Source organism: Seonamhaeicola sp. NFXS20 (genome assembly GCF_049132085.1).
In the GTDB taxonomy this organism is placed as follows: Bacteria; Bacteroidota; Bacteroidia; order Flavobacteriales; family Flavobacteriaceae; genus Seonamhaeicola.
Genome location: NZ_JAFMPU010000004.1, coordinates 115,344 through 173,014, shown reverse-complemented (window position 1 = coordinate 173,014; position 57,671 = coordinate 115,344). Strand labels below are relative to the sequence as shown.

The following is a 57,671-nucleotide window of genomic DNA, read 5'->3' as shown; positions in this document are numbered from 1 at the left end:
TGAAACTCCAATTTTTTGTTAATGTATCTCATGAATTTAGAACACCTTTAACGCTTATTTTAAATCCTGTTGATAAAATCTTATCAAGTTTTAACAATGATCCAGAAGTAGTGAAAACATCAGCGCTTTCAATTCAACGTAGTGCAAGGCGTTTGTTACATTTAGTAAATCAATTACTAGATTATAGAAAAATGGATGTAGGAAAAGCCCCAGTGCAATTAGAAAAGGGTGATATTGTTAAGTTTGGTCAAGATATATTTTCACTATTTAAAGGTTTGGCATTTAAAAAAGAAATAAATTATATTTTTAAATGTTCGCCACAAAAAATTGTAGCACTTTTTGATTTTGATAAAGTAGAAAAAATCATAACCAATTTAATTTCTAATGCCATTAAGTTTACTAATGGAGGGGGTGATATAACAGTTTCAATTAATAAAATAGAGCCTAATAAAAGAAAAGCAAAGTATATGCTTTCTAAAAAAGGGAAATTAGAAGATTATGTTGAAATAATAGTAGAAGATACCGGTGTGGGGCTAGATAAAGATCAACTAAAAAGTATTTTTTCAAGGTTTTATAATCTAGATCCAACCAAAACAGGTACCGGAATAGGGCTTAACTTTACTAAAGGTTTAGTAGAGTCTCTTGGAGGAGAAATATTTGTTGAAAGTAAACCTAAAAAAGGAACAAAATTTACTGTTAAATTGCCTCTAAATTTAAATGCTAAACCAGACAAGGTAGAAAATATTAAAAATGAATTCTTGATAAACTCTATGAAAGCAGTAGAGTATGATATGTTAATATCTAATGATGATATAATGCAAGACTCCAAAAGCAATGAAACTAATACATCAGAAAAAGATAATGTTAAAAAACCAACGTTGCTTATTGTAGAAGATAATAAAGAGTTAAGAGTACATTTAAGTAATGACCTTAAAAAATCATTTATAGTTAAGGAAGCTGTAAATGGAGTGGATGGTTTATTGCAAGTAAAAAAACACCTTCCAGATATTGTTATAAGTGATGTAATGATGCCTAAAATGGATGGTTTTGAATTGTGTCAAAAAATTAAATCAGAGTTTGAAACTTCTCACATCCCTGTTATTTTATTAACAGCCAAAACACAAGTTGAAGACAGAATTGAAGGTTATGAACACGGGGCAGATGGGTATTTGTCAAAACCTTTTGTAACTAGTGTTTTAAAAGCCAGAATTAATAATTTATTAGAATCTAAAAAAAGATTAAGAAAACGCTATTCTGAAATAGGAGGTGTTTTTCCATCTAGTGAGGTTACTACAAATAATTTAGATGAAGTGTTCTTAGATAAAGTAACTAAAGTAATCTTAGATAATGTTAGCGATGTAGATTTTAAACAAGAACAATTGCTAAAAGAAATGAATATTGGTCGCTCACAATTTTATAGAAAGATAAACTCTTTAACAGGTAGTAATCCAAGTAATTTTATAAGAACCATAAGGCTTAGATATGCTTCAGAGTTATTGCTTAAAAATGGGCATTCTATAAAAGAAGTTACACATATGGCTGGTTTTAACTCTACGGCATATTTTAGTAAAACTTTTAGAGAGCTTTTTAATGTAACACCTAGTCAATTTATAGAGCAAAATAAGGCAGCACACAAGTAAAATCTTCATAGTGTCTGTCTTTGATATAAATTACAATTACATCTTTGTTTTAAATAATTAGTAAAAATTCGCTAAATTATCAGTTAAATAATAGTTAAAAAAATAGTGATTTTAAAGAATATATTGTTTTGTTATTATTTAATGTAAATTATTGCTCTTTTGTTAAAAATATGCTCAAATAGTTATATTTTATAGTGAAAAGGACAATAATTTATCTTTAAAGAACTATAATTTATATCACCAATAGCTCTTCTTTTTTAAGTTTGTCTTAAATTATTGTTAAAAACTACCGTCAACTTTTTTCAGTTTTTAAGAATAAGTAATACTAACAATCAATCTAAATAATTCTAAAATTAATAATTAAGTATGGCAAAACAAATGAAGCACAAAAAGGTTGTGATTATGTTGTTCATAATTATAGCTGCTTTTGGATGTAAACCAGATCCACTTGAATATGCTCGTCCAGACAATTTAGTAGGGACAATTTACCCGCAGTTAGAAGCGTTAGGCACGTTTAACTACTACTTGCAAGCCTTAGATCAGACTTCTTATAAAGAGCCTTTAACAAAAGGAGGGTCTTGGACCATATTTGCTCCAACAGACGAAGCTTTTGAAGAATTTATGCAAGCTGAAGGATATGGCTCTTTTGATGCTATTCCTGCAGAAAGAATTGAGGATATCGTAAAATACTCAATAATAATTGATGCTTGGAACACCACTACACTAACCTATTATAGTAGTGGTTTTTATGAGGGTAATGCTTTTAAAAGAAGAACTCAGTACCAAGATCCTGTTAAGGTTATTGATGCTGCAGATTATCCTCATTTAATGGAAGAACCAGAACCAGGTACATATCCAATAGATACAAGTAATGGCAGAATAAAACCTGTATGTTACTTCCTAGACTCATATTTTGATGTAAAAGCATCAACAGAAACATCTGATTATGACTATATGTTTCCTGGAGAGCAATTTAATGAAGGTGATATGAAGGTGTTTGAAGCTAATGTAGAACAAGCCAATATTATTGCAGAGAACGGAATGATATATGCCTTAGATAAGGTAATAGAGCCAAGAAAAAACCTTTATCAAAACCTTTCTTCTGAAGAATATGAAGGAAAGTATTCTATGTTTAAAAAAATATTAGAGCGTTTTGCAAAAATAAATGAAGTTGGTGAGGAAGAAAATCCTGAGACAGGTGAAATAGAAACCATTTATAGGTTAAGTTTTGCTACAGGTGTTGCAGAAAACTTGTTGCCTTATAATCCAGATGACGAAAATTTCCCAAAGTTACTTAGTAATGTTGATAGAACTTTAGCTAATGCAACTGGGTTGTTAGTGCCAACCAATGATGCGCTTCAAAGTTATTTAGATGGTAATAGCATACTAGGGCAATTTTATAATTCATATGACGATATGCCTCTAGATGTATTAGGGAAATTTATAAAACCATTTTTCTTTACTAATTTCTGGGATATTTGTCCAAGTAACTTCGGGCAATCATATGACGTCTCTTTAAATTTAGTTGATTACAAAGAAGAAGATGTTGTAGATAAGAAATTTTGTAGTAATGGTTTCTTTGTAGGAATTAATACTGTATACACTAATAATAGTTTTGGGTCTACTATGGGGCCACTATTGTTAGATCCAGATTATACAATTATGCTTAAAGCAGTACAAGAGTTAGGTATTGACCAGGCATTGCAAAGTCAAGGAATTAACTTCTCTATTTTTGGAATTAAAAACCATGAATTTCAAAATATTGCAGATCCAAATAGTGCAACCAGAAAAATATCTATTGTAGATTTTGAACCAGATTTATCGGTAATATACATGCAGGTTGAAGGAGATCCTGTTGAGGCTAACAATCGTATATACCCAGATCCAAATACTTCTAGCCCAAGTTCTTCAGATATTACTTACGTAATGACAACATTAAAAGATATAGTGTTGAACCAAATTGTTGAAGAAAAAGTAGATTTTAACTCTAATAACTATTATGAAACTAAAAGTGGTGAGTTTATTTATGCTTCTGGAGGAAAAATAGCTGGTGGAGGAGATATACTTAATGGTAATCAGGTAGATGTTGTCTCTGTGAGAGAAACAGATAATGGTCAGTTTTATGAAATGAGTGGCCCTATTGAGCGTCCGCTACGTTTTACCTATGGAGCTATGACAGACTACCCTAGTAGTTTTGCAAACTTTATTGCCGTATTAGAAGGGGCAGATGCTCTTTTAGATATAGCAGGTTCAGATGATAAATTAATAAACTTCTTAAACTTACAAAAATCGTTCACGTTGTTAGTTCCTAACAATGAAGCAATAGACCAAGCTGTGGCAGATGGTGTTATACCAAATCCAGACCCAAGTTATTTATCATCTTTAGATGATTTAGGTCTTGCAATTGCTAAGAAAGAACTTTTAGATTTTGCTAAAAAGCATTTTATACAACAAGCAATTCCTGCTGATGGAAGAGTAACAGGAACCTTTCCTTCAATGTATTACAGTAGAGTAGTAGATTTTGTACCTGTTTATGATGAGTTTGTTGTTGAAAATGATAAAGCAACTTCATCACTTACGCTTACCAACACAGAAACAAATGAAAGCGTGTCTACTAGTGGAATCTCAAATCTCTTATCTAAAAAGGTAGTAATTCACGAAATAGATAATTATATAAAATAACTAACTAACAAACTAAAGTTTATTAAATATGAAGGATAAATATAGGTCATATTCATATGTCTTAGTAGTAGTGTGTGTGTTACTATCAGTATACAACATGTCTGCGCAATCAAAAACTATTATATCGGGTACCGTTTTATCAGAGGGAGATGGTTTACCTCTTGCAGGAGCAACTATAGCCGAAAAAGATAGCGATAACCGTATTATTAATGGTGTGGTGTCTGATTTTAATGGTAATTATTCTATTGCTGTTAAAAACGTTAATAACACCTTAACCTTTTCATTTGTAGGTTTTGTAACCAAGTCTGAAGTACCTGGAAATAGAACAACTATTAATGTTAATTTAAAAGAAGATATCTCTGAGCTAGATGCCATTGTATTAAGAGGTACCAAAAAAGTTAACACAGGAGAGTTTGAAATAGATAAACGTAGAATAGCAACAGCTATTCAAACCATTAACACTAAAGAAATTAGTGAAACAGTATCATCTGGTATTGTAGATCAATTACAAGGGCGTTTAAGTGGTGTTGATATTGTTGCTAATTCTGGTGAACCGGGTGCGGGAATGTCTATTCGTATTCGTGGTACATCTTCATTGAATGCTTCTTCAGAACCATTAATTGTAATAAATGGTGTGCCTTTTGAAACTGAAATTGATGAACTTTTTGATTTTGGATCGGCCGATGAAGAACAATATGCAGCAATGATTGGAGTTTCTCCAGATGATATTGAAGAAATATCGGTGCTAAAAGATGCTGCTGCTACCGCACAGTTTGGGTCTCGTGCAGCAAATGGAGTGCTGATGATTAAAACCAAACGTGGATCAAAAGGACCAGCTAGATTTTCATATAGTTATAAAGGTACTGTAGGTTGGCAACCAGATGGAATTCCAATGTTAAATGGAGATCAATATTCTACATTAATAAAAGATGAGCTTATTGCTGTTAACCAAGCATCTTATCCTCAAATAGAGTATGATCCAGAGTATGAATTATATAATTTATACAATAAAAACATTGATTGGATAGATGAAATTACCCAAACAGGATCTACCCAAGAGCATTTTCTTGGTGTATCTGGTGGTGGTGAGAAATCTTCGTACCGTGTATCTGCAAGTTACAAGGATCAATTAGGTACCACAGTAGGGAGTGCACATAAATTATTTACTACCAGAGCTATATTAGATTATAATATTTCTGATAAAATAAAAATAACTTCAGAGTTATCTTATACTCATGGTTCATTAGATCGTTCTTATAATAATATTAGGTCTTTAGCACTAATAAAAATGCCAAATCAATCTATCTATCAAGTTGATGAAGATGGTAATTTAACAGACCAGTATTTTACACCAGTAGATGCTTTTCAAGGGTCTGGGACAACATACTACAACCCCGTAGCAATGGCTAAATTGTCTGAATGGAATATAGAGAATAATAGAATTACACCAATTTTTAGGTTTACATATAAGCCTATTAAACCTTTAGAGTTTAGGTCTATTATTTCGTTCGATATTAATGTTGATAAAACGTCTAGGTTTATACCAGAAGAAGCTATTGGAGCATCTTGGACAAACTCAACAGCCAACAATGCCATTTTTGCAGATGCAGAGTTTTTTGTAATGCGTACAGATAATAGACTTACCTGGAATCCAAGTTTAGGAGATAATCATTCGCTTTTTGCTAGTGGAGCTATTCAAACTTATGAAAAAACTAGTCAGGGTTATTCTTCGCAAACAAGTAACTCACCAAGTAGTTTTATACAAACACCTATAGCACTTACAAGAATAGAAGGAAGTGGAAATAATTTAAGTTCTAGTTTTACTCAAAATAGAAACGTGGCTTTCAACTTTATGTTTAACTATCAGTATTTAGATCGTTATATTTTAAGTGGTGGTATCCGTTCTGAAGGAAACTCCAAATTTGGTAGTAGCTACAGGTATGGTACATTTCCTAGTATTGCGGCTAAGTGGATTTTATCTAGTGAACCATTTATGGAAGAATATGATTTTATTGATGAGCTAGGTATTAGAGCTAGTTATGGTGTAAATGGTAACTCACCAAGTTTTAATTATGGGCAATACAACACTTATTCTACCTATAGTTACAATTATTTAGATGAAAGACCTGTTTACCCTAACAATATGGAGTTAACAGATTTAAGATGGGAAACAGTTGTTCAAAAAAATATAGGGCTTACCTATTCATTCTTTAACAGAAGAGTAAGTGGTGACCTTGAATTTTATCAAAAGGACACTAATGATATGTTAACCAAAAATACATCAATACCAACAACTTCTGGTTTTTCATCAGTTCCATTCCTTAATCTAGGAGATATTAGTAACAAAGGTTTTGAGTTGAGTGTTAGAACTAAAGTAATAGATAATAAAGATTTTGGTTTAGATTTTAATTTTAACGTTGCTAGAAACAGAAACTTAATAACAAAAATTACCGATGCTCAAGATGTTGAAGACGGTAATCCATTAGCAACAGGTCCAGATGGTTATTTAAAAAGAATACAAGAAGGTAACCCAATAGGGTCTTTTTACGGATACCGTTACTTAGGAGTATATAGTACAAGTGATGATTTAGTAGCGCGAGATGAAAATGGAGATATTATTTATGATATTAACGGAGAGCCTAAAAACATGGTGTTTAACAGAACCCGCGAATTTAAAGCAGGAGAAGCCATGTATGAAGATGTTAACAAAGATGGTAATATAAACAGGCTAGATGTAGTGTATTTAGGTAACGCCAACCCATTATTATATGGTGGTTTCGGCCCTACTATCCGTTATAAAAACTTCAGGTTAAATGCCTTTTTTAATTACAGATACAATCAAAAAGTCATAAATATAGCCAGAATGAATGCTGAAAGTATGGATAGTTTTGATAACCAGAGTACTTCAACATTACGCCGATGGAGATTTGAAGGAGACCAAACAGATATTCCCAGAGCGGTATTTAACAGTCCAGTAAACACTTTAGGGTCAGATCGTTTTCTTGAAGACGCTTCGTTTTTAAGATTAAAATACGTTACCTTAAGATACAATTTGCCAAAAACATTTATTAAGAAAATAAATTTCACAAATGCTTCAGTATATGTTACAGGTACAAACTTGTTAACATTCACAGAGTATTCGGGAGCAGATCCTGAAACAGGAAATAGTAGTGATTGGAAAAAATTGGGGTATGATACAAATCAAACACCAAGGTCTCAACAAATAACAGTAGGATTAAACCTTACATTTTAAAACTGTAACAACTTTTAAGTATTATGAAAAGAAACATAATAAAAATATTAGTAATTGTTCCACTTATTCTAGCAACAGTATTTTCCTGCAGTGATTATTTGGAACTAGAGCCACAAGATAACTTAATCCAACAGGAGTTTTGGCAAAATAAAGAGCAGGTAGCAGCAGCTGTTGCAGGTTGTTATGCTTCTATGAACCAATCGGGTTTTACAGATAGAATCCTTAAATGGGGAGAACTTAGAGCTGAAATGTTAGTATCATTAAGAGCAGGAAGCAATGAGTTAAACATGATGAAAAATTATATCATCCCCACTAATAGTTTAGTTAATTGGAGTAATTTTTATCAAACTATTAATTATTGCAATTTAGTTTTAGAGTTTGCAGATAGTGCTAAAGAAAATGACTTATCATTTACAGAACAAGAATTAGCTAACTATAAAGCAGAAGTATTAACAATACGCGCTTTAGTTTATTTAACTTTAGTTAAAAACTTTAGAGATGTGCCATTGGTATTAACAGCAACTTCAACCAGTCAAGTAGATTTTTATCCAGCAAAAAGTACAGAAGCCGAAGTAATTGCTCAAATTATTTCTGATTTAAAAATAGCTGTAGAAGACCTTAATTTAGGGTACGCTCAATCTGCTGCTTATGATAAAGGAAGAATGACTAAAGGAGCAGCATTAGCAATTTTGGCAGATGCATATTTATGGAGTGAGCAATATAATGAATGTATAGCTGCTACTCAACAAATAATAGATTCTGGCAGATATAGCTTGGTTGAAGGTTCAGAATGGTTTAACCAAATATTCTTTGAAGGAAATTCAACAGAAGGAATTTTTGAACTTCAATTTAGTGATATTAACAGTACATACCAAAATGCTTTCTATGTAGGTAATCCAACCTATGCTCCCTTTGGAGAAATTGGCCAGTTGTATTTAGGGTATCCAGATGACGTAAGAACAGACAAAGCGACTTATGATAGAGATTTAAACAGAGTATTTAAATTTGCAGGTGTTGATGCAACTGGAGAATACCGTGGGCAACAAGAATTTTTCAACACTTTTATATTTTACAGATATGCCGAGGTTTTATTAATGCAAGCAGAGGCATATATCTTGTCTTCAGAAAATAAAGATTTAGATAAAGCAGCAGACCTTATAGAACAAGTGCATCAAAGAGCTACAGGAGCTCCATTAGATGTAGCTATAGAAGAAGGCGCTTTGTTAAATGCTGTTTTATTAGAACGTCAAAAAGAATTCGCTTTTGAAGCTAAAAGATGGTATGACCTATTACGTTTTGCGCGTCGAAATAATTTTCAAGATCAATATTTAATAACAGACTTAGCTGATATTAAAAGTACTGCAGACGATTATGAATTAATTTTGAGTTTTTACTCAGAACAAGAATCGTATTTTCTGCCTATTTACCAAAATGAGGTGGATTTGAATCCTAACTTGGAGCAAAACCCCTATTACGAAAACTAAAAAACTTTTTATTATGAAAACGAACAAATTAATTACATGGATTGGAGGTCTTTGTGTATTTATGTTACTATTAAATGCATGTAATGACAGTCTTGATGACACTACGTTCTTTACTACAGACGAGATGACCATAATTGGTACGCTAGAATCAAATCCTGAGAAATTTTCATTGTATGTAGAAATTCTTAAAAAAGCAGAATACTATAACGCATTAAAAAGTTATGGAAACTACACTTGTTTTGCACCAACTAACGAAGCTATATTAAACTATATTCAAGAAAATTTTAATGCCAGTTCTGTAGATGAACTTACTTCAGAAGAAGATATAAAATGGCTACAAACTTTAGTTAAATTTCATACCATGCCATCTGGTAAGCTAACCAGTAGCTTTATAGAAGGAAGACTACCAGATACTACATTTACTGGAGACTATTTAACAACATCCTTTTTAAAAGGCGGTGGTATTGCTAATGTAGAAATTAACAGAGAAGTTGGTTTAGATCAATATGATATACGTACCAATAACGGTGTTATACATGCTATTGATGGGGTGTTATCTCCATTTGTAGATGCAGTTCCAGCGGCTATGGAAAAAGCAGGCAAACATACCATTTTTGTTGAAGCTATGAAACAAACTGGGTATTACGAAGAGTTTTCTGTAGTATATAACGAATATGGTTCAAAAAATAACTTTACTATTTTGGCAGAGTCTGATGAGGTTTATGCTCAAGAAGGAATCTATTCTTTTGAAGACTTAGTAGCTAGAATCTCTCCTGATGATTCTAACTTTACAGATCCTGATAACGATTTAAATAGATATGTAGGATACCATGCTACTAAAAACTTTTTATATACTTCAGATTTTCCAGAAGATAACTTTATAAATACAGTCTTACCTAGAAATGCTATTAAATCCTTCAAAACAGATAAAGAATTAAGACTTAACGAAACCGAAACAGGTACAGATGATACATGGACTTCTATCATTACGGCAGAAAGTAACTATCCATCTAAAAACGGTGTGTACCATACTGTAGATAAATTATTTACCATTTTTGTGCCAAAACCAAAACATATTATCTACGATTTTATAAATGATCAACCAGAATATCAATCTAAGTTAATTCGTTCACACCAAAAGGTTTTAAGTACAGCTTGGGAACGCATTCGTTGGTTTCCAGAAAAAGAGGTAAGATACTTACAGCAAAGTAAAAACTCTAATATAGGCCATACAGTTTTAGATATAGCAGGTGTTGCATGGTTTGAATTTGACACACCAGTATTACCAAAAGGTAAATACGAAATGCTTGTAATGGGTAATGGCGGAAACAATGCGCGTGCTAAATTCCAAATATATTGGGATGGTGAGCCTATTGGTGCTGTATATGATATGACAACAAAAGCAAGCGGTATGGGATGGCCAGATGAAATCTTAATGGAGACCAGAGGTTGGAGACTAGGTTATGAAGAATATGTAGACAATAACGGGGTTTCTCAAGCTGAAAAAGCAGGAAACAGTAGGTTTATTGTTACTAAAGAGTTATTGGTGCCAGAGCAAAAAAGCCATGTTATAAGGTTTGAAACTATAAAATCTGGTAATAGCCCAATGGACTTTGTTGAATGGATACCTGTAGACTAACAAACTAACTAAATATATTAATTAAAGAACTAATAATGAAAAACAAAAATAAAGCCATTGTTAACTTTGGCCGTATTGTGGTAATGCTTAGCTTGCTTGTAACCTTAGGTTGTAAGGATGATGCATGGGATGACCACTATGAACAACTAGATTCTAGGCTAGAGTCTAATATCTTATCAATCCTATCAGAGGATCCTGATTATTCAACATTTGTTAATTATCTTAATCAAACAGGTTATAGTAGCCTATTGGCTACAGCCCAAGCGTACACAGTTTGGGCTCCTGATAATGCTGCTTTTCAACAAGTATCTAGTGATATTTTAAGTAATCCAGACTTGTTAAAAGAGCTTATTGGTAATCACATTAGCCTTTTTTCACACAATACAGCTCAAAATGAAGAAACACTTGTAAAAATGCTTAATAATAAATATGTTGAGTTTTTAAATACAAGTGAAAGTTCAACATTTGGAGGCGTTAATGTAGTAGAAAAAGATATATTAGCCTCTAATGGTATTTTACATACTATTGATGAAGTTTTACAAGTAAACCCAAATATTTGGGGATACTTAAACGACAATGCAGAGCAATTTCCTTTATTAATGGATTATTTAAGCCAGTTTAATGAAACTGCTTTTGATCCAGATAATAGTATACAAACAGGAACCAATACTTTAGGGCAACCCGTTTACGATTCTATTTTTAGTTCAACAAACACATATTTTAAAGTTATTGGAGATTTAAGTTCTGAAGAAGAGCGTTTTTCTTTTATTGGCTTAACAGATGATGCATATGCTAGTATATTTGATGTTTTAGATGATTATTACTATAGTCCAATTCCAGATTCTATTAAAAATAGAACAGACAAAACAATTTTTGAAAATTTAAATTTTCCATTAGTAGAACCTAGTGAGTTAAGCGGTAATACTATTACAACCACTACCGGAAGTGATATTATGTTAGACCCTAGTTTAATAGTTGAAAATGTACCTCTTAGCAATGGTAATTTGTTTGTTATGAATGAATTAGATTATGATCCTAGAGGGGTTATTTACAAGCCTATTAGATATGAAATTGAAAATACCGAAAATAGAACAATAGGATCATTATCAGATTTTTCTATTCAAAAAAAGTATGATGCTTTTGCTTCTGGTCAATTTACAAATGAAGTATCTCTGTTAGAAAATCCAGATGGAAGTGACGGTAATAATTATTTTGAGATAACATTTAGTAATGTACTTGCAGCTAGCTATAATCTTAATTTAAAGTTTTCTCCAGTAGGTGCATCGCAAGACACCAAATTAAAGATTCAGCTTCGTTATATTGGTTCTAATTTTGCTCCAATAACAGAAGAAATACCTCTTATTGTTAATAATTTAGAAGACGGGGTTGTTACTATTGGTGATGCTTTTGATTTTTCTTTTTATGCAACAGGTATAGAAGGAGATTACTTTTCTGTAACGCTTAAAATTATTATAGACGTTAGTGAACCAGAACTTTTATTGTATGACCGACGTTTTGGTATCGATTATGCAGAACTAGTTCCAACAGAATAATTATAACAACCATAAATTAAATATGAATTATCTGATTATGATGAAAATAAAAAATACGTATTCCCTGCTTTTCATTTTATTTTTCGGAATCACTTTTGCATTGCGAGGACAGGAAAACACCAATTTAACCGTAACAGGTACGGTTTTAAATGCTAGTAATAACAAACCACTTGCAGGAATTAATATTCGGGTTGGTCAATATTCTTCGGTCTTAACAGACAGTTCGGGGAAATTTTCAATGAACGTTCCTGATAATAGAGTAACACTTATAGTTACTAATCCTGATTATCAAACAAAAGAAGTAGCCCTTAAAGGACGTACAAATGTTGAAATTAAGTTATATGATAAGAGCTTTAACTCTTATTACACACAAGAGGTTAACATGTTGCTTAATAGCAAGTCTAACACTTCTATTGTAAATTCAGTTTCAACAAAAAAAGGAGACATAGCTACACCAAAAGAATCTTTGGCTAATGTACTTAACGGCGAGCTAAGTGGTGTAAGAACCATTATGAGATCTGGTGTACCAGGAATAGGGGCTAATATATTTATTAGAGGATATAATACTATAAACGGAAATACTCAACCGTTAATTATTGTAGATGGTATGATGTTAGAAACTAATACTTTTACTAACAATTCTTTAATAGGTGGTTATAGTTACGATCCTTTATCTGATATCAACCCTAAAGATATTGCTAACATTACTGTAATAAAAGATGCGGCTTCTATTTATGGGTCAAGAGGAGCAAATGGTGTTATTCTTATAGAAACTAATAAGGCAGAAAGTATTTCAACAAAAATAGATTTTTATGTTCAAGGAGGTTTAAATGTTACTCCAAACAATATACCTATGATGAACAGTAATCAGTATAGAACATACTTGTCAGATCAAATGAATAATTCTGGTTTATACACAAATGATGAAATTAGCAGAATGCCATTTTTTAATGAAAATACATCATTTGAGGATTACGAAAAATATCATAATGAAGTTAACTGGCAAGACCAAGTATTTAGTAATAACTACGTAAACGATTATTATTTAAGAGTAACTGGTGGAGATGAAATTTCTAAATATGGTCTTTCAGTAGGTTACACCTCAAACAAAGGGGTTGTTAAAAATTCAGAATTTGATAGGTTTACAACACGTTTTAATGCAGAAACTAGTGTTACAGAAAAATTATTTTTAAATACAAACTTAAGTGTTAGTTACACAGACCGTAATGTGTTTGATGATGGTTTATTAAGTACCTCTCCAATTTATTCTGCACTTAACAAATCGCCTTTTTTAGCACCATTTGTGCCAAATGCAGATGGTGTAGTAACTGATATTTACGAAGATATTGATGATATTGGTGGTTTTAGTAACCCTGTTGCTATAACAGATAACACTATTTTTACAGCTAAAGATTATAACTTATATGGGCATTTAAAACTAACCTATCAAATTTCAGATAAATTAAATTTTAGCACATTGATAGGAGCTAATTATATTAAAAATAGACAAAATGTGTTTTTACCAGACTTAGGGCTTTCAACAGAGTATAATGAATATGGAGATGCTCAAGTTAGAACTTCAAAGGTAAGTGCAGAAAGTTTGTTTGCCATATATAATGATACCAGGCTAAATTACGTGTTTAGTGTAGATAAAATTCATGATTTCTCATTAAACCTTGGATTACGTTACAATCAAAATAATTATGAAAATTCGTATTCTACTAGTGGAAATTCCGGAGATGATCAATTTACATCTTTAAATAGTGGAGACCGTTTAACCTTTGTTACATCAGGTAGTATAGGTAACTGGAAATATGCTTCTATTTATGCTAATGCAGATTATTCTTTTTTAAATAAGTTTTTTGTAAGTTATAACCTTTCAGTTGATGCCTCATCAAGATTTGGAGACGCCAAATCTGCCGGTTTTTTCCCTTCTTTGGGAGCAGCTTGGTTAATATCATCAGAAAACTTTATGGCTAACTCTTCAATAGATCAGTTAAAACTTCGTGCTAGTTACGGGTTAACAGGTAATGATGGTATAGGTAATTACAATGCCGAATCTTATTTTGTTTCAACAAGATTTTTAGAAGGAACAGGCTTAATTAACGGAAATATAGCTAATAGTTCTATTAGGTGGGAAGAAACAACTAAAGCTAACCTAGGTTTAGATATAGGCTTACTAAATGAAAGATTATCATTTAATATAGATTATTTTAATAATGTAACCGATGGGTTATTAAATTTAAATGAATCTAATCCCGTATTTGGAAGTGATGGATTTTTAAATAATGATGGTAAATTAAGGAACACTGGTTTTGAATTAGGTTTCAATGCTCGTGTATTTAACACTAATAACTTTACTTGGGATATTGGTGGTAATATTGCTCATTATAAAAATGAAATTGTTTCTCTACCAGGAGACCAACAAATAAATAATATAGATGGCTTAAACGCCACAATATTAAATAAAGAAGGTAGTCCTTTAGGTTTATTTTACGGTTACAAAACTGACGGAATTTATAATAATGATGCAGAAGCAACTGCAGCAGGATTAAACTATAAAGATTATCAAGGTTTTGAACAACCATTTGTTGCTGGAGATGTGAGATTTGTTAATTCTAATTCAGATAATATAATTGATGAAGATGACAGAGTAGTAATAGGTGATCCAAATCCAGATTTTACAGGAATGGTTTACAATACTTTTACCTATAAAAAGCTTAGCTTATCAGCTGTATTCTCATTTAGTCAAGGTAACGATGTTTACAATGCGCTAAGATGGAAAAATGAATCTATGAGCGATTTTTCAAACCAAAGTTTAGCTACAGTTAACCGTTGGTCTGTTAATAATCAAGATACTAATATTCCTCGTGCAGTTTACGGTGACGCACCAGGTAACTCAAGATTTTCAGACAGATGGATAGAAGATGGTTCTTACATTCGTCTTAAAACCATTTCTCTGTCTTATACCCCAGATATATTTAATGCTACTTTTTATATTACAGCTAATAATATACTTACAATTACAGATTACTTAGGTTATGACCCAGAGGTTAGTACATCTCAAGTAAGTTATTTACAAGGTATTGATGCTGGTTTTACACCACAATACAGTTCAGTATTAATTGGTGTTAGAGTAGGACTATAATTTATTCAAAATATAAAAACACATATAATGAAACAATATATAAATATAACATTAGGAGTACTCTTAAGCTTAACATTATTTACTTCTTGTGAAGATCTATTAGATGTTGATCCAGAAGAGGTACTACTGTCTGATGATTACTTAGGAGATAGTGAGTTAGATGCTAGATCAGCTTTATTTGGTATATTATCACAAATGCAAGATATTGCTGGTCAGTACATAGTGCTAGGTGAAATTCGTGCAGATTTGGTTAATGTAAATGCTAGTACTGCAGATGAAATCAGACAAATTAATAACCATGAGGTAACTGAAAGTAATAGTTTTGCTGATCCAACACAGTTATTTTCAATTATAAACAACTGTAACTTTGCACTAGAAGGTATAGATACCGAGGCCTATGAGAATTTGTTGTTAGATGATTATGCATCAATTCTTAGAATTAGAACTTGGGCTCAAATGCAAATTTTAATTAATTACGGTGAACTTCCATACATTACAGAGCCTATTAAAACTAATGATGATCTTGATAAAAATTATCCTGTATTGTCTAGAGACCAAGCGCTTGATCAATTAATAGCTAATCTAGAACCCATTACAGATGTAGAAAATGTTACAAAATATGAAAACTCACTTGGGTTTAACATATTTAAAATGATACCTGACCAAGATATCCTTTTAGGAGATTTATACTTATGGAAAGGTAGTTATGTAGAAGCAGCAATACACTACAAAAAGTTTTTAGATGATAACGTTTCAGGCGGTTTATATAACCTAACCTCATATAGTAATACTGTTGCAACTAGCGGAAGTACTTATAGCATTACCATTAGATGGAATGATATGTTTGCTGATAATATAGCTGGTAATGAAGTGGTAAATTATGTGGCATTTAATGATCAATATCGTCAATCAAATGATGACTATGAGATATTAACTACACAATTAAAACCTTCAGAATTAGCCATATTAAAATGGAGTGGACAATTTGTAGGGTATGAAGGAGCCCCTGTTTTACCTGGAGATACAAGAGTTCTAGATGACAGTTCTTATACAGGTGAAGGTGATTTGGCTATGATAACAAAGTACCAATATGAATACATTGTTTGGAACAGAATAGCAAAAATTTATTTGAGATATGCTGAAGCTATAAATTATGCAGGTTATCCAGACCAAGCCTTAGCAATTGTAAATGGTATTTTTAATAACCCAGATGTAGAGCCTGTAGATGCACCTATTTTTAATAATACTGAAGAGTTTTTAAATTTTGATGTAGATCAGTATTACAGTGTTAATTCAAGTGATGAACCAACTTCTGGTAACTTAGGGATTAGAGGAAGAGCAGGAATGGCTCCAGTAACAGTTGATGAAGAATTATCTGATGCTGAAAAAATTGAAGCTGTAGGGGCGCTTATTTTAGAGGAAGCAGCACTAGAATTAGCCTTTGAAGGTAATAGATGGGAAGATTTAATGCGTTTTGCATTAAGAAGTAGCAACCCTAGTATTTTGGCTGATGCCGTAGCTAGTAAATTTGAAACTTCTGGAGATTTAGCTGGAGCAGCTAGCATACAGCAAAAATTATTGAACCCAGATAACTGGTTTTTACCATTAGTTTTACCAGAGAATTTTATTGAAAATTAAGTTTTTTAGTTTTTAACCTGATTTTATTTCAGGTTAATTATTTCAAAAAGGCGCATAAATTGTTATCTAACAATTTGTGCGCCTTATATTTTTACATATTATAACAAAATGGGCTATTTTAAATTAGGCAGGGACAGGGTTTAAATTTATTTATAAAGCCTTTATAGTTATGTTAAAGAAAGTTTATAAGGCTAGAACTTTATTAGATAACATAGTTATAATCTAATTAAGTTTAAGAATTAAATTAAAAGTTAAAAATGAAGTCCTAATTCTTATCCGTTCTAAAAGGATATGCAGGTAAATTTGCACCATTAACTAAATTAACGGTTGGTTTTCCTGCAAAAGCATAACGAACGTATAAAGGATTCTTAATGTCTTTATTACTGAGTATAACAGTTTCATTTTCAATTTTTGCTTCGGCCTTTTTCCAATTTAGAGATGCATCTGCAATCCAAAATCCTGTAGGGGCTTTTTTATCGGTAGTTTTTAAACCTTGACTATTTTTAAAATAAACAATTAAAGTGTTGGTCTTTTGTTCAATGTTTTTAAGCATAGGGCCTTCTGCTACCACATCTTTATTTAAGGTGTTTTTAGCACCTAATAGAGCAAGTCTTTGCCCTATGGGATATTTATCGGTAGGGTGAATGTTCTTTACATCACCCAAATCTATGGTGTTAGCAACAGCGGTATAAGGTAAATCTAACGCTTTTAACTGTGATTCTCGTAACCATGCAAACGATTCTTCAGTAGGGCTTTCAGGATCAATTTCGGGTTTTTTAGCGGTGCCTTTCCCATAACCAGGGAGCATAACTATATTAAAAAACATCTTATCATTGTTCCACTCTTTTCTATAGCGTTTTATCCATTGTTTTAATACATCACCGTATTCTTTCATACCAATAACCCTATGAAACCACGTTTTATCATCAACTTCTGGTACACCCGATAAGTAGCGCGTGTTGCGTTCGCCTTGGTACCAAACTAAACCTCTGCAAGCAAAAGGCGCTAAAGGTTTCATCATGGCATTGTAAAGAATATTTGGTTGGCGTCTTAAAAAGATGTCTTCTTTTTGTGACCATCCGTTTGTTTTACTTGTTATTTTTTCAATTTTTTTTCGAGTTTCAATGTCAGCATCAAAATCATTCATTATTGTTTTAAAATAGGGGAGATTATTGCCCATATCTTTAGGCATCCACGCTTCAATAGAAGAGCTTCCCCAAGACGCATGAATAATGCCAACAGGTACATCACCAATACTTTCTAAAAAATAAGCAAAACCAAATGCTACGGCGCTACTGGGGTGTGTGGTTTTCCACTTACCAATGGCATTTTCTTCTTCATTGTAAGATACAGTACGTTTTACTTCAAAACTTCTAATATTATTTGCAAAAGGAATAAGTGCTTTAATTTCAGGAACTTGATTTACGTTGAATTGCATATTAGATTGCCCCGAGCAAATCCAGACTTCACCAACAACAATGTTTGATATTTTAACCTCAGTAGATCCAGAGATAACCATGTCTGTTGGAATTTTTGTGGCTTTTAATGGAGATAGTTTAAGCATCCATTTACCTTCGTTATTTGCAGTTGTAGTTTTAATTTGGTTAGCGAATGAAACTGTAATTTTTTCGTTTGGAGCAGCAGTTCCCCAAACAGGCACATCCATACCTTGTTGTAGTACCATATTATTGCTAAACAAAGTTGAAGGTTGAAGTGATTGCGAATAACCTGGTGTGATTATTAATACTAGAACAAAGGTTACCGAAACTTTTAAAAGATATTTCATCATTTTAAAATGAGTTTTTGTTGATTAGTATAATATTTTAATTAAGCTTTCACCACTTTGAAGTAAAAGAGTTTCATTTTTACGCTTTACTTTTTTCTTATTAACATAGGCTTTTTTAAATGTTTTAGGAAGGATAAATTCGGCTGTCATACCGTCGGGAATAGTAATTTTGAAAATAGTTTCGTTAGCACTTATTTTTTCAAAATCGGCATAAATAACACCTTGTTTGGTTGGTGTTTTTATTTTTGAATGTAATAAATCACCCATTTTAGGGTGTATTTCGGCTACCTTAAAACCAGGCGTTTTAGGTTTAATACCCCACATATAACGTGTAATAGCGTTTAAGGGTGCTGTTCCCCATGCATGATTCCAATCTGCATTGGGTTTGTATTTTACATCCCATGCTTCCATGGCCATGGTAGAGCCTACCTTTATCATATTCCACCAGTTCCTGTCCCCAATGGTATCAGAAATTAATTGTGAAGCATAGCGTTCTTCACCGTATTTATACAAACCTTCTAATAAGTATTGTGCGCCGTAAACACTACAGGCCATTCCTCTGGATTTAATAAATTTTGTAACCGAAGTGATGTGCTCTTCAGAAACTAAATCAAAAGCTAAAGGTAACATGTTGCCGTGTAATGAAGCGTGATTAGAACCTTCACCATCAATATAAACACCTCTTTCAGTATCGAAGAATTTGGTGTTAATAGCGTGTTTTACCTGTTTAGCTTTTTTTTGGTAAAATAGAACATCTTCTGACTTGTTTAAAGCTTTTGCAATTCTACCCATTAAAACTAAATTGTAATAATAAAAAGCATTTACCGCGGTATTAACAGGTACAATTTCGTAACCATCTCGTTCACCTTCGGCAGTGGCTAATTTCCAACCTGTATCTTTTTGTGCAGGTGGCCAATCAATAATATCTTTAATTTTAGTATTCGGCTTTTTAAATCCTAATTTTTTAATAAATTCTTTGGTAAGTTTGGGCGATTTCGAACTTATCAAACCATCATTACGCTCTAATTCCATTAGGGTTTTAAGTTTCAGGTTGTCGTAATGTTTAGCTAAAGGTTCTAAATCTCCTGTGTACATATAATCTGTATAAAACATTAAAACCGTATGCAGTAACCATTCTGTTGGCCATGTTGGGTTTTCAATAAAATAAGCATTGGTGCGTCTAGCAATGGTGTATACCGAATCGACGCTGTAATGACTAAGTTGATTAATATAAGCATCGGCTTCATACGGAATACGTTCGCGATCGCCATCAACGTAATAACCAGTAAAAGTGGTGGCTTTTATGGTGTGTTTACACATAGCCCATACAGAATCCATAATATGGTTTGAAGACGAAAAATAGCTAGCATCATCATGAAATTTATAATGAAGTGCCTTTTGTTTAAATTGAATGTTTTCAATTGGAATTTTTAAATTTTCAACTTCGCAATACCGAAATGGAATGATGGCTCCTACCGAATCGGGTAATTTAATGGCTGCTCCAGTAGTATTTCGTTTGTATGGTTTTAAGGCAACACTTATAGGTACATTGGCTTTTATATCTGAAAGTATTGATTTTCTGTATCGAATAGTAGCACCAGGATTTCGGTCTATTTTGTGAAAACTTTCTAGTTTTTCACCAAGATGCACAATAAGTGAATCGTTTTGTGGTACTTTTGAAGTGATTTGAACGGTTCCAAAATAAGCTTTACCGAAATCGATAAAATAATGACCTTCTTTCACTTTTATAATCTCTTTAGGAGCAAAGTAAGAGTATTGCAGATTTAATTTATCTATAGTTTGCCCTTGTGTAGTTACAGTAGCAAATAGGAGTGCTACTAAAAAAAGTGATTTATTCATCAAAATCTAAATTTTTTCGAAATTAAATAAAAGGCGAAGGCTTAACAATTTTCTTATACAGAAAGCACTTCCCAGACGATGGACGTTAAATTAAAAGATTTCAAAATGATTAATCTAACAGCAATTCTAAAAAAATTCTAGTAGAATGAAGGGGCTTTCACAATTTTATTGTTGTACATAGCGTCTAATGCCATTTGAATACAAATAGCAGTGTTGGCACCTGTTTTTAACCCAGATATAGGTTCTTTTTTATTGATAATATTATCTCTAAAATCAATTAAAGCCTGTAAACTAGGTTCTTTATGGTCTACAATTACAGGGTATCCTTTATCTTTGTTAAAACTTGTAGTAGCCCCAGAAACACCATCTACAACACCTAATTCTTTTTTACCTCCCTCTGGATAAAACCAGGCTTTTTTATAATCTAAAATTAACGTGCCTTTGTCTCCTAGAACTTTTATTTGGTAACCATCTTTAGCATTACTAGTTAAACAGGTAAATTTAGCTTTAACACCACTAGCATAGTTGTAGATTAAGTGAATATTGTCGTATGTTTCGCGTCCATCTTTCCAATAATCAATGCCACCAGACCCCATAACTTGTATTGGTTTTTCATCTAACACCCAGTTGGCAAAATCTATTTGATGCGAAGAAAGTTCGGCAGCCAAACCACTTGAGAATTCACGATACATTCGCCAATTAATAATTTTTTCAAGTTCAGGACTCGGTACTTTTCGTCTCCAATTTCCATGGCGATTCCATTGGCATTCAAAAGCAGCAATTTTTCCTAATTCACCTTGTTTAATGAGGTCTACCACATGGGTGTACAATCTAGAGCTGTGGTATTGATGTCCTGTTTGAAAGGTTAGGTTTTTAGAATTATTAGCTTTTTTAACTAATTTGTCAATATTTTCATAACCTTTTGCCATAGTTTTTTCGCAGTAAACATGTTTACCTGCGTCTAAGGCATCAATAGCTATTTGTGAATGTGTGCTCAATGGCGTTGTAACCAATATAGCATCAATATCTTTATTGTCTAATAATTTTCTATAATCCTTGTAGCCTTTAGCTTTTCCTGCCACAGTATTTAATCCTTTTTCTAATCTAAAAGGTAAAATATCACAGCATGCAATAACATTAAAATTATTTATTGAATTAATGTTATGTGTAAGACCAGTTCCTCTGTCTCCGGTTCCTATAACACCAATATTTATAGTTTCATTGGCATTTTTAAAATCAAACGCTTTATTCATAGCAAATGCAGAAGTTGATAAAGCAGCAGAGGCCATAGAACCTTTAATTATAAATTCTCTTCTTTTCATGGATTATTTTAAGATTTTAGGCAATAAAGATACGATGTATATTAATTATTTTTTTGTTAAACTGGTTTAATTTCCCAACCTGGTTCGTATGTTCTAGACCATAATTTCATGGCATCTCTATTATAGATTCTACCAGTGTTTTCATCAACATCAAAAGATTGGTTTATTCTAGAGGCTATATTAGCATAATGTGTTAGGGTTTGGCTAATAACACCTTGGTCAATGGGTGATGTTAATTCTGCTTTTCCTCTAATGGCATCAAAAAAGTTTAAAGTGTGTGCTACTGTAAGACCGCCACCGCCACCAAGGGTGTTACCGTTTTCTAGTCCAGGAATAACATTTTCTCTAATAAGCTTTCCTTTTAGATCATATAATTTATAGCCATCTCTATCAATAAATACAGAACCTTCAGAACCATAAATTATAGTACCTCTACCTGCACCGTATTTGTCATATCCGTTTCTACTACGGCCATCCCATTGAATGGTTCTATTGCCTCCAAAACGGAAGGTAGCTTCCATAGTATCGTACATTTCCCAACCGTCATCTTTATAATGGAATTTACCAGATTTTACTTCAACATGTTCTGGGTATTTTACATCTAAAGCCCAACGTGCAATGTCTAACTCGTGTGTTGCGTTGTTACCCATTTCGGCTGTACCGTAATCCCAACCATACCAGTGCCAGTTATAGTTCCAAGTATCATGGGTATATGGGCGTCTTGGTGCAGGCCCTTGAAATAATTCCCAATCTAAGCCTTCTGGTGGTGCTGTTTCAACTTGATGAGGAACAGGACCTCTTTTACTGGTGTAAAAAGCAATAGCGTTGTAAACATCTCCAATAATGCCGTTATGTATATCTTTTATAATTTCTTGCGATTGTGCCGAAGAACGCTGTTGGTTTCCCATTTGTATATGCTTTCCGTATTTCTTTTGGTAAGCAATAAGTAATTCGCCTTCTTGAAGATTATGGCTACAAGGTTTTTCTAAATACACATGTTTGCCTGCTGCAACTGCCATACATGCGCCAGGAGCATGCCAATGGTCTGGAGTTGCCATAAAAATAGCATCAACATGCTTATCGTTTATAATTTTTCTAATATCGTTTTCTAGCTTAGGTTTATGGTGACTATTTTCTTTAACCACATTAGCAGCTTTATCACGTTGGCTTTTCATTACATCACACAGGTAGCTTAACTCTATGTTATTCTTTTTATCATAAATAGGATTCATGTAAGAACCATAGCGTCTGCCTAAACCTTGTATAGCAACATTTATTCTGTCATTAGCGCCAATTATTTTACTATAGCTTTTTGCTGTCATGGCATTAACGCTATTAGAAACTAGGGTTGCTCCAACGGCACCTAATGCGGTTTTCTTTATAAAATCTCTTCTGTTTGAACTCATTATATTTAGTCTTATTTTTTAGTTTAATGGACGAATTTTAATGTTTTTGAAGGATACCAAATCTCCATGATCTTGTAAAAGAATTTGACCTTTATCAAGTTCTCCAAAATTAGGCCATTTTACATATTTGCTTTCAGATACTAATTTTCTGTATGCTTCACTTTTTCTTTCGTATTCTAATACCTTCATCCCGTTTAACCAGTGTTCTACATGATTGTTTTTAGATATAATATAGGCCGTATTCCACTCTCCAATTGGTTTAACAGGTTTGTTAGGGTCTGCTTTTATTAAATCATATAAAGAAGAAACTGTTCTACTTCCTTCATGGTTTCCTAATTTTGCATCTGGGTGTAATGCATCATCTAAAATTTGAAATTCTAAACCTATAGATGAACCTGGGCCTTTATTAATTTCTGTATCAACATAATATTTAATACCACTGTTTGCTCCTGGTGTTAGTTTAAAATCTACTTTCAATTCAAAATCACCAAATAATTCTTCTGTTACAATATCCCCGCCAGCTCTGGATTCTGCACCTCCAGACGATAAAACACTCAATACACCATCTTCAATAACCCAACCTTTTTCAGGGAAATGGTCTAGTTTAGCACCACGCCATCCGTTAGTGGTTTTACCATCCCACAGTAGTTTCCAACCATTTTTCTTTTCATCAATAGTCAATTGGTTTTTTGTAATAATTGGTTCAATTGGTGTCTTTTTAGAATACTTAGAAAGACTATCTGTTAATATTTTAATGTTTTTCCATGCAATTTCTGTGCCTTCTTTTTTATCTTCTTTTATGCTGTGTACTTGTAAACAAATAAAACCACTAGCTGTTTTATCGTCAATTAAGTGTGCAGCAGGAACATCATTTACCCATGTTTTAATAGTATCTCCAATAGCTTCAATACGGTAGTGATTCCATTCGTTTTGTTTAAATGCTTTTTGTGCCTCTGGGTTGTTTTCTAAAGTGTTTAACCAGCCACGTCTGGCTTCATCGTATATACCTGCGCTCCAAGCTCTGTCAGAAGGATCTATTTCAACTTGGTATCCATGTACGCGTCCGTTTCTGTAATACGGAAAACTGTTACTGCGAATTTGGATTCCAGAATTCATACTAGAATCTACTTTGAAGTCCAATTCAAGAATAAAATTAGAATAGATTTCATTAGTTGTTAAAAAAGAGTTTGGTGTGTTGTGTACTGTGCTTCCAACTATAGCTCCGTCTTTCACGGTGTATTTTGCTTCACCGCCCTTTTGATTCCATCCGTCTAAAGTTTCTCCATTAAACAAGGATTTCCAAGGTGTATCGTCTTTTGGTACTTGGTTACAGCTGTATAATAAACTAATAAGTGCTACAAGTAGTATTTTACTGTATAATACAGATTTTTTCATGTTTAGATAAGTTTTAAATATTAATTAAGCAAGTTATGTTTTTGTGTGATTTTTTAAATGGAGTCTTTCTTCAAAGATATGGATTTATCGTTCTTTTTAAAGGGTTTTAACATTTAACATTGTTTCAAAAATTGTAAGCTGTTAAAAACAATAAAGTTAAAATTAATTAAGTGTTTTTGATTGAATTTGCTTTAAGTTAGAAATATTTAATCTGTTTTATAAATTATAACTATGGTCATAAAAATACACTAGATAAAATTAAATAAGTGGTTTAAAAAACTTAATTCTTAAATTAAATACTATCTATTGGTTAGAGTATATTACTATTTAAAGGCAATTAAATTTATGATAAATGATTTGTGTTTTTATAAGACATCAAAAAAATCTAATACTTAAATATTATTTAGAAATAATAGATTTAAATAATCTTAATTAATACTATATGAGCAGGATGGTACAGGATGGTAACAAAAAAACTATGCCATACTTTTATTTAATAAAGCTTCATTTGTTTTATACTAAATTATTCAGAATTAATAACTAAACTAAATTTTATGAAAAAAAAAGTACTTAAGAAAATGAGTGTTTCTAATTGTTTTGCAAGAAACACTCGTTTTAAGTTATTAGGTCTAATTTTCGTGCTTGGTACGTTTTTTAGTCCTATATTAGCTTATAGTAACATAGTTACTATAGTAAACAAAGATCCTAATTCTGTTCAAAATTTAATTGTTACAGGAACAATTACAGACAGTAATAATGCACCATTACCAGGAGCTAGCATTATAGAAAAAGGTACTTCAAATGGTACTTATTCAGATTTTGATGGTAGCTTTACATTAGAGTTAACCACCGAAAATTCCACGCTAATTATATCTTATGTGGGGTTCTTAACAAAAGAAGTTGCTGTTAATGGTCAAACTAATATTAATATTACTTTAGAAACAGATGCTCAAAGTCTAGACGAAATAATTGTTGTAGGATATGGAACCGCAAAGCGAAAGGATATCACTGGCTCTGTTGAAAGGGTTACTTTAGAAGATTCTCCAGTGGCATTATCATCTAATACTAGTATTTTACAGTCTGTTAGAGGGTCAACGCCAGGTATTAATATTGGTACCCAAAATCAAGTAGGTCAAACACCAAGTATTATTATAAGAGGTCAAAACTCTATAAATGGAAATAATGATCCTTTAATAGTTCTAGATGGAATTGTGTTTCTTGGTAGTGTGAATGATATAAACCCAAATGATATTGCTTCAATAGACATCTTAAAAGATGCATCTGCGGCTGTGGTTTATGGATCTCGTGCAGGTAACGGGGTAATCTTAATTAATACCAAAAAAGGGAAAACATCTAAGCCAGTTATAAAATTTTCTTCGTCAACAGGGGTTAATGTTTGGCAAAACAAACCTAATCTATTATCAAGAGATAGATATTTGGAAAAGTACGCAACTCAAGTTGATGCGGCTTCTGTTGATGATATTGTTTGGGAGGAAGAATACAGAAACATTCTACAGGATGAGGGAGTTGACACTAATTGGATAGATCTCGTATCTCGTAATGGATCAATTCAAAAGCATAATGTTTCGGTTTCAGGAAGATCAGATAGTTTTAATTATTTTTTCTCTGGTGGCTATGAAGAGCAAGCTGGTGTGATTTTAGGGGATGATTTTAATAGAATTTCTTTAAGATCAAGGCTTCAAGCAGATATAACCAGTTGGTTAGAGGTAGGTATAGATGGTTCTTATACAAATAGTGACTTTTCTGGTGTTACTGCAAACTTAGGTCAAGCTATGGTTATGGCTCCAATTGGTTATCCATATAGATATGAGGGGCAACCCTTTAATACGGCAACAAATACATCTACAGATCTTGAAAGATATCCAACGGCTAATAATGTTCAAAGCCCTTTATGGGGTACAGATGGTACTAGAGATTTATTTGATAAAAGAAATTATTTTAGATTGGCAGCAAATGCTACAGTAAAAATACCTTGGATTGAAGGATTGAAATATACTGTTAACTATTCTATTAGCTCGCAATATAGAAGATTAGATAGCTTTTATTATGAAAATTATTACATAGGCCTTCCAACAGAAGGAGAACCCTATTATGAAAGATATTCACAAACAGCTATACAAGCTAATTTATCACAAGCTAATGGTTCTAACTCACGTTATAAAGATTACAATTACGTTATTGATAATATTATTAATTATAACAAAAGTTTTGATAAACATAATGTAGATTTAACTTTAGTTGCTACAAGAGATTATAGAAAAACAGATGTTTCTACATTATCAGGTAATGATTTTGCTGCTTTAGGAAACACTAGTTTAGGAGTGAATGGTATTACTTTTGCTACAACACAGAATAATTCTTATGATATTACAGAAAGATCTAATGTTGGTTACTTAGGAAGGTTGTCCTATGGTTTTGATAATAAATATAACCTAACGGCTTCAATTAGACGTGACGGTGCGTCTGTATTTGGTGCAGATAAAAGGTTTGGAACTTTTTGGTCTGTTGGAGGAGCTTGGACACTTACTCAAGAAAATTTTCTAAATAACAATAAAATTCTAAATTATTTAAAAATAAATGCTTCATATGGAACTAATGGTAATCAAGGGCTAGATCCATACGAAACACTTTCTGGAGTCATTACAGGTCAACCTGGTGACATAGAATATGCTTTTGGAGACAATCCATCAGTAAGCGAATTTGGTATTGAGCAAACAAGTTTAGGAAACTCAGAATTAGGATGGGAATCTACAACGTCGCTAAATTTTGGAATTCATTCCAGTTGGTTAGACAATAAAATAAATTTAAATGCAGATGTGTATTTTTCAAAAACAAAAGATCAAATTTTTAATAGAAATATTCCAAGCACAAGTGGCTTCACTTCAATTTTAGCAAGTTTGGGGCAAATAGATAATCAAGGGATTGAAATTTCTTTAGGAACGACAAATTATCAAACCGATAATTTTTCTTGGACATCAAATTTATCATATTGGAAAAATAGCAATAAAATTAAAGAATTATATGGTGATGATATTGATGGTGATGGTATTGAGGACGATGATATTTCTAATAGCCTATTTATTGGAGAGTCTTTGGGGGCAATTTATGGCTATGAGTATATTGGTGTAGTACAAGAAAGTGATACGCAATACATTGCAGATACAGGTGCTCAACCTGGAGATGCTATGTACAGAGATTTAGATGGAGAACCAGGTATTACAGCTGCAGGAGATAGAAAAATATTAGGATTTACTACACCCAATTTTAGAATGGCGCTATCTAATACTATTAATTATAAAGATTTTAGTTTATACTTTTTATTTACAGGAACCTTTGGAGGAAATGGTTATTATTTAGGGTCTAACCCAAGACATAATTCATTACAAAATAGATTCGATTATAATGATGTTGATAATGGACAATGGTGGACACCAGAAAACCAAAGTACAACCAATCTTCGAGCAGATTTTAATGACTCTCGTTACCTTGGATTGCAATCTAGAGGTTTTGTAAGATTACAAAATGTAAACCTTAAATATACCTTTAACCAAGATTTCTTAAAACGATTAAATGTAGGAATAGGCTCTTTAGAATTATATGCTAATGCAGATAATCCTTTAGTAATTACAAATTGGTTTGGTGGAGGAGATCCAGAACGAGGCATATCAGCTCAAAGTGGAACTTTACCAGTAATGACTGCTTATACAGTTGGCTTAAACGTTAGTTTTTAATTTTTTAAAAAAAACATTATGAAAAAATATTTAATATATAGAATTGTGATTTTAGCAACTATTCTTTTAAATTTTAGTTGCGACGATGATGAATTTTTAAACCAAGAACCAGAAACTTTTTTAACTGTAGATAACGTATTTACATCTGGAGTTCAGGTAGAGCAATTAGTATTAACCATGTATCAACAAGATAGAGCGTTACATGGTTATATAGACAATAACCAAGGACGCGTAATGTATGGTCAAGGTACAGATGTTTTTACAGTACCAACCTTTAGACAAAATACCAATTTTAGCGATTACAACTCTACAATTACACCAAACGCGGGTCGTTTATATAATATATATACCGATCTCTATCAAATGATTGCGCGCTCTAATTTAGCTATTTCTTTAGCAGAACAAGAAAGTATCCCCTTCGAATCAGAAGAATTAAGACGTTATGTACTTGCTCAGGCTAAATTTTTTAGAGCTAAGGCTCATGGTCAAGCAGCAGAACTTTTTGGTAGAGTTGCTATTGTAGATGAACCAACCACAACTGTTAGATTTGATTATGAACAATCTGAACGGTCTGAAATTTATCAGTTTGCTATTAATGATTTAGAATCTATACTAGATGATTTGCCTGAAATTACAAATGAGCCTGGTAGAGTGGTAAAAGGAGCTGCTCAACACTTTTTAAGCGAATTTTACTTAGGGTTAGGTATTGAAACTGGAAGTGAAGATGCTTACGATAAATCTATAGAATATGCCTCAGATGTAATTGATGGTGGAATCTATTCTTTAATGACATCTCGTTTTGGTTCAAGAGCTAGTGAACCTGGTAAAAATGTATGGTGGGATTTATTCCGATTAAATAACCAAAATTATTCAGATGGTAATACAGAAAGTATTTGGTGCTATCAATTTGACTACGAAGCATACAAAGCAGGAGACGAAGGAGCTAGATTAGCTTTACCATACTATTTAAGCCCTGTATGGAGAGCAATTCCAGGTGTTATAGGAGAAGATGAATATACTGGTGGTAGAGGAGTAGCTTATTTACGCCCTACAGATTTAACCGAAACTATTATTTGGGACTCATCAATATCAGATGGAGATATAAGAGGAGATGAAAGTAATATCAGAAGAACCGTTTATTATAACGATCCAAATTATGAAGGAGGTACACTTGTTGGTCAAGTTGTTCCTCAAGAAGAATTAGATGCAGCCAACGAAGGTTTGGCAGATGGAGCTTATTTTCCAATTTATGAAAAATTTACCACAGATCAATTCGAAGGACTTGAAGATGGTGAGAGAAGACAAAACATCTGGAGAGATGACTATGTAATTAGGCTCCCTGAAACTATTTTATTAAGAGCTGAAGCTAAATTACGAAGTGGAGATCCTCAAGGTGCTGCAGATGATATTAATATGATTCGAGAAAGAGCTCAATGTAATATTTTAGCAACTGCGGAAATGGTAGATTTGGACTTCATTTTAGATGAAAGAGCTAGAGAATTATTTGGAGAAGAAAGTAGATGGAATACACTTTTACGCATGGGAGGAAGTATAGCTTCAGATAGAATTAGAACCTATGCAAAATATGATTACCAAGTAAGTAGCTTAACTTTTGATTTTAATACATTCCCAATTCCTCAAACAATTATTGATAGAAATAAAGATGTTGTTTGGCAACAAAACCCAGGTTGGGAAAATAGATAAGATTAATTTTTAGAGTTAGTTAGTTTTAGTTTTTTATATAGGCAGACAATTCTTTGTCTGCCTATATTTTATCTTTATGTTAGAGTTATTAAGAATACAATAAAATCTCTATTCCAATAAGAAGCTTGTTAATAGGTTACTACGGTGAAGCATATATAGAGCTATATTTATCTAACCTTTTTTTATTGAATTTAAAAAAATACAGGAGGGTTTAGTATCTGTAAAATAAACCTGAGAATCTAAGGATGGACTTGTTAATAAGAGTTTTTAAATATGTTTAGTATTTTTAAAAGTTTGTTAAGGTAAGTCTGTTTTGCACTCTTTTAAATGGAGTCTTTCTTCAAAGATATGGATTTATCGTTCTTTTTAAAAGTCTTTTATCTGTTAAGATTAGTGTAAAAATTGCGAATTTTTTAATATTACAGGGTTTGTATTAATATACTTATTGATAAAAGTGTCCATATTTAAGAATAATTTATCCATTCTAAAATAAAACTCTAAATATATATTAGCATCATTAACTAAAACTAAATAGTGATATGGAAAAACTTAAACTCTTATTGGTGGTCTTAATAATAGGCTTCACTAGTATTTCTTGGGCGCAGTCTAAAGTGTCAGGAACCATTACAGACAATCAAGGTGTTCCAATTCCCGGTGTAAATGTTCTTGTAAAAGGAACATCAACTGGAGCGGCAACAGATTTTGATGGAAATTATCAAATTACAGCTAGTAAAGGAGATGTAATTGTGTTCTCTTACTTAGGGTATCAAACTCAAGAAATTGTTTATGACGGGCAATCGACTTTGAATATTAAACTAGAAGAAGACACTTCTAGATTAGATGAAGTAGTAGTAATTGGTTATGGGGCTGTAAAACGTACCGATTTAACTGGTGCTGTTGCTTCTATAGGAACACAGGAAATTACACAACAAAAGAAAACCGATTTAGGTCAAGCCCTACAAGGGCGCATTGCAGGAGTAGATGTAAGAACTACTAACAATAAGCCAGGTGCACCACTTTCTTTTGATATTAGAGGTAATACCGTAATTCAAAATAATGACGAAACTAGAGATGGGTTAGATTATAGTGGAGACCTTTCTAAACCTTTATTTGTTGTTGATGGTGTTTTTTTTGATGATATTAATATTTTAAACCCATCTGATATTCAGCAAGTAGACATTTTAAAAGATGCGTCTGCTACGGCTATATATGGTTCTCGTGGTGCAAATGGTGTTGTAATCATTACTACTAAAAATGGTATAGAAGGAAAAACAAGGTTTACTTATGAAGCTACTGTAGGTATAAACTCTGTAGCTAATAAACCAGATATGTTTAACGGCGATGAGTATGTGGCCTTTGTTGAAGATGTATTAAGAAGTAGTGTTTGGCAAGGGATGTTCGATTTTGATGCACCTTATTATCCAACAGTTGATGATTATAATAATGCTGCTATTGATTTTTCAGGAGAATTTAGATCATCAAACGAAGAAGCTGATAATGTAGCTAACCGTCGTTATACCGATTGGCAAAACGACTATATTAAAACTGGAATTCAAACTAGTCATACCATAGCAATGTCTGGAGGTAATAATGGCTTAACTTATAATGGGTCTATTGGTTATTTAAGCAATGAAGGTATAATGGGAATTGAGAAATTTGAACGCTATAATTTAAGTACTGCAGTTACTAAAAAAGTATCAGATAAATTTACGGCTGGATTAAAGGCTTATTTATCATTATCTGAAAGAGAAACAGGAAGTAACGAGTTATTTAGAAGTACATTGCGTTTAGCGCCAACAGTAAACCCTCGTGACCCTGACGGAAACCTTATTCTGTTCCCAGACGATCAAGACGGACGTTTTACAAACCCATATTACGAAGCATACGAGGATGCATGGTTAAACAATACCAGAGCACTAGATGTTATTGCAAACGTATTTTTAAACTATAAGCCTACAGAATGGTTAAGTTTTAAAACACAATTTGCACCAAATTTACGTACTACACGTCATGGTCAGCAATTTGGTCTACTTACAAAATCTGCTAGAAATGATGAAACTCGTACACGCGCGTATTATGATTCATTTTTTAATACTTCTTATACATGGGACAATATTATAGATATGAATTTTGATGTTGCAGAAGGTCATAACTTAAAAACTACTTTAATCTCTTCAGTATATTATAGACAAGATGAAGGTAGCCAAATTGAAACTAGAAATTTTGATACAGATATTTATAAATACTATAACACTGCAGCTGGTTTAGATGTTAGAACCTATTCAACTGGATACGAAAAAGAAACCTTAGCTTCTTTTGCGGGTAGATTAAACTATAGTATAGATGATAAGTACTTGTTTACTTTTACTGGTAGATATGATGGATCTTCTAAATTAGCTGTTGGGCACGAGTGGGCATTCTTCCCATCTGCTGCATTTGCTTGGAAAGCTAGTGATGAAGCATTTTTGCAAGATGTAGATTGGTTAAGTAACCTAAAACTCCGTGTTAGTTATGGTGAGTCTGGTAATGATAATGTAGTTGGACCTTATCAATCTTTAGCATTTTTAAATGGTTCAGATTATGTTTATGGTGAAAATCATTTAAATGGAGTTGTTGTTGGAGGATTAGCTAATTATGATTTAACATGGGAACGCTCTAAAGAGGTTAATGTAGGTATAGATTTAGCTGTACTTCAAAACAGAGTGCGTTTAGGTTTAGAAGTATACAACAAGAAAACAGTTGATGCTATTTTAGGTAAAACCTTATCTGCTATATCTGGGTATGGAACAGCTATTGGAAATTATGGTTCTGTTAGAAATAAAGGGGTTGAGTTAACTCTTAATACAACTAATATTCAAACCGAAGATTTTAAATGGACTACCAGCTTAAATTATGCTCGAAATAAAAATGAGATTGTAGAACTAGATGGCGATTTAGATGAAATACCTTACGGAAACCATGGCGTGCGTAAGATAGGAGCGCCTGTAGATGCTATTTATAGCTACGAATTTGATGGGATTTGGCAGATAGATGAGGCAGCAGAAGCACATACTTATGGTGCGTTTCCAGGGCAATGGAAATATGTAGACCAAAATAATGATGGGGTGCTTAATCAAGATGATAATGTTGTAATAGGTTCTATATCTCCAGATTGGATTGGAGGTATGACCAATACATTTGCTTATAAAAATATAGACTTTACGGTACAAATGCACGCAAGATTTGGAACTTATGGACATTCTGAGTTTTACAACAACTTTGCACCATGGCAAAATGATAGAGCTAAGTTTAATAAGGTAGATTTAGATTATTGGTCGCCTAATAATCAAAATGCTAAATATCCTGCTGCGCAATATGCTTCAACTGGAAACGATTACTACGTAGATGTAGATTTTGTTAAAATTAGTAACATTGGTTTAGGGTATAATTTCAATCAGAATGCTTTAGATAAACTAAAAATGTCTAGTCTCAGATTAACTTTAGATATTCAAAATCCATTTACGTTTACAGATTACGCAGGACCAGATCCAGAAACTGCATTAGGGAATACCTATAATGCAGGTTATATGATGAAAACAGTATTATTCGGACTTAAGTTGGCCTACTAATTTTAAATATATTAAAAATGAAAATATATAAAAACATAAAACCAGTTATAGCATTGTTTGTTTTTTCAATGCTATTCAATGCCTGTGATGACTTTATACAAGAAGATGTGTATTCAGCAGTAACAAGTGAAAACTTCATTACTGAAGATACCGCAGACCAGTTAATAGTTGGCTTATATACAGCAACTAGATCGGTGTATAGAAACCATGGTTATAAATTTGCAGGTACAGACCTGTTTACAACCAAAAACGAATTATTTGCGTTCAGTAGTACTAATGATTACAATAATTTTGTTGCCCCCGAAACCAATGGTGTTTGGAGTAGCAATTATAATGTAATAGCTAAAGCTAATACAGCAATAAACCGTTACGAAAACCAAGTTAATTGGAGCGATACTAATTTAGAAGCTAGAGATTATGGTATAGCACAAGCACGTGCTTTAAGAGCCTTAGCATTCTTTAATTTGGCAGTTCAATATGGCGGTGTAGTATTAGATTTAGAAGAACCACTTAGTATTCGTAACGATTATACACGCTCTACAGAAGAAGAAACATTTGCTTTAATTATTAGTGAGTTAGAAGCTGCTATATTAGATTTAGAGGACAATCCAGAGGTAGGGCGTTTTTCAAAAAGAGCTGCACAACACTTATTATCTGAAGTGTATTTAACCAGAGCTTATAAATCCTTTGCAGGAGCGAACGATTTTCAAACCGCAGCAGATTTAGCTGTACAAGCTATAGGTGGTTACGATATTAGAACCCAAACCTTTGCTGAGGTGTTTGATTATGATAATCAAATAAACGATGAAATTCTTTTTGCAGCACAATGGGAAAATAATGCATTTGCAAGCGATAGAAATAACAACAAGCACTCCTTATTTATGTACAATTTATTCGATTATCCGGGTGTAAGTCGTTCAAACCAATATGGTGTACAAGGAGATGGTTTGATGATGACACCATATTTTTACTCATTATTTGCTGATAATGATACGCGTGAAGACGTAACCATACATCGTGTTATTTATGCCGATGAAGAGTCTGCTTGGGAGGACGATGTGATTATTCCAGGAGATACAGTGGTATATTTTCCTAAAGAACCACTTGATATAGCTGAACTTACCGATAAGTTAGATAGGTATTGGGTATATCAACCAGATGAATACCTGTGGGGTAAGCCAGATGATATTGCGGGAGTAAATTACACATATTCATCAAATCCGTATTTTGTAAACTTTCCAATAATGAAAAAGTTTGATGATGAAATTTATTTTGACCAAAATGGAGGTGCACGTGATACTTTTATCTTTAGAGTAGCTGAAACCCATTTATTAGCTGCAGAGGCTTATTTAGGGGCAGGAAACACCACTCAAGCGTTATTCCATATCAATAGGGTAAGAGAACGTGCTACAGGTGTAGTTGATTATTACGGTTCAATTGATTTAGATACAATTTTAGAAGAACGTGCCTTAGAATTAGCTGGTGAAACTAATCGTTGGGCGGTATTAAAACGTATGGGGAAACTAGAAGAACGTATAGAAATGTATAATCCTCATGTAGTAGATCATGGTGCATTTGATGCTTCAAAACATTTATTAAGACCAATACCAACTAGAGAAATTCAACTTTCTCCAGAAACTATGACACAAAACCCAAATTATGAATAATAGCAACTGAAATTGAATTTAGTTTTTTAGAGTTAGTTTATTTTAGTTTTTATATAGGCAGGCGATAATTTGCCTGCCTATATTTTAATTTAACAACTAGGAAAATAATCTTTTGTTGCTTTTTTTTTTGAAAAAAATGAGTTAAGAATTATAAAAAATAATCATCCTAAAAATTGGATAAGTAGAGCAATTACATCTGAACAATTAACACATACCTTAAACCAAGAATAATGAAGTTACATTATACTTATATAACGAAAATATACATCATAATACTTGTGATATTTTCCTTGCTAACCTGTAAAGAAAAAGAAAAGTCTGTAGAAAATTCTGAAAACACACAGGCTATAGATTATACTACTAAAGTCTATCCTTTATTAGATAGTGAAAACTCTAGATGGTTTTTCTTTTCATCAGCAAGCAGACCTTTTGGTATGGTTAACCTAAGTCCAGATACAGAAATTAAAGGAGCTTGGGGCAGTGGTTATAGGTATAAAACAGATACCATTAAAGGCTTTAGTCATATTCATGCGTGGCAAATGTCAGGAATATCTCTTATGCCAGTAACGGTATCAGAAAACAATAAAGCAACCATTTTTACCGATTTTTATTCAAAATTCAGTCATAAAACAGAAAAAGTAACACCAGGATATCATTACATTGAGTTAGATAGATATCAAATTACTTCAGAATTAACAAGCACAACGCGCGTAGGGTTTCATAAATATAACTTTCCTAAAAATACCCAAGCAGCGATTTTATTCAATCTTAATACTAAGTTAGGACCATGTAAAAATATAGGTGGAGAACTAACAAAAATTAGTAAAAATGAGTTAGTAGGCAAATTGATTATGGAATCGACTATAAGAAGACCAAAACCTTTCACCGTTTATTTTAAAGCAAAATTAAATACAGACATTGCTTCTGTAGAAAAAGATATTAAAACAGGAAATTATTTAGTAAACCTTGAAGATCCAAAAGATAAGGTGCTTATGAAAGTAGGCATTTCATATACATCAATTGAAAATGCTACCGAAAATATTAAAAAAGAATTACCACACTGGAATTTTAATGATGTGGTTGCCGAATCTAAAGAGCAGTGGAACGAATTATTAGGAAGAATTGATGTAGAAGGCGGTACAGAAACAGACCAAAGAAGATTTTATACCGATTTATGGCATGCCTTACAAGGTCGTAGAATTATTAGTGATGCCAACGGTGCCTATCCTGATAATACAGGAGATACTTTTAGGGTAGGTCAATTACCATTAGATGTTAATGGAAACCCTAAATTTAACCACTATAACTCTGATTCGTTTTGGGGAGCTCAATGGACAATTAATACCCTTTGGGGGTTAGTTTATCCTGAAATAAAAAAAGAATTTGTACAATCGCTTTTACAATATCAAAAAGATGGTGGTTTAGTTCCTAGAGGGCCATCGGGAGGTAATTATACTTTTGTAATGACGGGTTCTTCTAGCACACCGTTTATTGTAAGTGCTATTCAAGAAGGCTTAATTACCGAAAATTTAGAAGAAATATACCAAGTTTTAAAACGCAACCATATGAAAGGTGGTATTATGGAAAAAGCGGGGTATGAGCATAAAACCAATTTAGGCGGTGGTTTTAAATACTATTTAGAAAAAGGCTTTGTGCCATATCCAATTCCAGAAGGTAAATTTGCAGGGCATCAAGACGGAGCTAGCCTTACTATGGAATATGCTTATCAAGATTGGACTTTGGCTCAATTAGCCAAAAAATTAGGTCATAATGAATATTATAATTATTTCTTGAAACGTTCTGAAAACTTTAAAAATGTTTATGATGAAACTTCAGGATGGATGCGCCCTAAAGATGTTAATAATACGTGGTTTAAAAATTTCGATCCATACGATTATAAAGTAGGGTTTGTAGAAGCTAATGGTGCGCAAGCAACTTGGTTTGTTCCTCATAATTTAACGGGGTTAGCAGAATTAATGGGAGGAAAAGAAAAAGCTGTAGAAAAACTAAACAAGCAATTTGAAGAGGCGAGCGAGCTTAGTTTTACGGCAGGAACTTCGCACGATTTAGAGGAACACCCAGAGTATAGAAGAATACCAATTAACTATGGTAACCAACCTTCTATACAAACCGCATTTGTGTTTAATAAATTGGGAAGACCCGACTTAACGCAATACTGGAGCCGTAGTATCGTAGATAAAACTTTTAGTGGTTTGTCGCCTTCTACTGGATATAATGGAGATGAAGACCAAGGCTTAATGGGAAGCTTAGCTGTACTCATGAAAATAGGGTTGTTTCAAATGAATGGCGGTACCGATGATAACCCAGAATACCAGATAGGAAGTCCTGTTTTTAATAAAATAACTATTAAATTAAACCCAGATTTTTATAAAGGGAAAAAGTTTGTTATTCATGCAAACAATAACTCTCCAAGTAATGTTTATGTAAATAAAATAGAGTTAAATAAGCAATCTGTAAATGGCTATTTTATAGAACATTCCGATATTGTAAATGGAGGGCAACTGGTTTTAGAAATGTCGAATAATCCTAATTTATAATTTATAATGAATACAAAGCAGATATTTGTTATTTTAGCATTCCTATTAATTAATGTATCGTCTTTCGCGCAACTTAAAAACAAACCAGAGCTCAACGAGAAATTTATGGATATGGGCTTCGGCATATTCATCCATTGGAGTTTAGATTCGCAGTTGGGTAGTGTTATTAGTCATTCGTTAGTTGGGGCTTCCGAAGATTATGTGAAAAGATATATAGAAGAGCTTCCCAAAACGTTTTACCCCAAAGATTTCGACCCAGACGAATGGGCAAGACTTTTCAAACTTACAGGTGCAGAATACGTTGTATTTACTACAAAACACCATAATGGCTTCTGTATGTGGGATACCAAAACTACCGATTTCAATATCATGAACACACCCTACGGAAAAGATATTACAGGCATGTTGGTGAAATCTTTACGTAAATATGGTTTAAAGGTTGGGTTCTATTTTTCACCTGAAGATTTTAGTTTTATTCATAAACAAGGGCATCTTATTTCTAGAAAGGGAAAAATGACTCAAGTTACCGCTAATAAAGAACTTTTTGAATATGATAAAGCTCAGGTAAAAGAATTAATTGAAAATTACGGTCCTATTGATGTCATGTTTTTTGATGCGTTTCATGCAAAACCCATGGCACAGTACGTACACGAAATTGCACCTGATGTTGTAGTAACCAGAGGTGAAATGAGTACGCCAGAGCAAAAAATACCTGGAGGAGCGCAACCAGGACCTTGGGAAACCTGCATGACAATGGGTACACAATGGGCATACAAACCTACTAACGAAGATTATAAAAGTGGAAAAGAACTTATTAATAAACTCATTGAAATTAGAGCAAAAGGTGGTAATTTTTTAATGAACGTAGGACCAAAACCAAACGGTGAAATACCCATTGAGCAAGAGGAGCGCTTACGAGAAATAGCACTTTGGATGTTTGTTAACAACGAAGCTGTAAAAAATGTACGAACTGTACCTACCCAAATTAAAGATGGCGATATATGGTTTACAAAAGCCAAAGATAAAAACACGGTATATGCCTTTATTACAAATCAACCCGAATGGTTTAAAGGAAAACGACGACTGTTTTACATCCATAACGTAAAAACTACAAAAGATACAAAGATTTCGGTGTTAGGTCAAAATGATTTGGTGGTAGAATATTCACCCAATAACTTACCAGAATCTCGTTTTAAACAACAAGAACACAACGTTGAACTTTCAATAACCAGAGCGCAAAGAGTTTACAATAACAAGATTTGGCACAATGCGCTGGTAGTGAAATTAACTAACGTGGAGTTTGTCAACAACAATGATTAATTACAATATTTAATAACTAAATAATAGCACAAAAAAATATAGCATGCGTTTAAATTTAAAGTTTACATTAATTTTTTGCTTAACGATAAGTTTTTCAACATTAGCACAATTAAAAAATAAACCGGCGATTGTAGAAGATTTTATGGATATGGGCTTTGGTATATTCATCCATTGGAGCATGGATTCACAATTGGGTACTGTAATAAGTCATTCTATGGTAGGAGCTTCCGAAGACTATGTACAACGTTACATGAATGAACTTCCAAAAACCTTTGTTCCTAATAAATTTGACCCAGACGAGTGGGCGAGATTGTTTAAAATTACAGGAGCCGAATATGTGGTTTTTACAACCAAACACCATAACGGATTTTGCATGTGGGATACCAAAACTACCGATTTCAATATCATGAATACCCCTTACGGAAAAGATATTACTGGTATGTTAGCCAAATCGTTAAGAAAATATGGCATTAAGGTAGGATTCTATTTTTCTCCCGAAGATTTTAGTTTTATTTACAAACAAGGGCATTTAATTTCCAGAAAAGGAGAAATGAGTGGTGTTGATAAAAACCCAGAATTGTTGGCGTACGACAAAAAACAAATTGCAGAGTTAATTGAAAACTACAGTCCAGATATGATGTTTTTCGATTCCTTTAAAAAGGCAGATATTGTTCAGTTTGTCCATAAGAAAGACCCTAACATTATGGTAACGCGTGGCGAAATAAGTACTCCCGAACAAAAAATACCCAATACCGCTATTCCTGGGCCTTGGGAAACCTGTATGACCATGGGAACGCAATGGGCTTACAAACCCACCAACGAAGATTATAAAAGTGGAAAGGAACTTATTAATAAACTCATTGAAATTAGAGCAAAAGGAGGTAATTTTTTAATGAATGTGGGACCTAAACCTAACGGTGAAATTCCTATTGAGCAAGAAGAACGTTTACGTGAAATAGCATTGTGGATGTTTGTAAATAACGAAGCTGTAAAAAATGTAAGAACCGTCCCTGGACTTATAAAAGATGGAGATATATGGTTTACAAAAGCCAAAAACGAAAATACGGCTTATGTGTTTATTACCAACCAGCAACATTGGTTTAAAGGTTTTAGAAGGAATTTTTTACTAAAAAACATCAAAGCGACTAAAAACACACAGGTATCTGTGCTTGGGCAAAATGACAAGGTGGTAGAATACTGGCCAGAAAACGACCCGAAAACTACGTTTGTTCAGCATAAGGATAGGTTAGAAATATCGGTAAGTAAGGCCCATAGACTATACAATAATAAAATTTGGCCTAATGCCATCGTGGTAAAGGTTACCAATGTTGAATTCACTGAGTAATACCTTGGAGTTATTAAGTTTTAAACGAAAAAATGTTTCCTTATGACGTTTACTAATTATAGAAAAAATATTGTCTTTATAGTACTAATTGCTTTCATGTGCAATCTAGTTAACGCGCAGTCTGCCGATAAAATGGATTGGTGGAAAGATGCCAAATTTGGTATGTTTTTACATTGGGGTTTATATTCTAAAACTGCGGGGTATTGGAAAGGACATAAAGCCAAAGGTAACGAGCATTTTATGATTCATGAGAAAATATCTCTAAAGGAATACGCCACTATTGCCGATGATTTTAACCCTGTAAATTTTAATGCTGAAGACTGGGTGCTCACTGCAAAAAATGCAGGAATGAAATACATAGTCATTACGTCTAAACATCACGATGGTTTTGCAATGTTTAATTCACCATCAAGCGACTACAATATTGTAAAACGCACGCCTTATGCCAAAGACCCCATGAAGGAATTGGTTGAAGCCTGTCATAAACACGGAATGAAATTCGGGTTTTATTATTCCTTAGGTCGCGATTGGGAAGACCCAGATGTGCCTACCGATTGGCCATTTAAAGGTGGACGTAGTAATATAGTAGATTACCCTGATGAAGATGCCAAAGTGTTTCATCGGTATTTCGAAAGAAAAGTAAAACCACAAGTAAAAGAGTTGCTTACACAATATGGAACAATAGATATTATCTGGTTTGATACACCACATGATATTACTGTAGAAGAAAGCCAAGAATTAAAAGATTTAATTTTAAGTATTCAACCCAACTGTATAATAAATAGTAGAATAGGGAACAATTTAGGAGATTATAAAGTTCAAGAACAAAAAATAGCAAAAGGTTTGGAATCAGAACCATGGGAAGCTTGCATTACCATGGGAAAAAATTGGGGCTATATAGAGTACGATACCATTTATAAAACACCCGAATTAATGACGCGCCATTTCCTTGAAATCGTAAGTAAAGGCGGTAATTTGCTACTAAATAACGGTCCTACTGCAAAAGGAGAAATAACCCCATTGGCAAAGGAAGGATTAGCGAAAATAGGAGAATGGATGGATAAGAATGGAGAGGGAATTTATGGGTCTAAACCTTGGGAAATTCAAAATGAAATACTTACCAATCAAAAAAAAACCGAAATAATTGAAAAAAAGGAAGGTAAAAATACCTTAAAAGATGCAGTGCATGATGCTACTCCAAAAGACATTATTCCAGAAGTGCAATTTACCTTTAAAAATGGTAATGTGTATGCTTATGTATGTAGTTATCATAAACCAGAAGTACTTATAAAAAGTTTCGCTTCAAATTTTAAGGTGAAAAGTGTAACTCAATTAAGCACCAACAGAAAAGTAGTTTGGAAACAGGATGGTGTAGGATTGAGAATTGAAATGCCAAATTATACTGAAAATGAAATTCCTATTACAGGTTTTAAAATTGTAATAAGGTAAAAACAATTATCCTTAGTATATTCACTGCATGAAATATGCTTTTTTAAATTTAATAATATTTTTTTCTTGTTTGGTTGAGGCTCAATCAAATAACGTTATAGAGCTATGGCCAAATAAAGTGTCAGGAGAAACCCAACCTAAACAAGAAGCAAAACAAACAAATAATACCACAGGGAATGTTATACGGCTAACAGATATCACCAACCCTATTTTAACGGTTTATAAACCCAAAAAACCTAATGGTTCTAAAGCCGGAATTATAATATGCCCTGGAGGTGGTTATAAAATATTGGCAATTAATAAAGAGGGAACAGAAATTGCCAAATGGTTAAATAGTTTAGGGTATACGGCTTTTGTACTACAATATAGAGTGCCACAAAAAAGAGAAGGTGCTTTACAAGATTTACAACGTGCTATAAAATGGGTAAGAAGCAATACTGCACTGTATAATTTAGACGATGAAAGGATAGGTGTTATGGGATTTTCAGCTGGCGGACATTTAGCTGCTAATGCTTCTTTAAATTTTCAAAAGCAATCCTATATGGCAATAGATAGTATAGATAAAGCCTCTAGTCAAGTCAATTTTACCATGCTTATTTATCCAGCATATTTAGACAAAGGAGAACATAATAGTTTAAGTCCCGAGTTGAAAATAGGAGATAAAAAGGCTCCATATTTCATTTTTGGGACTATAGATGATCCTTACGGAAACAGCTCTTTGGTTTTTACTACAGCTCTAAGAAATAATAAAATCCCTGTAGAATTACATATGTTACCAAAAGGAGGTCACGGTTATGGTTTAAGAAAAGGGAAATTAGCAGCCGAAACTTGGCCTGTTTTAGCCGAAAAATGGTTGCAAAGTATATTAAGTCAATAAATATCTAACAAGTAAAAATTAATAAATTCCATTATAAAAATTGCTTGATTTAGTTTGAATAGTAACAAGGTATTCAATATAAAAAGTATTAACATCATGCTACAACGCTTTGTTCTTATTTTTATATTAATGTTCTTTTTTTGTTCACATGCACAGAACATAAAATTTGAACATTATAACGACAAAGGAGGCTTGTCGCATAACTCTGTGCGCCATATTGTGCAAGATAAACACGGGTTTTTATGGATAGGTACTTTTTCGGGACTTAATAGGTTTGATGGTTATGAATTTAAATCGTATCTAAGTTCAGATGAAGGTGACAATAAAATTAATAACGACGATATTACCGTATTAGAGCTTGATGACGATACAAATAATCTATGGATTGGAACAAGAAGAGGGCTAACGCTTCTGCAATTAGACACCTATAAATTTACCACATTTTTAAATGATAAAAATAACCCAAAAAGTTTACCAGATGAAGAGGTGCGCTCCATTTATGTTGATGAATATAAACGAGTTTGGGTAGGTACAAAAGATAAAGGACTCTATATTTTTTATTTAGAAGAAAAGCGGTTTGAAAAAGTTAATTTGCCTAATTTTAATTATATAAAAGAAATTTTTGAAGATTCTAATGGAAATATTTGGATAGGAAGTTATGAAGAAGCTTCGGTAGCTAAATTAACTCTAGATAGTAAAGGTTTTATTCAGCAAACTACAACTTACACGCTTAAAGTTCCTAACACCACAGATGTAAATCCCTATTTAAATTTTATTTATGAAGATGACAAAAAAGACATTTTTATAGGTACGCGTAAAGGTCTTTATAAATTAGCTAAAGACACCAATAAGTTTGAAAATTTATATATAGAAAATAGCGAAATACGCGATGCCTTAGGTCCTTATTTTGTATCTATGGAGCAATCACCTAACGGAGAATATTGGGTAGGTACTTTAGGTGGCCTTTTAGTATGTAATCAATTAGAAGATATTGCAAAAGGGAAATTTCAATGGTATTATTCTATTTTGTCTGATCAAACATCGCTTGTAGATAATTTGGTGTCTGCTCTCTTTTTTGATGCAACCGGAATTTTATGGATTGGTACAGAAGATGGTTTAGATAAATACGACCCTTATGAAAACCAGTTTCATTTCAATAAAGATATTTCAAAATACATAGAAGGACAAGCACCACGTATTAGAGGGTTTGCCAAATCATACAATAATAAAATTGTGGCAGCTACAAGGCATAATGGACTTTTTATTGAAGAGGAAGAAGGTTTTGTGCCTATGTTTAGCAGTCAAAAAGATATAGCATGTGTGCACTCTAATGATGGTACGAATTTTTACTGCGGTTTGTGGAACGGAAATGTGCTAGTGTATAATTATTTAAACAATACTTCCGCAGAATTGTATGTAGGTTTTAAAGATATTCCAATTTCAGATATTCAAATTATCAATAATAATACAATTGTAATTAGTTCATTTGGTCAAGGAGCCAATATGTTAACCATAAAGCAACCTAATAAATTAACAAATAATACCGTTTTGTTAGATAATGGAAACGTTAATGAATTAGTAATTGATAGTTTGGGTAATTTTTGGTTTGCTACAGAAGCCGGAGTAATAAAGTACAACACAACATCTAAAACAAAAACCACTTATATTCCATCATTAAATAAAAGCGAAGGTTTGCCACATTATAATGTTAGTGATATTGCTTTTGATAATTCTGGAAAATTATGGGCAGCCACCCGAGAAGGGCTAAGCTATTTTGATGTAAACAAAAATAATTTTGTACCCATTACAGGATATAACGGATTAGCCTCAAAATGGGTTACAGATATGCTCTTAGATATTAACGGAAATCTTTGGCTAAATGTAAATAATAACAGTGTTGCTAAAATAAATCCGGTTAATGATAGTTATAATATTTATCATGTAAACAGTGGTAATAGGCTAGATTTTTTTAGTTCGCGCGGATTTTACAATTTTAACGATTCTAATATTTATTTGGGCGGAAAAAACGGAATTATTTATTTTTCGCCCTATAGCATTAAAGAAAATCAGCAATCACCATTACCCATAATAACAGAAATTAAAATTGATAATGAAATTATTCTTCCTGGTTCTAAAATAAATGATGAAACACCAGTTATAAAGGATATAAACGAAACCAAAACGTTAAACCTTAGTTATAAAAATAGAAACTTTTCATTTCAGTTTTCTTCACCATCATACAGCAATGAACGTCTTAATAAATTTCAATATAAACTAGAAAATTTTGATGACGATTGGATTACCACTAGCAGTAACTCCAGAACCGTACAGTATACCAATTTATTTCCAGGAGAATATATATTTAAAATAAAGTCTAGTAATAATGATGGTCATTGGAGTGAAGTTGTAGATTACAATATTAAAATTGAACGTCCGTGGTGGTTAACTTATCAAGCTTTATTAGTGTTTTTATTAATCATTACAGCCATAATTTATTTTATAAGAATTGAAGTAAAAAATCGCATGCGTTTAAAACAGGAATTAGTAACCGAAAAAGTAAACCGAGAGCGTGATGTAAAACTTAACAATGAAAAATTACGATTTTTTACCAATATTTCTCACGAGTTACGTACACCATTAACACTTATTTTAGGGCCAGTTACGCAGCTTTTAGAAGAGTCTAATCATCAAAGTACAGATTATCAAAAAAGTAGATATAATCTAATTCATCAAAATGCAAGTAGGTTATTAAATTTGGTGAATCAAGTACTAGATTTTAGAAAAGCCCAAACAGGTGAGTTAAAGTTAAAAGTATCTAAAACAGATATTTTACAATATACCCAAAACACCTTCGATTCTTTTAAAGAATTTGCATACAACAAACAAATTCAATTTAATTTTAATAAGGAAACCGATGCGCTTTTTGGTTGGATTGATAGAGATAAATACGATAAAATTCTATATAACTTATTGTCTAACGCTATAAAATTTACAGACAAATATGGTCATGTAGATTTGTATATTGGCATAAAAGATAATGCCGATGGCTTTTTGATTATGGAAGTTAGTGATGATGGTATAGGAATTCCTAAAAGGAGTCAAGAAAAAATATTCACAAGATTTTACCAAGCTACAAATAGTAAAGAAAATAATACCGGCTCTGGTATTGGCTTGTCTTTGGTTAAGTCGTTGGTAGATTTACATAAAGGAGAAATTAATGTAAAAAGTGTACCAAATAAAGGTAGTGTGTTCACGGTTACATTGCCAATAGAACGCGAATTTTATGATGATGATGAAATATTTGAGATTGTTGCCAATAAAGAAAAAAACAATATAATTCCTAAAATACAGGCTAAACAAACAACTACTAACACCAACATTAAGGAGAAGATTTTGGTAATTGAAGATAACCTTGAACTTCGTAAATATTTGGTAGATTATTTATCAAATTACTACAAAGTTTATGAAGCCGAAAATGGAAAAGAAGGCCTGCAATTGTGTAGGCAAATAAATCCAATATTGTGTGTGGCAGATGTGATGATGCCAGTGATGGACGGATTAGAGTTTTGTAAAGAGCTTAAAAATGATGAATTTATTAGTCACACCCCTGTAATTTTGTTAACAGCGCTCTCTGAAAATGAAGATATGGTAAAAGGGTTTGATGTTGGAGCCGATGGGTATTTAACAAAACCATTCGATCCATCATTGTTAAAATCAAGAATAGTAAACATTATAAAAACAAGATTAGAGTTAAAATCTAAATTTTCCGATGAGGCTGATAGTGATGTAGGGCTGTTAACTCATTCTCCTATTGATGAAGATTTTATGAAAAAAGTGTCTGAGACAATAGAGAAAAACCTTAGTAACCCAGATTTAACAACTAGTTTTTTGTGTAGTGAATTAGGGGTGAGCTCATCAAAACTTTACAGAAAAATTAAAGAGTTAACAGATTTGTCTCCAAATGAATTTATTAGAACGGTTAGGTTAAAAAAATCAGCACAACTTTTAAAGACTAGAAAATATAACGTGTCAGAAGTTACAGACTTAATTGGGTTTAATGATCCGCTTTATTTTAGTCGCCGTTTTAAACAGCAATTTGGATTTCCACCTAGTAAATTGTTAAAATAATAATTACTAGTTTCTCTGTTGTCTTTTAAGAGATTATTTTCATTATACTTTAAACCTTTGTAATAATCAGTAGCCGTAGTCATAGAAACAGCAAAAGAGCAATAGTTTATAATCAATGCGCTATGATTTATACTCAAAAAACACTGTAATTTTTATTATTGTAACTATTATATGTTTTTACATTTAAAAGCAAATTTTAAAATGAAAAAGGTTGCAATTTTAAGTTTATTACTGGCTCTAATTTTAAGTTCAGCATGTAAACAAAATATTAAGGAATCTAAAGTTTTAAAAATAGAAACTAAAGAACAGATTTCGGATGAAGAACGAATGGAGTGGTGGCAGGAAGCTCGTTTTGGTATGTTCATTCATTGGGGTATTTATACTAAACTGGCAGGGTTTTATAACGGAAAAGCGCAACCTAATAGTGCAGAATGGATTATGAACCGCGCCGAAATCCCCATTGCAGAATATGAAAAACTAGCTAAAGATTTTAATCCAACTAAATTCAATGCTAAAGAATTTGTGTCTTTAGCAAAACAAGCAGGCATGAAATACATGGTTATTACTGCAAAACATCATGATGGATTCTCAATGTTCAATTCTAAAGCTAGTGATTATAATATTGTAGAAGCAACTCCTTTTAAACGAGATATTTTAAAAGAATTAGCTGCAGAATGTCAAAAACAGGACATTAAATTTGGGTTTTATTATTCACAAGCTCAAGATTGGCATCACCCAGGAGGCATGGGTAACCATTGGGATAAAACCATAAAGCGTGTAAGTAGTGATGAATATGTTTATGAAAAAGCGTTACCTGAAGTAAAACAACTACTAACCGAATATGGCCCCATTGCTATTTTTTGGTGGGATACACCAAGAAAAATGACTAAAAAAGTGGTAGATAGTTTATATCACATCACAACAGCTTTACAACCTAGAATTATAACAAACGACCGCTTGGGCGATGATTATCCTGGAGATCATAAAACCTTTGAAAGAAATGGTCCCAGATATAAACCAGAAGCAAAATATTGGGAATTATGCCAGCCAATAAGCGGAAGTTGGGGCTATAGAAGTGATGATGATAATTTTAAGCCTATTCCAACCTTAATTAGAAACCTAATAGATCAAGCCAGTAAAGGAGGTAACTACTTGCTTAATGTAAGTCCTACACACGAAGGAACTTTAAAGCAAGAAGCTATAGACCGATTAAAAGCTATTGGTGCTTGGATGGATAAAAACAGCGAAGCCATTTATGGCACACAAGCAAGCCCTACCGAAACCATACCAGATTGGGGAAGAATAACCATGAAAAAAGTTGAGGGTAAAGCCTTATTATATTTGCATGTTTACAATTGGGAAGATGGAGGAGCTCTACCTGTTCGATTAAAAAACGAAGTAGAATCTTGTTATTTACTAACCAACAAATCAAGAACTTTTCAAACAGAAATCCATGATAACGGTATTAATGTGAAATTAACTGGTAAAGCACCAGATAGTGTGTCATCTGTTATTGTTTTAAAGTTGAAAGGTTTGCCAAATGCTTTACCACAAAAACCATTGGCTCAAAATGAAAAGGGCGAAGTAGTTTTACCAGCGTATAGAGCGCAGTACGAAAATCTTCAAGGACCAGGAGCGCAATATGACGAGCGTTTAGATTGTATAAGCAGTTGGGAAAGTGAAACGGCTAGAGTGTATTGGAATTTTGAAATTAAAACACCAGAAACTTTTCAACTAATTGGAAACTACTCAGCAAAAGATCCTACTGAAATTACGGTTTCGGTAAACGGTCAAACAAAAAACATAAAAATTCCTGCAAGTGGAAAAAATATTAAACGATTCAAAAAATTAGAATTGGGAACTATTACTATAAATAAAGAAGGAAAGCAGGAATTATCTCTAATGCCTGTTGTTGGAAAATGGACTGCACTAAACTTAAAAGAGATAAAAATTCAACCTATCAAAAACTAATTAATAGCAGAGTTATGAAATATCTTTTTCTTTTTTGTATTGGGGTTTTAATGTCGTGTAATGCACAAAACTCTATTTACAATAACTTAAAAGAAGCTCCTGTAAATGGCGGTTTGCAAATGGATGATTATTGGGTATGGGGCAGTTCTGTAATTAAAGCCGATGATGGCAAATACCACATGTACGCTTCTAGATGGCCAAATTATTTGCCATTTCACCCAGGGTGGATGGTGGCGTCAGAAATTGTTCATGCTATTTCCAATACTCCCGAAGGCCCTTACCAGTTTGAAGATGTGGCTTTGGGCAATCGTGGAGCACAATTTTGGGACGGACGCTCATGTCATAATCCTAAAATTGTAAAATATAAAGATACTTATATTCTCTACTATATGGGATCTACACATCCTTTTGAAGATGTAACACCAAATAATGTAAATGAATTTGGTTTGGGTACAAAATGGAGTATCGCGGCTCGATGGAGAAAACGAGTAGGAATTGCCACCTCTAAAAGTCCGTATGGCCCATGGAAACGTTTAGATATGCCAATTTTAGATGTAAAACCTGATTCGTATTATAGTTTTTTAACATCCAATCCTTCACCATTAATTAAAGAAGATGGTTCCGTTGTGTTGCTTTTTAAAGGAAGAAGCTATCGAGAAGATGGTATAAAACATAGTGATATGTGTATTGGTGTGGCTACAGCACCTTCTTTTGATGGCGAATATACCGTGGTGGGCACAAACCCATTGTTTTCTATGGAGCATTTAGGAGAAGTGGAAGACCCTCATTTATGGAGCGATGATGACGGATTTCATTTGGTAGCCAAAGACCAACGCGGATTGATAACCGGAGGAAAAGGCGACGGACTTTTAGCGCATTCCAATGATGGTATTCATTGGGAAGTTGATAAAAACCCAAGAGCCTATACCAAAACCGTAAAATGGGATAATGGTAAAACTATAAAACAAGGCCAATTAGAGCGCCCATTTGTGTTAACAGAAAATGGTAAGCCAACACATATTTTTTTCGCAACTATGGATGGTTCTGGCGGTTTTGGAAACGGTACAAAAACATGGAATATGGTTATTCCTTTAGATAAATAATTAATTAAACTAATTAACACTTTATATAAAATGAGTAAAAAAATATTATTATGGTCTATCACTGCAGCATTAGCAGGGTTTCTTTTCGGATTCGACGTTGTGGTTATTTCGGGAGCCGATAAAAAATTACAAACTTTATGGGGGTCTTCAGAGGCTTTTCATGGTATTGTAGTAATGGGAATGGCGCTTTGGGGAACAGTAGTTGGTGCAATTTTTGGAGGGTTCCCTACTAATAAATTCGGAAGAAAAAATACTTTAATAGCTATAGGGATTTTGTTTGCAGTGTCTGCCATAGGGTCTGCTTTAGCAAACGATCCGTATGTTTTTGCATTTGCACGTTTTATAGGAGGCCTTGGTGTAGGTGCTTCAACCATTGCTGCACCAGCTTATATTTCTGAAATAGCTCCAGCAAAAGATAGAGGAAGGCTAGTGGCTATGTACCAATTTAATATCGTTTTTGGTATCATGGTGGCTTATTTGTCAAATTATTTATTAAGTGATATTGGTGAAAACGCATGGCGATGGATGTTAGGTGTTGAAGCTATTCCTGCTGTATTGTACATTATTTTTGCTTTAGGTGTTCCTAAGAGTCCTCGATGGTTGTTATCAAAAGGTAGGGTTGAGGAAGCTAAAAAAGTATTGTTGATTATAGATCCAAATGTAGATGTTAATGAACAAATAAATGAGTTTAATGCGCATGCAAATAAAAGTGATAAGTCTGAAACTATATTCATAAAAAAATATCGTTTCCCGTTAATTTTAGCATTTTTAATAGCTTTCTTTAATCAGTTTTCTGGTATTAATGCAGTTTTATATTATGCACCACGTATTTTTGAATCTGCAGGACTGGGAGAAAGTTCAGCCTTATTAAATAGTATTGGTTTAGGTGTTACTAATCTTATTTTTACATTGTTAGGTGTATTTTTAATTGATAAATTAGGAAGGAAAACTTTAATGTACATAGGGTCTATAGCCTATATTGTATCATTAAGTCTTTTATCTGCAGCCTTCTTTTTAGAATGGACAGGAATACTTGTACCTGTGTTTTTATTTTTATTCATAGGAGCACACGCTGTAGGTCAAGGCGCTGTAATTTGGGTGTTTATTTCAGAAATTTTCCCAAATCATTTAAGAGCTTCAGGACAAGCTTTTGGTAGCTCAACGCACTGGGTTTTAGCAGCGGTTATTCCGTCTTTATTCCCACTATTATTAAAAGTTGCAGGAGGAGGTTATGTTTTCTTAATATTTGCAGGTATGATGGTACTACAATTATTATTTGTAGCTTTTATGATGCCAGAAACCAAAGGAAAAACTTTAGAAGAATTAGAAGATGTTATGCTAAAAAAATAAATATTTTTCATGAAAAGGAACCTTGCACTTTTATTGTTTTTCTGCTGTTCATTTCAACTGTTTGCTTCAAAAGTAGATACGCTTTTGGTGTATAGTGAATCAATGAACAAAACCATAAAAAATGTAGTAATTACACCTAATTCTTATCCAGAAAAGGGGAAGTTATACTCAGTTGTTTATTTATTGCATGGTGCCGGAGGCAATCACAAGGCATGGCTTGAAAAAGCACCAAAAATTAAAGATTATGCCGATGTATACAATGTGATTTTAGTCTGTCCAGATGGACACAAAACCAGTTGGTATTTTGATAGTCCTAAGGAAAAGCACATGAGGTATGAAACCTATGTTTCAAAGGAGTTGATAGCAGAAGTAGATAAGGCTTATAATACTAAAGCAAATAAAGAAAATCGAGCTATTACAGGATATAGTATGGGTGGTCATGGCGCTTTATATTTAGCTTTTAGGCATACAGATATTTTTGGTATTGCTGCAAGTATGAGTGGCGGAGTAGATGTTAGAGGCTTTCCTTTACAATGGGAATTGAGCCTCCGTTTAGGTAAATATGCTGAACATCCTGATAACTGGGATAAAAATATGGTAATTAATCAAGTGCATCTGCTTAATGGGAAGAATTTAAAATTTCTTTTTGATTGCGGAACAGGTGATTTCTTTTATGATGCCAATGTTCGTCTTCATAAAAAACTTTTAGAACGAAGAATTCCACACGATTATATTGAGCGTCCAGGCGGTCATACCAATAAATATTGGGCAAATTCTATTAAATACCACATGGTGTTTTTTAATGATTTTTTTAATAATTCAAATAATAAAAACTAATGAAATTTAAAACAGTTTACTTTTTTTCATTAATAGCTTTATTGTGCATTTCATGCAAAAACAGTACGAGTTCAACTCAAAACACACAAGAAACATCAACTCCAACTTTAGCAAATACGCAGCCTAATATTGTGGTGCTTCTATGTGACGATTTAGGTTATGGTGATTTATCTTCATTTGGACATCCAGTGATTGAAACCAAAAACCTAGATAAATTAGCCAAAACGGGTATAAAACTTACTAGTTTTTACTCTACAGCACCAGTTTGTTCACCTTCTCGTGCAGGCTTGTTAACTGGTAGAAGTCCAAATAAAGCAGGTATTTACGATTTTATTCCAGGTTTAAAGAAAAGCCCAGATAATAGAGATTTGGTACATCTTCAAGCACACGAACAAACCATTCCAGCCATGTTAAAATCGGTAGGATATGCTACTTGTTTAGTGGGTAAATGGCACTGTAGTTCTAGATTTAATAGCAATAAGCAACCCCAGCCAGACGATTTTGGTTTTGATTACTGGATGGCTACACACAATAATGCAGCTCCAAGCCATAAAAACCCAACCAATTTTGTTCGTAATCGTGAAAAAGTTGGTGAAATAGAAGGATTCAGTAGCCAAATTATTGTTAGTGAAGCTATCAATTGGCTAGAAAATAAAAAAGATGATAAGCCATTTTTCTTAGAAGTAACATTTCACGAGCCACATGAACCAATTGCTTCACCTGAAGATTTAGTTCAAAAATACCTTCCAAAAGCTAAAAATAGAGAAGAAGCTGAATATTTTGCTAACGTTGAAAATGTTGATATAGCTGTAGGACGTTTAATAGATTACTTTAATAAAAATAATATAGATAATACCTTAATCGTATTCAGTTCAGATAACGGGCCAGAAACCTTAATGCGTTATAGTAGAGCAAAACATTCTTATGGAACTCCAGGACCATTAAAGGGAATGAAACTTTGGACAAACGAGGCTGGTTTTAGAGTGCCAGGAATCATTAATTGGATTGGAAAAGATATTCACACAGGAACTACAGACCAAGTAGTTTCAGCTTTAGATTATATGCCAACTTTTGCAGAATTATCTGGAGCAAAATTACCCAATAGAAAATTAGATGGTGAATCGTTTGTTTCTCTGCTAGAAAAAGGAGAATTCACAAGAGAAAAACCATTAATATGGGCATTTTATGATGCTATAAATGAGCAACGTGTTGCTATGCGAAATGGTGATTGGAAAATTTTAGCTCGTATTGAAGCTAATGGAAAAACATTACCAAGAATCCACAATTTATACGATGGCAATGAGGCTTTAGTGAAAAATGCCAAATTAGTAGACCACGTGCTATTCAACTTAAAAAATGATATAGATGAATCTGAAGATTTATCTACTCAAAAGCCAGAAGTTTTTAAAGAGATGAAAGAGTTATTAGAAGTTGAGTACAAAAAATTATTAGACGAAAGTCATATTTGGGTAAGAGAAGAATAGTCTTATGATTAAAAAAATAACTTTACTAATATGCTGTATTAGTATCTTTTTTATGAAAGATGCTAATGCTCAATTCGTATTTCCTGAAAGCATAAAAAGGGAACACCCACGATTAATTTCTTCTGAAATTAATCGTGAAGAATTGTTGCATTTTATAGACAATTCAGAAGAGGTAAGGGTGTCTTATGAATCTATAAAAAGTAAAGTGTCAAAATATGTTCAACAATTTAAAACAGATCCCAATTGGCTGTCTTCACGTTTTCAAATGTATTGGAAAAGTCATGCCACAGATGTGTTTGTAGATGGCAAGTATTATTCGCACGCTACAGGAAAAGCACCAGTACCAACTGTAATGTTTACAGGACAGCGTGATTATATTACAGATTATAAAACCCCCAGAATTGAAGATGTAAAACCTTATTTAGAAGATAAAAGAGGACTTTACCTAGAGAATAAAAATACAGGAAAATGGGAGTGGGTGCAACCTAAAGTAACAGGTCGGGTTATTGAAAACATCAATGAAAATATTATGAGAATGGCTCGCGATGCAGCTTTGGTGTATTTTATTGAGCGAAATACAGACTACGCTAAATTAGCACATCATTTATTTGATGTTTACACTCACGGATTGTATTACAGGAAAGAGCCCGTAGATTTAAGAAAAGGTAATGAGCAGAATGTAATTGGGTTAACATCCTTTCAAGTCATTAAGGAAAATATTGTAGATGAATTGGCCGAAACTTACGATTTTCTTTATGATTACATAAAAGAAAATCACGAAGACAAAAATCACATTTACACGACTTCCTTAAAGAAATTAGCCGAAATCATCATCAAAAATGGTGTGCCAGATAACAACTGGAATTTACATCAAGCCGAAAAAGTCATTAACATAGCTCTAGTATTAGATGATAACAAAGTCTATGAAGATGGAAAAGGTTGTCAGTATTACCTAAATAGAGTTTTTAACGAATCGGAAGACAGACAATGGTCTGTAAACGATGTATTAGATTATGGCTACGACCATAACAATGGGGTTTGGAACGAAAGTTCTGGTTATGCTTTAAGCGTAGCAAAAGGCTATACGCATTTGGCTAGAATCATTCAAGATGCTTTAGAAGTAGATATCATGCCCAATATGCCGGTAATCTCAAAAGCGGTAGCCGTAATGCCTCAATATTTATATCCAAATAAGCATATTGTAGCTTTTGGAGATTCACATTATGGCGAATTAAAAACCGAACCTTTTCTAGACTTAATCAGCAACGCTCAAAAATTTAATAAAAGAGCGCAAGAAGAAAAGTTTATGGCTTTACTGTATATGCTGAAAGACAAGGAGCAATTATTAAAAACTACTAAACCTAAAAATGCTTTTAAAGACTTGCTGTACAATACTAAAGTGGAATTAGATGCTAGTATTGAAGCGGCAAATATTTCCGATTATACTTCTGCAACCTTTTACGCACCTACCGTAAGTTGGTTAAATATGCGAAATGGTATGAACGAAAAACATGGGTTAATGGTTTCTCAAGTAGCATCTTTAGGAAATCATACACATTCTAATGGTATTGCTATGGAACTCTACGGAAAAGGCTATGTGTTAGCTCCAGAGGGCGGACGAGGTTCAAGCTATTACCGTCCAGATTACCGTGAGTACTATTCGCAGTTTGCAGCGCACAATACGGTTTCGGTTAACGGAAAATCGCAGTATAATAAAATGCGTAGCTATTATGCTTTTGAAGTGAATCACGTTTACCCAGCTTCAGAAAGGAAAACTGGATATTACCCTAATATCAACTTTTCGGACTTATATTTTCATGAACCAAGTACCAATGCAGACCAAAATAGAGTTATGGCCATTGTAAGAACAGGTGAAACTTCTGGATATTATATCGATGTTTTTAGGTCGAGAACTAAAACGGGAGATGATAATTATCACGATTACTTTTATCATAATTTAGGTCAGAAATTAGATTTTTCAACCTTAGAAAATCAATCTATTGATTTGAAACCATCTTCAAAACTGAATTCAAAATCAGGAAATATTAAAGCTTACGATTATTTTTCAGATGAAACTTCAGTGGAGGTAGACAGTCCGTTTAAGGCAACTTATAATCTGTCTATCAACAGCGGAAATGTAAAAATGAATATGTGGATGAATGGCAACGAAAACCGAGAGTTGTTCAAAGTAAAAGCACCACATTCCGAAGCTTTCAGAAAAATACTTCCGAAGGAAATTGAAGAAGCACCGCAACTTACTACCGTAGTAAGACAATATGGAGAAGCTTGGAAAACCCCTTTTGTGGCGGTTTATGAACCATCGTCTTCAGATGAACCAGCAACTATCAAGTCTGTTAAGACGTTTAAGGTAGATTCAAAATCAAGTTTTGTAGGTTTAAAAATTGATAGTAAAAGCAATAGAACTGACTATGTGTTTTCTTCCGATGTTTTTGATTTTTATAGCTATAACAACATAAATTTTACAGGCACATTTGGGTTGGTTACCGAAGAAGATAAGGGAGCAATACTCTTTATTGGTGCCGGAAAGAAATTAAGTTACCAGGGCTATACTATCGAGATTTTAGGTAAAAAATCAGGGGCAGCCACTTTAGTTACTGGCAGTCAGTTTAAACTAACCTGTAACGATGCTATTTTACTAACCGTACCAGATATTTACAAAAAAGGCGATGTGGTTTTAAATATTGGCTTTAAACAGTTAAATGGCGGAAGAAAACATATAAACGGACAAAAAGTGGTGCAGTTTAAAGTGCCACCAACAAATTTTCAAAATATTTCAATCAAACTAAAACAATAAATTAATGAAAATCTTTTTCAAAAAAAGTAGTGTAGCGGTTTTGCTATTATTGGTTTTAACAAGCTGTAAACAAAATGAAGTCATTGAATTAGCTTCACCAGATGCATCAAAAAAAATTGTGTTTATGGATGGCGAAAACTCAAATGATATCTCGTTTTCGGTTCATTACAATAACCAACAAGTTATTCAAACATCCATTTTAGAATTACTTTCAGAAGAGTTAAATTTTTCAGGAAACATAATGGTTGAAAAAGTTGAAAACACTTCCGAAAATTCAACTTGGAACTCAAAGTTTAGTGAATTAAGTACCATTCCAGATCATTATAATCAAACTAAAATTTATTTAAAACAAGGCGAAGCTAAGCTTAATATTATTGCACGTGCCTATAACGAAGGTGTTGCGTTTGCTTACGAAATTCCTGAGCAAAAGGGTATTAAGGAAATTGGTTTAAGCGAAAATATCCATTATAATTTTTCAGAAGATTATCCAGTTTGGTCTACACCTAAGCGTGAAAAAGGCGTGTTAACTGCACAAGGAAAATACCGAAAAATTCCAATCACCAAATTGGAAGAAGGTGCAGAACGCCCTTTGTTAATTGAAGTTAGCGATAGCATAAAAATAGCCTTAGCAGAAGCACGTTTGGTAGATTATGCAAGAATGAGTTTTAATAGAGGTAATAGTTCAAAGTATAGTATTACATCATCCTTAGATGGAAAAGTAAGCGAGCAAATACACGATACTATATCAGGAGCTGTAATTGCCGAAAGAAAAATGGAAGGTGCTCAAGTACATAAAAAATTACCGTTTCAATCACCATGGCGTGTAATTATGATGGGCGATAGTTACGGTGAGTTGTTGGAGAATAATTACATAATTCAAAATTTAAACCCGCCATC

At 33.0% G+C, this 57,671-nt stretch carries 30 protein-coding genes (2 of these 30 cut by a window edge); 25 read left to right on the top strand and 5 right to left on the bottom strand.

The window, feature by feature from the left end:
* From J1D01_RS08300 to J1D01_RS08265, 8 genes are all read left to right on the top strand, one after another.
* Positions 1-1,640, top strand: the final stretch of a protein-coding gene (locus J1D01_RS08300) for a hybrid sensor histidine kinase/response regulator transcription factor (RefSeq protein WP_421150499.1). The gene continues 2,557 nt to the left of window position 1, outside the view; the window shows 1,640 of its 4,197 coding nt (coding positions 2,558-4,197); its start codon lies beyond the left edge, outside the window; the stop codon is at positions 1,638-1,640.
* 402 nt (positions 1,641-2,042) lie between these two features.
* Positions 2,043-4,322 carry a fasciclin domain-containing protein gene (locus J1D01_RS08295; RefSeq protein WP_421150498.1) on the top strand — a complete coding sequence of 760 codons (2,280 nt, stop codon included), beginning with the start codon at positions 2,043-2,045 and terminating at the stop codon, positions 4,320-4,322.
* Between the two features lie 28 nt (positions 4,323-4,350).
* Entirely contained in the window at positions 4,351-7,575 is a 3,225-nt protein-coding gene (locus J1D01_RS08290; protein ID WP_421150497.1) for a SusC/RagA family TonB-linked outer membrane protein, read from the top strand.
* 23 nt (positions 7,576-7,598) lie between these two features.
* Positions 7,599-9,059: a RagB/SusD family nutrient uptake outer membrane protein gene (locus J1D01_RS08285; protein WP_421150496.1), complete on the top strand. Its 1,461-nt coding sequence runs from the start codon at positions 7,599-7,601 to the stop codon at positions 9,057-9,059.
* Positions 9,060-9,072: 13 nt separating this feature from the next.
* Positions 9,073-10,698 carry a fasciclin domain-containing protein gene (locus J1D01_RS08280; RefSeq protein ID WP_421150495.1) on the top strand — a complete coding sequence of 542 codons (1,626 nt, stop codon included), beginning with the start codon at positions 9,073-9,075 and terminating at the stop codon, positions 10,696-10,698.
* Between the two features lie 35 nt (positions 10,699-10,733).
* Positions 10,734-12,251 carry a fasciclin domain-containing protein gene (locus J1D01_RS08275; protein ID WP_421150494.1) on the top strand — a complete coding sequence of 506 codons (1,518 nt, stop codon included), beginning with the start codon at positions 10,734-10,736 and terminating at the stop codon, positions 12,249-12,251.
* A gap of 37 nt (positions 12,252-12,288) precedes the next feature.
* Positions 12,289-15,399, top strand: a complete 3,111-nt coding sequence (locus tag J1D01_RS08270; protein ID WP_421150493.1) for a SusC/RagA family TonB-linked outer membrane protein — start codon at positions 12,289-12,291, stop codon at positions 15,397-15,399.
* A gap of 27 nt (positions 15,400-15,426) precedes the next feature.
* Entirely contained in the window at positions 15,427-17,037 is a 1,611-nt protein-coding gene (locus J1D01_RS08265) for a RagB/SusD family nutrient uptake outer membrane protein (protein WP_421150492.1), read from the top strand.
* Between the two features lie 265 nt (positions 17,038-17,302).
* On the opposite strand, the gene J1D01_RS08260 is transcribed toward J1D01_RS08265, so the two are convergent.
* The 5 genes from J1D01_RS08260 to J1D01_RS08240 all read right to left on the bottom strand — a co-directional run bounded on the left by J1D01_RS08260 (position 17,303) and on the right by J1D01_RS08240 (position 24,806).
* Positions 17,303-18,826, bottom strand: a complete 1,524-nt coding sequence (locus J1D01_RS08260) for a hypothetical protein (RefSeq protein ID WP_421150491.1) — start codon at positions 18,824-18,826, stop codon at positions 17,303-17,305.
* A gap of 21 nt (positions 18,827-18,847) precedes the next feature.
* On the bottom strand, positions 18,848-20,683 hold the full coding sequence (locus J1D01_RS08255) for an alpha-L-rhamnosidase C-terminal domain-containing protein (RefSeq protein ID WP_421150490.1): 1,836 nt from the start codon (positions 20,681-20,683) through the stop codon (positions 18,848-18,850).
* 137 nt (positions 20,684-20,820) lie between these two features.
* Positions 20,821-22,005 carry a Gfo/Idh/MocA family protein gene (locus J1D01_RS08250; RefSeq protein ID WP_421150489.1) on the bottom strand — a complete coding sequence of 395 codons (1,185 nt, stop codon included), beginning with the start codon at positions 22,003-22,005 and terminating at the stop codon, positions 20,821-20,823.
* 56 nt (positions 22,006-22,061) lie between these two features.
* Complete coding sequence (locus J1D01_RS08245) at positions 22,062-23,411, bottom strand: Gfo/Idh/MocA family protein (RefSeq protein ID WP_372937930.1); 1,350 nt, start codon at positions 23,409-23,411, stop codon at positions 22,062-22,064.
* A gap of 18 nt (positions 23,412-23,429) precedes the next feature.
* On the bottom strand, positions 23,430-24,806 hold the full coding sequence (locus J1D01_RS08240; protein WP_421150488.1) for a 3-keto-disaccharide hydrolase: 1,377 nt from the start codon (positions 24,804-24,806) through the stop codon (positions 23,430-23,432).
* Positions 24,807-25,360: 554 nt separating this feature from the next.
* Here J1D01_RS08240 and J1D01_RS08235 point away from each other — a divergent pair.
* The 17 genes from J1D01_RS08235 to J1D01_RS08155 all read left to right on the top strand — a co-directional run.
* Positions 25,361-28,558, top strand: a complete 3,198-nt coding sequence (locus J1D01_RS08235; protein WP_421150487.1) for a SusC/RagA family TonB-linked outer membrane protein — start codon at positions 25,361-25,363, stop codon at positions 28,556-28,558.
* An 18-nt stretch (positions 28,559-28,576) separates the two neighbouring features.
* The gene (locus J1D01_RS08230; RefSeq protein ID WP_421150486.1) at positions 28,577-30,262 is read left to right on the top strand and encodes a RagB/SusD family nutrient uptake outer membrane protein; all 1,686 of its coding nucleotides are present in this window, start codon (positions 28,577-28,579) and stop codon (positions 30,260-30,262) included.
* Between the two features lie 539 nt (positions 30,263-30,801).
* Complete coding sequence (locus J1D01_RS08225) at positions 30,802-33,870, top strand: SusC/RagA family TonB-linked outer membrane protein (RefSeq protein ID WP_421150485.1); 3,069 nt, start codon at positions 30,802-30,804, stop codon at positions 33,868-33,870.
* A 17-nt stretch (positions 33,871-33,887) separates the two neighbouring features.
* Positions 33,888-35,537 carry a RagB/SusD family nutrient uptake outer membrane protein gene (locus J1D01_RS08220; RefSeq protein ID WP_421150484.1) on the top strand — a complete coding sequence of 550 codons (1,650 nt, stop codon included), beginning with the start codon at positions 33,888-33,890 and terminating at the stop codon, positions 35,535-35,537.
* A gap of 230 nt (positions 35,538-35,767) precedes the next feature.
* The gene (locus J1D01_RS08215; protein WP_421150483.1) at positions 35,768-38,095 is read left to right on the top strand and encodes a GH92 family glycosyl hydrolase; all 2,328 of its coding nucleotides are present in this window, start codon (positions 35,768-35,770) and stop codon (positions 38,093-38,095) included.
* 6 nt (positions 38,096-38,101) lie between these two features.
* A complete protein-coding gene (locus tag J1D01_RS08210; RefSeq protein WP_421150482.1) occupies positions 38,102-39,415 on the top strand; it encodes an alpha-L-fucosidase in 1,314 nt (437 codons plus the stop codon).
* A gap of 43 nt (positions 39,416-39,458) precedes the next feature.
* Positions 39,459-40,760, top strand: a complete 1,302-nt coding sequence (locus tag J1D01_RS08205) for an alpha-L-fucosidase (RefSeq protein WP_421150481.1) — start codon at positions 39,459-39,461, stop codon at positions 40,758-40,760.
* A 96-nt stretch (positions 40,761-40,856) separates the two neighbouring features.
* Positions 40,857-42,209, top strand: coding sequence for an alpha-L-fucosidase (locus J1D01_RS08200; RefSeq protein ID WP_421150480.1), 1,353 nt, complete (start codon positions 40,857-40,859; stop codon positions 42,207-42,209).
* Positions 42,210-42,237: 28 nt separating this feature from the next.
* Positions 42,238-43,086: an alpha/beta hydrolase gene (locus J1D01_RS08195; protein ID WP_421150479.1), complete on the top strand. Its 849-nt coding sequence runs from the start codon at positions 42,238-42,240 to the stop codon at positions 43,084-43,086.
* Between the two features lie 129 nt (positions 43,087-43,215).
* Complete coding sequence (locus tag J1D01_RS08190; RefSeq protein ID WP_421150478.1) at positions 43,216-47,214, top strand: two-component regulator propeller domain-containing protein; 3,999 nt, start codon at positions 43,216-43,218, stop codon at positions 47,212-47,214.
* Between the two features lie 201 nt (positions 47,215-47,415).
* On the top strand, positions 47,416-49,185 hold the full coding sequence (locus J1D01_RS08185; RefSeq protein ID WP_421150477.1) for an alpha-L-fucosidase: 1,770 nt from the start codon (positions 47,416-47,418) through the stop codon (positions 49,183-49,185).
* Between the two features lie 14 nt (positions 49,186-49,199).
* Positions 49,200-50,288 (top strand): glycoside hydrolase family protein, encoded by a 1,089-nt coding sequence (locus tag J1D01_RS08180; protein WP_421150476.1) that lies wholly within the window; start codon positions 49,200-49,202, stop codon positions 50,286-50,288.
* Positions 50,289-50,318: 30 nt separating this feature from the next.
* The gene (locus J1D01_RS08175) at positions 50,319-51,638 is read left to right on the top strand and encodes a sugar porter family MFS transporter (protein ID WP_421150475.1); all 1,320 of its coding nucleotides are present in this window, start codon (positions 50,319-50,321) and stop codon (positions 51,636-51,638) included.
* A 9-nt stretch (positions 51,639-51,647) separates the two neighbouring features.
* A complete protein-coding gene (locus J1D01_RS08170) occupies positions 51,648-52,475 on the top strand; it encodes an alpha/beta hydrolase (RefSeq protein ID WP_421150474.1) in 828 nt (275 codons plus the stop codon).
* Complete coding sequence (locus J1D01_RS08165; RefSeq protein WP_421150473.1) at positions 52,475-53,959, top strand: sulfatase-like hydrolase/transferase; 1,485 nt, start codon at positions 52,475-52,477, stop codon at positions 53,957-53,959. The genes J1D01_RS08170 and J1D01_RS08165 overlap by 1 nt, the downstream gene beginning before the upstream one ends.
* A 4-nt stretch (positions 53,960-53,963) precedes the next feature.
* On the top strand, positions 53,964-56,774 hold the full coding sequence (locus tag J1D01_RS08160; RefSeq protein WP_421150472.1) for a heparinase II/III domain-containing protein: 2,811 nt from the start codon (positions 53,964-53,966) through the stop codon (positions 56,772-56,774).
* Between the two features lie 4 nt (positions 56,775-56,778).
* Positions 56,779-57,671, top strand: partial view of a glycoside hydrolase family 97 N-terminal domain-containing protein gene (locus J1D01_RS08155; RefSeq protein ID WP_421150471.1) — the start only. 1,090 nt of this gene lie beyond the right edge of the window; only the first 893 of its 1,983 coding nucleotides appear in the window; its start codon is at positions 56,779-56,781; its stop codon lies beyond the right edge, outside the window.

Coding starts and splice junctions, on each gene's coding strand:
- J1D01_RS08290 (WP_421150497.1), top strand. CDS start 4,351: ATGAAGGATAAATATAGGTCATATTCATATGTCTTAGTAGTAGTGTGT.
- J1D01_RS08185 (WP_421150477.1), top strand. CDS start 47,416: ATGAAAAAGGTTGCAATTTTAAGTTTATTACTGGCTCTAATTTTAAGT.
- J1D01_RS08205 (WP_421150481.1), top strand. CDS start 39,459: ATGCGTTTAAATTTAAAGTTTACATTAATTTTTTGCTTAACGATAAGT.
- J1D01_RS08235 (WP_421150487.1), top strand. CDS start 25,361: ATGAAAAAAAAAGTACTTAAGAAAATGAGTGTTTCTAATTGTTTTGCA.
- J1D01_RS08260 (WP_421150491.1), bottom strand. CDS start 18,826: ATGATGAAATATCTTTTAAAAGTTTCGGTAACCTTTGTTCTAGTATTA.
- J1D01_RS08175 (WP_421150475.1), top strand. CDS start 50,319: ATGAGTAAAAAAATATTATTATGGTCTATCACTGCAGCATTAGCAGGG.
- J1D01_RS08210 (WP_421150482.1), top strand. CDS start 38,102: ATGAATACAAAGCAGATATTTGTTATTTTAGCATTCCTATTAATTAAT.
- J1D01_RS08295 (WP_421150498.1), top strand. CDS start 2,043: ATGTTGTTCATAATTATAGCTGCTTTTGGATGTAAACCAGATCCACTT.
- J1D01_RS08160 (WP_421150472.1), top strand. CDS start 53,964: ATGATTAAAAAAATAACTTTACTAATATGCTGTATTAGTATCTTTTTT.
- J1D01_RS08285 (WP_421150496.1), top strand. CDS start 7,599: ATGAAAAGAAACATAATAAAAATATTAGTAATTGTTCCACTTATTCTA.
- J1D01_RS08255 (WP_421150490.1), bottom strand. CDS start 20,683: ATGAATAAATCACTTTTTTTAGTAGCACTCCTATTTGCTACTGTAACT.
- J1D01_RS08220 (WP_421150484.1), top strand. CDS start 33,888: ATGAAAATATATAAAAACATAAAACCAGTTATAGCATTGTTTGTTTTT.
- J1D01_RS08195 (WP_421150479.1), top strand. CDS start 42,238: ATGAAATATGCTTTTTTAAATTTAATAATATTTTTTTCTTGTTTGGTT.
- J1D01_RS08265 (WP_421150492.1), top strand. CDS start 15,427: ATGAAACAATATATAAATATAACATTAGGAGTACTCTTAAGCTTAACA.
- J1D01_RS08270 (WP_421150493.1), top strand. CDS start 12,289: ATGATGAAAATAAAAAATACGTATTCCCTGCTTTTCATTTTATTTTTC.
- J1D01_RS08180 (WP_421150476.1), top strand. CDS start 49,200: ATGAAATATCTTTTTCTTTTTTGTATTGGGGTTTTAATGTCGTGTAAT.
- J1D01_RS08280 (WP_421150495.1), top strand. CDS start 9,073: ATGAAAACGAACAAATTAATTACATGGATTGGAGGTCTTTGTGTATTT.
- J1D01_RS08165 (WP_421150473.1), top strand. CDS start 52,475: ATGAAATTTAAAACAGTTTACTTTTTTTCATTAATAGCTTTATTGTGC.
- J1D01_RS08170 (WP_421150474.1), top strand. CDS start 51,648: ATGAAAAGGAACCTTGCACTTTTATTGTTTTTCTGCTGTTCATTTCAA.
- J1D01_RS08240 (WP_421150488.1), bottom strand. CDS start 24,806: ATGAAAAAATCTGTATTATACAGTAAAATACTACTTGTAGCACTTATT.
- J1D01_RS08215 (WP_421150483.1), top strand. CDS start 35,768: ATGAAGTTACATTATACTTATATAACGAAAATATACATCATAATACTT.
- J1D01_RS08200 (WP_421150480.1), top strand. CDS start 40,857: ATGTGCAATCTAGTTAACGCGCAGTCTGCCGATAAAATGGATTGGTGG.
- J1D01_RS08250 (WP_421150489.1), bottom strand. CDS start 22,005: ATGAAAAGAAGAGAATTTATAATTAAAGGTTCTATGGCCTCTGCTGCT.
- J1D01_RS08190 (WP_421150478.1), top strand. CDS start 43,216: ATGTTCTTTTTTTGTTCACATGCACAGAACATAAAATTTGAACATTAT.
- J1D01_RS08245 (WP_372937930.1), bottom strand. CDS start 23,411: ATGAGTTCAAACAGAAGAGATTTTATAAAGAAAACCGCATTAGGTGCC.
- J1D01_RS08275 (WP_421150494.1), top strand. CDS start 10,734: ATGAAAAACAAAAATAAAGCCATTGTTAACTTTGGCCGTATTGTGGTA.
- J1D01_RS08225 (WP_421150485.1), top strand. CDS start 30,802: ATGGAAAAACTTAAACTCTTATTGGTGGTCTTAATAATAGGCTTCACT.
- J1D01_RS08230 (WP_421150486.1), top strand. CDS start 28,577: ATGAAAAAATATTTAATATATAGAATTGTGATTTTAGCAACTATTCTT.